This window comes from Variovorax nitratireducens (assembly GCF_051216545.1).
In the GTDB taxonomy this organism is placed as follows: Bacteria; Pseudomonadota; Gammaproteobacteria; order Burkholderiales; family Burkholderiaceae_C; genus Variovorax.
The window spans coordinates 1-56,000 of sequence record NZ_JBPJZO010000007.1 but is presented as its reverse complement, the minus strand read 5'-3'; the positions used below and the strand labels follow the sequence as shown (position 1 = coordinate 56,000).

The following is a 56,000-nucleotide window of genomic DNA, read 5'->3' as shown; positions in this document are numbered from 1 at the left end:
TGCCTGCGCCGAGGTGCTGCACAACGACGGCCAGGCCGCGCTGCAATACGCGGCCAGCGAAGGCTACGGCCCGCTGCGCCAGGCGGTGGCCGACATGCTGCCGTGGGACGTCGACCCGGCGCAGGTGTTGATCACCACCGGCTCGCAACAGGGGCTGGATCTGGTGGCCAAGGTGCTGCTCGATCCGGGCAGCACGGTGCTGGTCGAGACGCCGACCTACCTTGGTGCGCTGCAGGCCTTCGGCCCGATGGAGCCGGTGCCGGTGAGCGTGGCAAGCGACGATGAAGGCGTGATCGTCGACGACCTGGTCGCCAAGGCCGGCGATGCGCGCTTCGTCTACCTGCTGCCCAACTTCCAGAACCCGACCGGCCGCACCATGACCGAAGCGCGTCGCGTGGCGGTGTCGCAGGCGGCGGCGAGGGCGGGCCTGCCGATCGTCGAAGACAACCCGTACGGCGAACTCTGGTTCGACGAAGCGCCGCCGCTGCCGTTGACCGCGCGCAATCCCGAAGGCTGCATTTACCTGGGCTCGTTCTCGAAGGTGCTGGCGCCGGGCTTGCGGCTCGGGTTTCTGGTCGCACCGAAGGCCGTCTACCCCAAGCTGCTGCAGGCCAAGCAGGCGGTCGACCTGCACACGCCGATCTTCACGCAGCGCATGGTGTCGTCGGTGATGAAAGACAACTTTCTCGATCGCCACGTGCCGACGATCCGCGCGCTCTACAAACGCCAGCGCAATGCGATGGTGGCGGCGTTGCAGCGCGAAATGAAGGGGCTGGACGTGAAGTTCAACGTGCCCGCGGGTGGCATGTTCCTGTGGCTGCGCATGCCCGAGGGCATCGACACGGTGGCGCTGCTGCCGCGCGCGGTGGAGCGCAACGTGGCCTTCGTGCCAGGCGCGCCGTTCTACGCGGGCCAGGGCGATCCGCGCACCATGCGCCTGTCGTTCGTGACCGCCAACGTCGACGAGATCGACACGGCCATCACGGCACTGGCGGCGACGGTGCGCGAAGTGCTCGGCCAATCCGGCGCGCAACCGGAGCGACGGCTGGCCCCGACGCTCGGCTGACCGTGACCCCGAAAAAGGAAACGACATGCTCAACATCTGGGGCCGCATCAGCTCGATCAACGTGCGCAAGGTGGTCTGGTGCGCGCAGGAGCTTGCGCTCGACTTCCAGCGCACCGAGGCCGGCGGCCAGTACGGCGTGGTGCAGACGCCTGAATACATTGCGCTGAATCCGAACGCGCTGGTGCCGGTGATCGATGATGGCGAAGGCGTCGAGCGCGTGGTGCTGTGGGAGTCGAACGTGATCGTGCGCTACCTGTGCGCCAAGCACTCCTCGGGTCGGCTCTACCCCGACCTGCTGGCCGAACGCTTCGATGCCGAGCGCTGGATGGACTGGCAGCAGACCACCTTGAACCCGGTCAGCGCCGGCGCTTTCAGGCAATGGATCCGCGTGCCGCCGGCCGAACGCGACATCGCGGTGATCGCGCGCTCGGTGACCGCGACCGAGCCGCTGTTCGCGATGCTCGACGCACACCTGGCGACGCGCCGCTTCATGCTGGGCGACAACTTCACGATGGCCGACATTCCGCTCGGCTGCGAGGCGCACCGCTGGTTCGGCCTGCCGGCCACCGAGTACACGCACCCGGCCTGGCCGAACGTGGAGCGCTGGTTCGCCGAACTGAAGGCGCGCTCCGGCGCGCGCGGTGTGCTGGACCTCCCCCTCGAGTGACGCCCCGGATGAAAACCCGCCCCTTCCAGCAGATCGATGTATTTACCGCGGTGCCCTACCGCGGCAACCCCGTGGCCGTGGTGCTTGACGGCAGCGACCTCGACGACGCGGAACTTCAGCGCTTTGCGCAATGGACGAACCTGTCGGAAACCACGTTCCTGTTGCCGCCGACCGCGCCGGGCGCGGACTACCGCGTGCGCATCTTCACGCCCGGCGGCGAGTTGCCGTTCGCCGGCCATCCCACGCTCGGCAGTTGCCATGCGTGGCTGAAGGCCGGCGGCAAGCCCAAGGCAGCCGACCGGATCGTGCAGGAGTGCAAGGCCGGCCTGATCCCGATCCGGCGCGAGGGCCAGCGCCTGGCCTTTGCCGCGCCGCCGCTCCAGCGCAGTTCACCGAGCCCGAGCGTGCTGGCCAGGGTGGCCGCCGCGCTGGGCCTGAAGGCGCAGCAGATCGTGGCCGCGCAGTTGCTGGACAACGGGCCGGTCTGGCTCGGCCTGCTGCTGGACGACGTCGATGCGGTTCTGGCGCTCAAGCCCGATCACCGCACGCTCAAGGAACTGGGGCAAAAAGTGGGCGTGGCGGCGGTCGCCCGGGCGCCTACGGCGACCCGTCTGATCGCGCGCTCGAACCGCGAGGCCAGGGCCTTCGCGGGTAGCGCAGCACCCGCCACCATCGGGCTCGAAGTGCGCGCCTTCGCGGCGCCGGTCGGCGTCGAGGAAGACCCGGTCACGGGCAGCCTCAATGCCAGCCTGGCGCAATGGCTCATCGCCGACGGCCATCTGCCCGAGCGCTACCTCGCCGGGCAGGGGCAGTGCATGGGACGCGACGGGCGCGTCAGCGTGGAGCGCGACACGGCCGGCCAGGTCTGGATCGGCGGGGATGCGGTGGCTTGCATCGAAGGCCACGTGGCGCTGTAGCCATGACTGCACCACCCCGCGCCGAAGTCGACCACCTGGTAATCGCCGCGCGCACGCTCGACGAGGGCGTGCAGTGGTGCGAAGCCACGCTCGGCGTGACGCCCGGCCTCGGTGGCGCGCACCCGCTCATGGGCACGCACAACCGGCTGCTGAACATCGCGGCGCCGGCTTTCCCGCGCGCCTACCTCGAGATCATCGCGATCGATCCGGCGAAGCAACCGGCGCGCGCGGCCGGGCTGCACCGCTGGTTCGACCTCGACGATGCGGCCCTGCAGGCCGGGCTCGCGCACAACGGGCCGCAACTCGTGCATTTCGTGGCGCGGGTGCCCGATGCGAAGGCATCGCTGCACGCGCTGGCGAACCCGCAGGCGCACATCGACCGCGGCCACCTGCTCGAAGCTTCGCGCGCCACGAAGGCGGGGCTACTCGAATGGCAGATCAGCGTGCGCGACGACGGCCAGCGCCTGTTCTACGGCGCGCTGCCAACCCTGATCCAGTGGGGCCCGGTGCACCCGGTCGACAGCATGCCGACATCGGGCCTCGAACTGGTCGCGTTGGCCGCGGTGCATCCGCGCCTGGACACGCTGCGCGCCGCGCTCGACGTGATCGGTTTCACCGCGATCGACCTGCGCCAGGGCCCGCCGAACCTCCTGGCCACGCTGCGCACGCCGCGCGGCCTCGTCACGATCGAGTCGAAGGGGCTCTGACCATGCTCGCAGCTTCCGAACTCGCCTGGTTTGCGCTCGCCGCCCTGTTGCTCGCGCTGACGCCGGGGCCGAACATGATCTATTGCGTCTCGCGCACGCTGGTGCAGGGCCGGCGCGCCGGATTGGTCTCGCTGGGCGGTGTGCTGCTCGCGTTCCTGGTGCACCTGGTCGCAGCGGCGCTCGGGCTCACCGCACTGCTGCTGGCTGTGCCACTGGCTTTCGACGCGATCCGCTACGCCGGCGCGGCCTATCTGATGTGGCTCGCCTGGCAGGCTGTCAAGCCAGGCGGCACGGCGCCGTTCGAGCCCCGCGCGCTGCCGGCCGACCCGCCAGCCAGGCTGTTCCGCATGGGCTTTCTGACGAACCTGCTGAACCCGAAGGTCGCGATGTTCTATCTCTCGTTCTTCCCGCAGTTCATCCACCCGGAGCGCGGCTCGGTGCTGTGGCAGAGCGCACAACTCGGCGCGGCGCAGATCGCGAGCAGCGCCCTGGTCAACACCCTGATGATCGTTGGCGCCGCCAGCATCACCGCGGTGCTGTCGCAAAGCACCGGCTGGCTGCGTGCGCAGCGCTACGTCATGGGCAGCGTGCTGGCCGCTCTGGCGGTGCGCGTTGCGCTCACCGAGAAAAAATGAAGTTCACCCGCGACGAGATCGAAGTCGAAGTCGAAGTCGAAGTCGCGCAACGCACGGTGTACGCGCCCAACGGCGGCTGAGGTTCAGGCCGCGACCACGATCGGGAAGCGTGCCTGCAAGCCGTCGCTGCCGCGCTCGAACGGCACCGTGACGGCTGCGCGGCTCGCGTCGTCGAGCCGGCGCCAGATGCCGTCGCGCGCGTTGCCGGGGTCACCCTCCACGTAGAGCTGTGTGGTCAGCAGTTCGCGCGAGCCGAGCTTCACCTTCACGTGGATATGCGGCGTGCGGCCGGAATAGGGCACCGGCCGGATCGTGCGGAAGCGGTAACGCCCGTCGGCACCGGCCGTGACGCGGCCGAAACCCTGAAACGCCGCATCGGCCCGGTTGCCGTCGCCGGGATGGTGGTAGTGGCCATGCTCGTCGCACTGCCATATCTCGACCTGCGCACCAGCCACCGGCCGGCCCTCGGTGTCGCTCACCGTGCCGTCGACCCAGGCCGGCTGGCCGCCGCGGTATGGCGCGCGGCCGCCGTTGTGCAGCAAGTCGGGGTCGGAATCGGCCGGCAGTTCGACCGGATAGAACGGCCCCTCGGTCTGCGACGGCGTCAAAAAACGCCGCGCCGCCGCGGGCTGCTGCGCCCGCGCGCCGAGCCAGAGCGCAGGCATGACGATCAGCGCGGCACCGAGGGTGCGGCGCCGCAGAGGATGAGGGGTGTGGGCGGCCATCGCATTGGGACTCGGCGCCACGGCCCCAAGTTCCGCCCGTCGCAGCCGGGACAAGCAGTGTCGCCGCGCTTTGCCAGAATCGTCCTCATGGGAACCCTCTACCTCGTGCGCCACGGGCAAGCTTCTTTCGGCGCGGCCGACTACGACAACCTGAGCGAACTCGGCCAACGGCAGAGCGAGCGGCTCGGCGCGTACTGGCGCGAGCGCGGCATGACCTTCGACGCGGTGATCACCGGCACCCTCAAGCGACACCGGCAAACCTGGGAGGGCATCGCCCGGGGCCTGGGGCTCAGCCGCGATGACGTGCTGCCCTGGCCGGGCCTCAACGAATACGACAGCGAAGCCGTCGTGGCGACGATCCATCCCGAGAAGCTGCCCAAGGCCGATACGCCCGAGCTCTACCGCAAGCATTTCCGGCTGCTGCGCGACGGCCTAGCCGCGTGGATGCAGGGCAAGACCGAGCCGGTCGGCATGCCGAGCTATGTCGACTTTCTGGCCGGCGTGACGACCGCACTCGACCATGTGCGCGCCCGGCACCATGGCGCCCGCGTGCTGGTGGTGTCGAGCGGCGGGCCGATCTCGACCGCGGTCGGCCAGGTGCTTGGCACCAGCCCAGAAACCACGATCGAGCTCAACCTGCGCATCCGCAACACCTCGGTCACCGAGTTCGCCTTCACGCCCAAGCGCCACATGCTCGTGACCTACAACACGCTGCCGCACCTCGACGGCCCGGCGTACGAGAAGTGGGTCACGTACTCATGAAGATGCAACTATCGACGGATGAGCGCCGATAAACGCCGATGAGCGCCTACTTGCTCGCCGGCGCAGCGGCCTTGGCGACCTGCGTGGTGCTGGCCGACGCCGGCGGACGGTAGGGCTCGACTGTCCAGCCGCGCGCCGAGGCGCCGCTGCCGAACACCTTCTGCGCGCGTTCGCCGTTGCACACGGTGTCGGAAAAAGACACCTTGCCATTGGCGTCGACGCAGCGGTGCACCTGGGCCAGTGCGGGTGTGCCGGCCAGCGCCAGCAGCAAGGCCAGCCCGGGTGCGCAATACAACTTCATGGCGTTCATCCTTAACGCAGAACCCGGCCTTCGGCCGTGATGTAGACCAGATCCACCGAGCGGGTCACATCGCGCAGCGGCGGCCGCAGGTTGATGCGAAAGCCGCCCACGTCGTAGTCGACCATGCCTGTCATGGCCTTGAGCAACGCGGCCCGCGAGGGGGCCGGGCCGGCGCGGCGAACCGCCTCGCCGAGCGACTTGGCGGCGATGAAGCCCTCCAGCCCTTCGTACGAGGCGATCTGGTCGGAATCGGCCAGTGCCGCGAGGTATTCCTTGACGATCGCCGTGCGGCTGGTTTCGCGGGGCGAGGGCACCACCTGCGAAATGATCACGCCGCGAATGTCCTTGCCGAGCGAGGTGTAGAGCGGGTCGATGCCCACCACCGAAAACGTCATCAGCGCGCTGGCGTAGCCGGTCTTGCGCATTTCGCGCACGAAGGCGGAGGTGGTCTGCGACAGCGAGGCCTGCAGGATCGCCTGAGGCTGCGCCTTGGAGATGGCCGCGACCGCTTCCGCGACCTGCGTGCTGCCCGGCTGCACCTTCGCCACCACCACCGGGGCGGCCATCTTCAGCTCGGTCGCGGCGTCTTGGATCGCCTGCAGCGCCGCGCGACCCATGGCGTCGTCGTCCACCACCACGGCAATGCGGTTCTGGCCCAGTGTGCTGCATTGCCGCAGCATCGCAAACGCCTCGTCGGCCATGCTGGGCCGCACGTGGAACACGTTGCCGTGTGCCTTGTCGCGCAGCACATCGGCCGCCGCGAACGGCGCGAAGAAAGGTGCGCCCTGCTGCTGCGCGACCGCTGCGCCGGCCTCGGTGCTGGCCGTGCCGACAAAGCCGAACAGCACGTCGGCGCCATTGGCCAGCAATTTCGAGGCATTCGCCTTGGCCTTGTCAGCCTGGTAGCCGTCGTCGAGCTGGCGCAGCTCGAGCACCGTGCCGCCCGTGCGGCCAACCTGCTCGTTGTAAGCCCCCACGAACAGCTTGGCGCCGGCGGCGAACGCCATGCCGATCTCGTTGGCCGCACCGGTCATCGGGATCGACTGGCCCACCACCAGCTTGCTGGTGGCCCCGTGCGTGCCATGGTGCTTCGCCGTTTGAGCCTGCAACGGACCTGCAAGACCCAACAACGCCATGGCACCCGCCGCCTGGCCGAATCTTCTGCGCGACGCATCCATCAACATTGTTTGACCCTTGCAACAATTAATTACAAAAGCAAATCATAGAGGGTTTGTCCTGATGCGGCGATGGCTGTTACCCACGCTGGAGGGCTCTGAACCGTGCAGTACTGCACGGTCAGGCCTGCCAGACGCCGTAGCCCAGCGCGCGCAGGCGGATGCCGAGCTCGACTTCCATCGCTCTCGCGTCGTCGTACCCCATCGGGTTGTAGCGCTCGTACAGCGCGGGCAGCAGCCCCAGGCCGAAGTCGCGCACGAACACGTTCGCCTGGATGCCGGCCTTGTGTTTGTCGAATCGGATGTCCGGGTCAAGCCCCGTCATGCCGACATAGACGAACGGCTTGCCGAGCTGGTATTCGGGATTGGCGCGGCGAAAGCGCGGGCTGTTCCAGACCGGGTCGTCGAGGGCGACCACGTAGACGTGGTAGTGGGCCCTGCGCGGCTGGCGGGGCATCGCGCGGCCGGCGATGCGCTCAGGTTTTGCGCTTGACCAAACCCCAGATGATCAGCAGCACGATCGCGCCGAGCACCGAGACGATGAAGCCCGCGGTCTCACCGACCCTGTACCAGCCCATGGCCTGACCGAGGTAGGTCGCACCGAACGAACCTGCGATGCCGATCAGCGTGGTGACGATGAAGCCGGCCGAGTCGTTGCCCGGCTTGACGGCGCGTGCGATCAGACCCACGACGAAACCGATCAGGATGGTCCAGATGATGCTCATGATTTCCCTTGGCAGATTGATTGGGGACGCGTTGCGTCCGGGGGCACATTCATGATAGCGGAGCCGTCGTCGGCAGCGCCTTGGCCACGGCGCTGCCGAGCGTGGAAATGTCGAAGGGCTTGATCAGGATCGACTGGGTGCCCAGCACCCGCCCGACCGCGGCCATGTCGGCGTAGCCGGTGGCCAGCACCACCGGGATGTCGCGGACCATCTCGCGCGCGCGGGCGATCACCTCGGCACCGTTGAGCCCCGGCATCGCGTAGTCGACTACCAGCAGATCCTGCGGGGTCGCCGCGAGCTGGGCGAGTCCGCTGGCACCATCGGACGACTCGGTCACGGCATAGCCCAGCAGTTGCAGGCTTTCGACGATCACGCGCCGAACCTCGGTGTCGTCCTCGATCACCAGCACCCGGTAGCGCGACACTGCATCTTCGGCGCTGGCGACGGGCGCCTCGGCCTGGTCGGGGACGCTCCGGTCGCCCGAGGCAGGGAAGTGCATCTCCACGGTGGTGCCCCGGCCCACCTCGCTGCGCAACACGGCCGCGCCGCCGGACTGCCGCGCAAAGCCGTAGACCTGGCTCAGGCCCAACCCGGTGCCGCTGCCGACCGGCTTGGTGGTGAAAAAGGGGTCGAACACCTTGGTCTGCAGGTGCTGCGCGATGCCGACGCCGGTGTCGGTGACGGCCACCACGACCTGCTCTCCAACCGATCCGGCCGGCACCAGCCGGATCGACACGACCAGCATGCCGCCAGCGGGCATGGCATCGCGCGCATTGACCGCCAGATTCAGCACCGCCATCTCGAGCTGGTTCGCGTCGAGCACGGCCCAGGCCGGCCGGTCGCTGGCCTCGACCTGCACCGCGATGCCCGGCCCGACCGACACCGCCACCAGTTCCTGCATGCCGAGCAGCAGCGCGTTGACGTCGGTGAGCCGGGGCAGCAGCGACTGGTTACGCGCGAACGAAAGCAACTGGCCGGTGAGCTTGGCGCCCTTGCCGACCGCGGCCTTGGCCCGGCCGCTGATCGACAGCACCTTCTGGTCCTTGGCCACGCGCGCGACCAGGTCGAGATTCATGTTGACCACATGCAGCAGGTTGTTGAAATCGTGCGCGATGCCACCGGTGAGCCGGCCGATGGCCTCCATCTTCTGGCCCTGCAGCAACGCAGCCTGGGCCCGCTCGCGCTCGGCGATCTCGGCCATGAGCCGGTCGTTTGCTGCGGCCAGCTCGCGCGTGCGCGCCGAGATGCGTTCCTCCAGTTCGCGGTTCAGCCGCTCCACGTCGGCGCGCGCCTCGTCGAGCTGGGTCAGATGCATGCGGGTGGCGTACTGCCGGCTGCGCGCGCGCACCGCGGCGTCGATCGCGCGCGCGAGCGTTTCGGAATGCACCGGCCGCTCGAGCAGGATCACGTTGCCGAGCGACTGCAGCCCCGCCAGGGCGCGGTGCGTGCGGTGTGCCACCTCGCGCGCCGCCAGCACGATGAACGGAAAGTCCGACCAGCTCGGCTGCGTCATGAGCCATTCGCGCAACGGTTCGTCCGGCACCTGGGCGATCGATTCTTCGGTAATGACCGCAACCGACGCACCTTGGCCGAGCAATCCCAGGATGTCCGCGGCCGACTCGCACACCTCGGCACCCAGTTTCATGCCCTCGACCACGCTTCGAATCACGGCCGCATCGCGGCCGCGCGGGGCATGGATGAGGACCCGGCGTTCCATCAACGAGACGCCTGTGCCCGGTCGCCCAGCAGCGGCACGGCGCCGCGGTAAGACGGCACGCCGGACAGCACACCCTCGAAGTCCCTCAACGGCGGCCCGACTTCCACGCCGCCCTGGCCGAGGCGGAACTCGCGGATGCTGAGCTCGTGGTGGTTGGTGCGGCTCTTGACCACCGACATCGCCTTGCGCAGCGTGCCTTGCGATTCAAAGAAGCGGTACAGCACGATCGCATCCGACAGATAGCTCAGGTCGACATCGCTGCGCCCCTCCCCCACCAGGCCGTGCTGGCCGAGCACCAGCAGGGTCACGATCCCGCGCTGGTTCAGGTAGCTCAGCAGCTCGTGCATCTGCAGCAGCAGGAACTTGGCGCCCGGCATCGACTGCATGTAGGCGTTCAGGCTGTCGATAACCACCATGGCGGCGCCGTCCGTCTCGACCGCATCGCGCACCATGTTCGAGAAACGGCCTGGCGAGACCTCGGCCGGGTCGAGCGGCAGCAGCTGCAGCCGGCCCTCTTCGATGGCGGGCAGGACGTCCATGCCAAGTGCCTTGCAGCGGTGCAGCAGCGTGCTCAGGCCTTCGTCGAACAGGTAGTACTGGACGCGTTCTCCACGGTTCAGCGCCGCCACCACGGCCGACATCGCGGTGGTGGTCTTGCCGACGCCCGACGGGCCGATCAGCAAGGTGTTGCTGCCGCGCGCGAACCCGCCGCCCAGGATCCGGTCGAATGCCGGGGTGCCGGTGCCGACCGAGGTGGACACCACGTCACCGCGGTGCTCGGCCGCGATCAGGCGCGGGTAGACATGGATGCCGCCAGTGTCGAGCGTCAGGTCGTGTGCGCCGCCGCGGTAGGCCACGCCGCGCATCTTGACCACGCGCAGGTGCCGGCGCACCGGGCCGTAGTCGCCCACCACCTGCTCGAGCGCGATGACCCCGTGCGCGATGCTGTGCAGCTGCAGGTCGCCGCCTTCCGAGCTCATGTCGTCCAGCATCAGCACCGTGCAATTGCGCGAGGCGAAGAAGTGCTTGAGCGCGAGGATCTGGCGCCGATACCGCAACGGATCCTGCGCCAGCATGCGCATCTCGGACAGGCTGTCGAACACCAGCCGCGTCGGCTTCAGGCGCTCGACCGCCGCCATCACAACGCGGGTGGTTTCGCCGAGTTCGACCTCCGAGGTGTAGAGGATCGACTGTTCGGCATCGGGACTCAGGCCTTCCTCGCTCACCAGTTCGAACACCTCGATGCCGTCGAGCGTCCAACCGTGCGAGGCGGCCACGATGCCGAGTTCCTGCGCCGTTTCCGACAGCGTGATGTAGAGCCCCTTGTCGCCTTCCGCGCGGCCGGCCAGCAGGAACTGGAGGCCGAGCGTGGTCTTGCCGGCGCCCGGGGTGCCCTCGACCAGGTAGACATGGCGGGTCGGCAGCCCGCCGCCCAGCACGTTGTCGAGTCCGGCGATGCCGGTGATCGCGCGCGCTTGCGCGGGGACGATGGGGGGCGAAGGGGGCGGATTCAACATAAAGAAAAACTTAACGCAAGGCGACGGCCGGCGGTGACGGCATCCGCAGCCGACTTGCGTAGACGTGCGTCCTACAGACCCGCCTCCCGACTGGCGCTATACCCATGGGTTCACTTCCGGTGCATTCCATGCTCGAAAAGCTTCCCGATGCCATCGGCCGTGCGCTGCACGACGTGCGCGCGGGCCTTGACCAGATCGTCTTCAACACGCTGGGCCTGCGTGCCGGCATGGCCACGATCGAGGTCAGCAGCCTCGCGTTCGCCGACCACGCGCCGATGCCCGAGCGCTACACCGCCGATGGCGAGGGCGTGTCGCCGCCGCTCGCCTGGCGCCTGCTGCCGCCTGAAGCCAGCACGGTGGTGTTGCTGGTGGAAGATGCCGACTCGCCCACGCCCAACCCGCTGGTGCATGCGATCGTGGTCGACCTGCCGCCGCACGAGGGCGCCCTCGCCGAAGCCGCGATGCCAAGTGCGGAGCAGAACGGCGCGGGACTCCACATGGGCCGCAACTCGTACCTGCAAGGCGCCTGGCTGCCGCCGGATCCGCCGCCGGGCCATGGCGTGCACCGCTACGCGTTCCAGGTGTTCGCGCTGCGTGACGGCCCAGGCTTCAGCGAAACGCCGGGCCGGGACGAGCTGATCGACCGGTTGCGCGAACGCGCGATCGCGAGTGGCTTGCTGATCGGCACCTTCGAGCGGCCCGATGGCTCCATTCCGGAGCGGGACGCCGAATCCGTGCCGGCGCCGCTGGTGGGCTGAGGCTCAGACCGACAGCGTGCGGCCGACTTCGCGAGGGTCGAGCCCGTACATGTCGGCAAACTCGGCGACCGACTTGCCGCTTGCGGCAAAGGCGCGTTGCAGCGCCTCGCGCTTTGCGACCTGCGCAGCCAGTTCGGCAAACGCCTCGTCGACCAGTTCGTTGGTGGCCGCGTCCTGTCCGCGCACCAGCGCCAGATAGTCCTCGCGCGCCAGGCCCGAGCGCTCGAAGGCGGCGAGCAATTGCTTGCGCACCTGCGGGCGCAGATCGTCGGCGGTGCGCGTTTGGCGGCGCTTGAACACCTCGAGGATGGCGTGGTGCACATGCTCGGGCGCCACGTCTTCCACCGGCTGGCCGTCGAGGCCGTGCCGCTTGTCGCCGGCCGCCACGCGCTCCAGGTACTTGGTCGAGCGCGTGTGCAGGCCGAGCGCGACCTTGAGTTCGTCGCGCTGGAACACCTCGGGGTGCTTTTCGAGCAGCGCCTGGAACACGCCGCGCTGCAGCGGCAGGAAGCGTGCGCCGAACAGATCGGGGTACAGGCCGAACAGCAGTTCGAGCGTGGGATGCGGTTTGCGGGCACGCTTCGCGCCCTGGGCTTGCGCCTGGGGCGGCTGGCCGTCGGGGCGCGGCTTGCGTTTTTGGGGGGCGCGCGAAGCGGCGGGGGCGGGGGCGGTATCGGTCATCATTCGGTTCCGATTGTCGCCGGTCGTCAGGATGCCAGCGTGGAGAGCGGCAACGACGCCACTTCACCGAGCAGCAACGCCAGCTGCGCCGCCGCCGCCTCGACCACCTGGCGGCCCTTGTCGGCTGTTGCCGCCGCCGCGTTGCCGGCCGCGCCGTGCACGTTGTAGTCCTGCATGGCCCAGCCGAGCTTGGCGCTCCGGCCGTTGCCGAGGATCGCGTAGTCGGCCGCGCGCTGCCGGGCGCTCGATGCGAAATCCTGCGCCGCACCGGTGCGCACCAGCGGCGCGTGCAGCGCCAGCATCATCGAGGTCTCGACCTCGCCCGCATGCACGCCGAAGCGGTGTTCTTCGGCACTGAACTGCGCGTTGGCCTGGCCCAGCGGCAGGTTGAACCAGCTCACGCTGTAGACGATCAGGTCGTGCGCCTCGCGCAGTTCGCGCGCCACGATGTCCATCGCACCGACGTGCCCGCCATGCGCATTGAACAGCACCAGCTTTTTGACGCCGGCGCGCGCGACGCCGGCGCCGATGTCCTTCCACAACCGGATCAGCGTTTCGGACGAGAGCGTGAGCGTGCCCGCGAAGCGCGCGTGCTCGGGGCTCAGGCCAATCGCCTGGGTGGGCAGGAACAGCACCGGCAGATCGGCGGCCAGCTGCGGCAGCGCCGCCGAGACGATGCCGTCGACCAGCCGGGTGTCGACGCCGAGCGGCAAATGCGGGCCGTGCTGCTCGGTGGCGCCGAGCGGCAGCACCGCAACCGTGCGGGCCGGGTCGAGCGCGGCAAAATCGCGCGTCGTGAGGTCGGCCCAGAAGCGGCTGGGCAGAGGCGGGCGATCGGAGGGATTCATGCCCGCGATCTTAGAGCCGTGCAGTCTCGCCGACCGACCCCCCCATCCAGTGCCCTACCGAGGAGCCGGCCGTGTTTTCACATGTCTTCGTCAGCGTCAGCGATTTCGAGCGTGCGCTGGTCTTTCACGGCGCCGTGATGGCCAGCCTGGGTGTCGAGCTTCGCTTCTGCGAACGCGAGAAACCCTGGGCCGGCTGGCACAGCGCCGATCGATCGCGGCCCTTCTTCGTGATCTGCAAACCCTGGAACGGCCAGCCGCATGACCCGGGCAATGGGCAGATGGTGGCATTCGCGGCGCCGAGCCGTGCGGCCGTGCATGCCGCGCACCAGGCGGCGCTCGACCATGGCGGCAGTTGCGAAGGCGCGCCGGGCCCGAGGCCGCAGTACCACGCGGACTACTACGGCGCCTACTTTCGCGACCCCGACGGCAACAAGTTCTGTGTGGCGTGTCACGCGCCGGCGTGAGGCCGCGCGGCGGCGCCTTGGTCAGCCGCCCGCTTCGTCGACATCCGCCTCGGCCGCGGCCAGCATCGTGCCGCGGCAGCTCTCGGTGCCGCAGTAGCAAAGGTAGTCAGCTGGCGAGGAACCGTCGTCCGCCGTGAGGCTGTAGTCGATGAACAGCTCGTCGCCGGCGTCGACCTCCACCAGCGTCTGGAACCGGAGCACCATGCGGCCGGCCTCGTCGTAGTCTTCGACGGCCTCGCAGTTGGGGTCGCACGAATGGTTAAGGTGGCGCGTGGCGTTGCCGCCCTTGGCGCCGTCGATGGTTTCGTCGTTCGACAGCTTGAACAGGTAGGTCAGGCTGTCGTCCCAGGTCTTGGCCGCGATCTGCGCCGGCGTGTAGCGCCGCCCCTCGTAGAGGCCAATGAATGCACCGGCCGGCAGCGGCCGGGTTGCGTAGGCACCGAGGCCGTGCACGCCGCTCGCGGAAACGCGCAGGTTGGGCGTGGAAGAAGAGGCGGGGCGGGGCTTGCTCATGTCAGTGCGGTAGTGTGGCTCCGCGTATTTTCGCCAGGAAGTCCACCCGCGCATGCAGGCAAGAGCCGTACCAGATGGCTACTTGCCCCGGGACACGCGCCACACCGCGTTGCCCACGTCGTCGGCCACCAGCAGCGCACCCGACTTGTCGAGCGCCACGCCGACGGGCCGGCCCATGGCTTTTGCGTCGGCGCTCAGGAAACCGGTCAGAAAGTCTTTCGGCGGACCGTTCGGCCGGCCGCCGATGAAGGGCACGAACACCACCTTGTAGCCCGACAGCGGCTTGCGGTTCCAGGAGCCGTGCTCGCCGACAAAAACCCCGCTCGCAAATTCCGGCGGCATACCGCGGGCGTCCGAAAACGCCAGCCCCAGCGGGGCCACATGGGCGCCAAGCGCATAGTCGGGCGCGATGGCCTGCGCAACCAGTTCGGGCCGCTGCGGCTGCACGCGAATGTCGACGTGGCCGCCCCAATAGCTCCACGGCCAGCCGTAGGAAGCGCCCTCCTTCACGGAAGTCAGGTAGTCGGGCACCAGGTCGCTGCCGATCTCGTCGCGCTCGTTCACCACCGTCCACAGCGCCTTGGTTTCGGGCTCCCAGCCCAGCCCGTTGGGGTTGCGCAGGCCGCCGGCAAACAGGCGCTTGGCGCCGGTTGCGCGGTCGACCTCCCAGATCGCGGCGCGGCCTTCCTCGGCCGGGATGCCGTTCTCGCCGATGTTGCTGTTGGAGCCGACCGTCACGTAGAGCTTGCTGCCGTCGGCATTGGCGATGACGTTCTTGGTCCAGTGGTGGTTGATGCCGGCCGGCAGGTCGGTCACCTTGACCGGCGGGCCGCCGGCCGCGGTCTGGCCCTCGGTGTACGGCACCTTCACGAGCGCGTCGGCATTGGCGATGAACAGTTCGTTACCAACCAGCGCCATGCCGAAGGGAGACGTCAGGTTCCGCGCGAACACCGTGCGCACCTCGGCGATGCCATCCCCGTCTGCATCGCGCAGCAGCGAGATCCGGTTGGCACTCGGCGCGGCGGCGCCGGCGCGCTTCATGACGAAGCCCTGCACCATGCCCTTGATGCGGTCGAAGATGCCGCCGCCGCCATCCCGCGCGCCCTCAGGCTTGGGCGGCTTGTTGCTCTCTGCCACCAGCACGTCGCCGTTCGGCAGCACGTAGACCCAGCGCGGATGGTCGAGGTTGCGCGCCAGCGCGGTGACCTTGAAGCCGGGCAGCGCGGCCGGGCCGTGCGTGTCCGTCCAGCCCACGGCCGGTGCGATGTTGACGGTGGGGAACAGCGTCTTGTTGGGCGGTGGCAGCTCGGGCTTGGGGCCGGTGCCGGCCTCGAACGGGAGCTTGGCGGTTTCGCCGCAGCCAGCCAGCAGCACTGCGGCAAGCAGCAGAACGGAAGGATTTCGAACCATGCATGTCTCCTTGAATCCCCGACTTTGCGCCCGTCTGCAGCCCGACACTGTCGGTTGCGGGCGCATTCCGGCGTGGTCGCGCCCCGAAACCGAGGCCCCGCTACCATCGGGCCATGACCGACGACCTGTTCCGCGCCGACGCCTACCTGCGCCAATGCGAAGCGCGCATCGTGCGCATCGACGACGCGGGCATCGTGCTCGACCGCACGGTGTTCTATCCGCTGGGCGGCGGCCAGGCCGGCGACAGCGGCGCGCTGGTGCTGGCAGATGGTCGCGCGCTCGCCATTGCCGATTCGCGCAAGGCGAAGGACGCCGAGGGCAAGGCGACCGACGAGATCCTGCACGTGCCCGCGACCGATGCGGCAGAACAGGCCGGCATGCTCGCGGCGCTGAAGCCCGGCGACGCCGTGACGGCGCGCATCGACTGGGAACGCCGCCACAAGCTCATGCGTTTCCACACCGCGACACACCTGCTCTGCCACCTGGTGCCGCAGCCAGTGAACGGCTGCTCGATCACGCCGGAGTACGCGCGGCTCGACTTCCACATGACCGACCCGCTCGACAAGGAGGCGCTCACCGCCGGCCTGGCGCAGCTGGTTGGTGCCGCGCATCCGCTGGTGGTGGGCGCCATCTCCGACGCCGAGCTCGACGCCAATCCGGCGCTGGTCAAGAGCATGAGCGTGCAGCCGCCGCGCAACAGCCGACGCGTCGTGCTCGGCTGGGCCGCGTGATGGCCGCCGCCTACTCCCGGAACTTCCTGTACAGCCTCGCGCTCCGACCTTCGGCATGATCCCGCTCCGCGCCTCCCTCGCTACGTTTTTGATAGCGGCCTGCACCCTCTGCATGCCGGCTGCCGCGCAATTGGCGCCGAAGACGGGCGCGGTGGTGACGACGCCGCATGTCCGCGCCGAGCTCATCGCCCATGCGCCCGATGGCGTGTCGCCCGGCGCGCCGGTTCAGGTCGGGCTGCAGATCACGCACCAGCCCGAGTGGCACACCTACTGGAAAAATTCGGGAGATTCGGGCCTGCCGACCGAGCTGGCGTTCACGCTGCCGGCCGGCATCACGGCCGGCGACATCGCCTGGCCGGTGCCGACCAAGATCCCGGTCGGTACGCTGGCAAACTATGGCTACGAAGGCACGGTGCTGCTGCCGGTGCCGCTGACGGTGGCGTCCAATTTCCAGCCACCGGCGACGCTGGCGGGCACGCCGGGCACCGAGATCCGGCTCAAGGCGTCCTGGCTGGTCTGCCGCAAGGAATGCATTCCCGAGGACGGTGAGTTCGCCCTGACGCTGCCGCTGCAGGGCTCCACCGCCCTGCACAAGGCCGCGTTCGACGCGGCGCGGGCGGCCGAGCCGGTGGCGCTCCGCCAGCCGGGTGCGATCGAGGTGGACGGCCAGACGCTCAAGGTGCGGCTCGAAGGCCTGCCGGCCGCGGCGCGCGGCAAGACGCTCGACTTCTTCCCCGAAACCGGCGAGGTGATCCGCACCGCCGCGGTGCCGGGCAAGGACTGGACGCAGGCGTGGGACGGCGACACCTGGACGGCCACCATGCCGCTCGCCGAGCAGCGCAGCGCCAGTCCGGCCGCAATGCCGGTGGTGGTGGCGCTGGCCGCAGCCGATCGGGTGGCCGGGCAGCCTGTGGCATGGCGCGCCGAGGCGCCGGTCAGTGGCACCTGGCCGGCAAGCGTGCCGCGGGCCGAAGTGTCGCCAGCGCTGCAGGCGGCGCTGGCGGGCAATGCGGCAGCGGCCGGATCGGTAGCCCCTCCCGCCCCCGCCGCCGGCAGCATCTGGATGGCGCTGATCGGTGCGCTGGTCGGCGGCCTGCTGCTGAACCTGATGCCCTGCGTGTTCCCGGTGCTGGCGATCAAGGTGCTCGGCTTCGCGCGCCAGGCCGGTGACCGCAGCGCGCACCGCACCGCCGGGATTGCCTACACCGCCGGCGTGATGGTGTCGGTGCTGGCATTGGGCGGCGCCATGCTCGCGTTGCGCGCAGCCGGCTCGCAACTGGGCTGGGGCTTCCAGTTGCAGTCGCCGGCCGTGGTGGCGGCGCTCGCCGCGCTGTTCACGTTGATCGGACTGAACCTGGCCGGCGTGTTCGAGTTCGGCGTGATGGCGCCATCCAGTGTCTGCACCGCCGAGGCCCGGCATCCGGTGGCCAACGACTTTCTCTCGGGCGTGCTGGCGGTGGTGATCGCTTCGCCCTGCAGCGCACCGTTCATGGGCGCATCGCTCGGCCTCGCGATCGCGCTGCCGGCGGCCGAGGCGCTGCTGCTGTTTGCCGCGCTCGGACTCGGGCTGGCGCTGCCTTACCTGCTGGCGGCGTTCGTTCCGGCGGTGGCGCTGCTGCTGCCCAAGCCCGGCCCCTGGATGCAGACGCTGCGGCGCCTGCTCGCGTTCCCGATGTTCGCGACCGTGGCATGGCTGGTCTGGGTGCTCGGCCAGCAGACCGGAATCGACGGCGCAGGTGCGCTGCTTGCGCTGCTGGTGTGTCTGGCGGCCGTGGTCTGGGCCTTCACGCTGCGCGGCCGGACGCGCATGGTGGTTGCTTCAATTTTGATAGCAGCCAGTGCGCTGCTGACGGTTTCCATCGGCCGGAACGTGCTGCAACCCGTGGAGCCGGCCGCGCTCGCCTCGTCGGCGCGCTGGCAGAAGTGGTCGGCCGAACGCGTGAGCGAACTCAACAGTGGCGGCCAGCCTGTATTCATCGACTTCACGGCCGCCTGGTGCGTGACCTGCCAATACAACAAGAAGAGCACGCTGGCCGACACCCAGCTGCTGGCCGAATTCGACACCCGGAAGGTCGCGATGCTGCGCGCCGACTGGACGCGGCGCGACCCGGCCATCACGGCCGCGCTGGCGGCGCTGGGTCGCAACGGCGTACCGGTGTATGTTCTGCAGGCGCCGGGCAAGCCGCCGGTCGTCTTGACCGAAATCCTCGGCAAGGACGAGGTGCGGGCGGCCCTGGCCAATTTGTAGAAATCAAGACCATGGGCAATACCCCGGGCTGCGACGGGTTGTCACATTCACCTTAGAAAAGCGTTCTAAGCTGCGGTCGTCGTTCAACTTTCACTGGAGATTCGCCGACATGCCATCTTTGCCATCGTCCGCCTCCTCGCGTTCCGTCAATGCTGCGCGCCAGGCCCGCGCCGCGCTGAACCGCGCCTCGCGCCGCGCCGTGATGGCCGCCGCCGTGGCGCTCGGCGCCAGCTTCCTGATGGGAACCGCGGCCCATGCCGCGCCGACCCTTGGCCGGCGGGCGCCCGATTTCGTCGCCGTAGACACCAGCGGCAAGCAGCACCGCCTTTCGGATTTCGCCGGCAAGTTCGTGGTGCTCGAATGGACGAACCCCGGTTGCCCGTTCGTGCGCAAGCACTACGGCAGCGGCAACATGCCGGCCACGCAGAAGGCGGCAACGGCCAAGGGCGCCGTATGGCTCGCGGTCAACTCGACCGAACGCGCCGCCAGCGACTACCTGAAACCGACCGCGCTCGACGGCTGGATGAAGGAGCAAGGCGCCGCCCCCACTGCCGTGCTGATGGACGAAGACGGCGTGATCGGCCAGGCCTACGGCGCGCGCACGACACCGCACATGTTCATCATCGACCCCAAGGGGGTGCTGGTGTATGCGGGCGGCATCGACAGCATCGCCTCCGCGCGGCCGGACGACGTTCCGCGCGCGACCAACTATGTGAACCAGGCGCTTGGTGAGGCCTTTGGCGGCAAGCCGATTTCGGCAGCAGCGACGAAGGCGTACGGCTGCTCGGTGAAGTACAAGACCTAACAGGTTCGCCTTTGGGAAGCGCGCCCGCCGACGCGCCTTCCCAGGAAAGTCAGCTTCCGGTCGGCCACCGCGCCCTACCCTTGCCGGCAAACACGCCAACAAGGGGACAAGCCATCATGGCCCAAGCGCTGCCAGCCACTTCCATCGCCTCGCAATCGAAAGTCGCCACCGTCCTGCGCGTGACGGGTGGCAATTTCATGGAGATGTTCGACTTCTTCCTGTTCGGCTTCTACGCCACGCAGATCTCCAAAGCATTCTTTCCAGCAGGCAACGAGTTCGCCTCGCTGATGCTGACCTTCATGACCTTCGGCGCGGGCTTCCTGATGCGTCCGCTCGGAGCGGTCTTTCTCGGCGCGTATGTCGACCGCGTCGGCCGCCGCAAGGGCCTGATCGTCACGCTCGCGCTGATGGCGCTCGGCACCCTGCTCATCGCCTGCGTGCCCTCCTACGCGACCATCGGGCTCGCCGCACCGTTCCTCGTGCTGATCGGGCGGCTGCTGCAGGGCTTTTCGGCCGGCGTGGAGCTCGGCGGCGTGTCGGTCTACCTGTCGGAAATGGCCACGCCGGGCCACAAGGGCTTCTACGTTGCCTGGCAATCGGCCAGCCAGCAGGTGGCGATCGTGGTGGCGGCCGCGCTGGGCTACTGGCTCAACGTGACCTACAGCAGTGCCGAGGTCGCCGACTTCTACTGGCGCATTCCGTTCTTCGTCGGCTGCCTGATCGTGCCGGTGCTGTTCATCATCCGGCGCTCGCTGCAGGAAACCGAAGAGTTCATGGCGCGCAAGCACCGGCCCGACGCGCGCGAAATCTTCCGCTCGATGATCGCCAACTGGGGCCTGGTGGTGGCCGGGATGATGCTGGTGTCGATGACCACGGTTTCGTTCTACCTGATCACCGTCTACACCCCCACCTTCGGCAAGAGCGTGCTGCACCTGAGCACCACCGATGCGCTGGTCGTCACGCTCTGCGTTGCCATTTCCAACTTCATCTGGCTGCCGATCATGGGCGCGCTGTCGGATCGCGTGGGCCGCAAGCCGCTGCTGATCCTTTTCACCGTGCTGACCATCTTCACAGCGTATCCGTCGCTCAAGTGGCTGGTCGGCGCGCCGAGCTTCGGCCGCATGCTCGAAGTGGAGCTGTGGCTGTCGTTCCTCTACGCCAGCTACAACGGCGCGATGGTGGTGGCGCTCACCGAGGTGATGCCGGTGAGCGTGCGAACCGCGGGCTTTTCGCTCGCCTACAGCCTGGCCACAGCGCTGTTCGGCGGCTTCACGCCGGCGATCGCCACCGGCCTGATCGAGGTGACCGGCGACAAGGGCGCGCCGGGCCTGTGGATGACGGCCGCCGCATTTTGCGGTCTGGTCGCCACGCTGGTGCTGTACCGTCGCAGTCGCAGCAGTGCGCCGCCGATCGGCGTGCCGGCCTGAAGAGTAAAAGCGAGCGCGGCAGGGCCGCTGCGACAATCGCGGCATGCCTTTCGCCCCCCTCCAAAACGACACATTCCTGCGCGCCTGCCGGCGTCAGGCAACCGATCACACACCCGTCTGGCTGATGCGCCAGGCCGGGCGCTATCTCCCGGAATATCTGGCGACGCGCGCGAAGGCGGGCAGCTTCATGGGACTGGCCACCAACGTCGACTACGCGACCGAGGTCACGCTGCAGCCGCTCGAACGCTTTCCGCTCGACGCGGCGATCCTGTTCTCGGACATCCTCACGGTGCCCGATGCAATGGGGCTGGGCCTGTCGTTCGAGGCCGGCGAAGGCCCGCGCTTTGCGCGGCCGGTGCGCGACGAAGCGGCGATCTCGGCGCTGGAGGCACCCGACCTGAACAAGCTCAGGTACGTGTTCGATGCCGTGGCGTCGATCCGCCGCGCGCTCGACGGTCGCGTGCCACTGATCGGTTTTTCGGGCAGCCCCTGGACGCTGGCCTGCTACATGGTGGAAGGCGCGGGCTCCAGCGACTACCGACTGGTCAAGACACTGATGTACAGCCGGCCCGACCTGATGCACCGCCTGCTGGCGGTGAATGCCGACGCCGTGGCCGCCTACCTCAACGCCCAGATCGACGCTGGCGCGCAGGCCGTCATGATTTTCGACAGCTGGGGCGGCGTGCTGGCCGATGGCGCATTCCAGGCCTTCAGCCTGGCCTACACCGCGCGCGTGCTGGCGCAACTGAAACGAAACGGCGCCGATGGCGAGCCGGTGCCGCGCATCGTCTTCACCAAGGGCGGCGGGCTGTGGCTCGAGGCGATGGGTGCGCTCGACTGTGAAGTGCTGGGGCTCGACTGGACGGTGAACCTCGGCCGGGCGCGCACGCTGGTCGGCGAGGCCAGCGCGGGCGCCAAGGCACTGCAGGGCAACATCGACCCCAACGTGCTGTTCGCGCCACCCGCGCAAATCGAGGCCGAGGTGGCAAGGGTGCTGCAAAGCTTCGGCACGCCGCACTCCGACCGCGGCACGACCGGGCCGACGCATATTTTTAATCTGGGCCACGGCATCAGCCAGTTCACGCCACCGGATCACGTGGCCGCACTGGTGTCGGCGGTGCATGGTCAATCGCGAGCGCTACGGCGATAAAGCCTGAGCAGGTGAGTGTTAGCGGTTGTAAGCGTAAAAATGGGCATTTTTTCACTTTGTCAAGCCAAAAGCGTCCAGGGCGAAAGACTTATGCACAAAACCCTTGCTGCGGTGCGCAAAAACATCCGAGCGGCGTTGCACGGCGCTCCTAAAGCGATAGCACTCGTAAGTGGTTGATTTATATGGATATTGAGTTTTGCTTTTTTTGCGGGCATTCCAGTGGAAGCCTTGATTTCCGTGGCTTCGGAGGGTGTCGGGCAGGGATATCAACAAAGTTATCCACACATTCGTTGGACACCCTGCAAAGCGCAAGCAAATCAACAACTTAAGTCGCCTTGCTCCAACTCGCTTTAAGAATCATCCGCACTGGACGCCGGCCGTGATGGCCTCCGTACCCGATGCCGACACAGGGGTTTCTCCCCCTGTTGCGCCGTCCTCCGCGCAGCTTGTCGGGGATGGCTGGCGGCTCGACGTGGCCGTTCAGACGCCGGCGCACAGCGCGCTCGGTGATTTGCTGAGCTACGCAAGCAACGTGCCGCTGCCAGCCGGAACCTTGGTGCGCGTACCGCTGGGGCGGCGGGAAGTCCTCGGCGTGGTGTGGCGCAGCACCGAACGCGCGGCGGAAAATGACGGCCTCGAACTCAAACCCATTGCCGGCGCACTCGACGCGCTGCCTCCGCTCGGTGCGGGTTGGCGCGACTTGGTGGCCTTTGCCGCGCGCTATTACCAGCGCTCGCTCGGGGAGGTTGCGCTGGCGGCGCTGCCACCGCACTTGCGCAATCTCACGAGCCTGCAGTTGGCGCGCCGGCTCAAGCGCCCGCCGAGCCCCGGCTCGGCGCAGGTCGATACCGCGGATGCTGCGAAATCAATAGCGCTCAGTACCGAGCAAATGGGTGCTCTGGCCCGGTTTGATGCAGAGCCCGGCCCGTTCCTGCTGTTCGGCAGCACCGGCAGCGGCAAGACCGAGGTGTACCTGCGGGCGGTGGCCTCCCTGCTCGAACGCGATGCCGACGCGCAGGCGCTGGTGATGGTGCCCGAGATCAACCTCACGCCGCAGCTCGAAGCCCGCGTGCGCGAGCGCTTCGGCGCTGGCGCGGTGGTGTCGCTGCACAGCGGCATGACCAACCCGCAGCGGCTCGCAAGCTGGCTGGCGGCGCACAGCGGGCAGGCGCGCATCGTGCTCGGCACGCGCATGGCGGTGTTCGCATCGATGCCGGCGCTGAAGCTGATCCTGGTCGACGAGGAGCACGACCCGAGCTACAAGCAGCAGGAAGGCGCGCGCTATTCGGCGCGCGACCTCGCGGTCTGGCGCGGCCAGCGCGAGGGCGCCAAGGTGATGCTCGGCTCGGCCACGCCATCGCTCGAAAGCTGGCACCGGAGCCGGCCGGCCGAGGGCGGCGACACGGGCGGGCGCTATGCCCGGCTCACGATGCCGTCGCGCATCGGCGAGGGCGCGTTGCCCACGATCCGCGGCGTCGACATGAACCTGCAGCCGCCGAAGACCGTGCTCTCCGGCGCCCTGCTCGATGCGATCGGCCAGCGCATCGCGCGCGGCGAGCAGAGCATGGTGTTTCTCAACCGGCGCGGCTACGCGCCGGTGCTGGCCTGCGGCGACTGCGGCTGGAAGAGCGAATGCCCGCATTGCAGCGCGTACCGCGTGTTCCACAAAATCGACCGCACGCTGCGCTGCCACCACTGCGGCTTTACCGAACGCGTGCCGCGCGCCTGCCCGGCCTGCGGCAACCCCGACATCGCCCCGGTCGGCCGCGGCACCGAGCGGCTCGAGGAACATCTGGCCGAACTGTTCGCGCCGGTGCAAAGGCCCGACGGCAGCGCGGTGCGCATCGCGCGCATCGACGCCGACAGCACGCGCAAGCAGGGTGCGCTGGAGCAGCAGCTCGCCCAAGTCCACAGCGGCGAGGTCGATGTGCTGGTCGGCACGCAGATGATCGCCAAGGGCCACGATTTCCGCCGCATCACGCTGGTGGCGGCCGTGAACCCCGATGGCGCGCTGTTCTCAAGCGATTTCCGTGCGCCCGAGCGGTTGTTCAGCCTGCTGATGCAGTCAGCAGGCCGCGCCGGGCGCGATGCCCGCTACCTGGCCGCACAGGGCAGCACGGCCGAGATGTGGCTCCAGACGCACCACGGCCAGCATCCGCTGTTTCAGGCGCTGAAGCGCCACGACTACCCGGCTTTCGCGCAACAACAGCTCGACGAGCGCCGCGCCGCCGGCATGCCGCCGTTCGCGTTCCAGGCACTGGTGCGGGCCGATGCACGAAGCCAGCAGGCGGCGCAGGACTTCCTCAATGCCGCAAGCACCGCCGCCGATGCATTGGCCAACGCGGAACACGTGACGCGCTACCCCGCAGTGCCGCTCACGATCCAGCGCGTGGCCAATGTGGAACGGGCGCAGATGCTGGTCGAGAGCGGATCGCGCGCCGCCCTGCAGCGCTTTCTGGCGGAATGGCAGCCGCTGTTGCACGAAGTGCGCCGCACACCCGAGGGCAAGGGCGTGATCCGTTGGCTCGTCGACGTCGACCCTCAGCAGATCTGATCAGTGCCGGGCGACTACCTGCCTCAGGCTTTCAGTGAATCGCCATGGGCGCCTTGGCCATCTGCACGTATTGCAGTTCACCACGGCGGCGTCTCCCCGAGCGCAGCATCAATGGCAGCGCGGCTGGGGCAGCAAGCCCCCATGCCATCAGCGCTCCCAGCACGCCGGCCTGCCACAGCCAGCAAATGCCGGCCATCCAGGCCAGGCACAGCATCCAGCGAACAAGCGTTGACATTGGTTTCCTCACAGTTGTGAACCATTCTGGCAGCACCGATGAGAACTTCGGTACTCGCCAAATGGCCGATGGGAGAACTATTGCCCCAAGAATGCAATTTGTTTGTAGGAAATCTTCTGAAACAGCTGTTGCCGCGCGCTCGTTGTGCGGCAAGCCTGTCAGCATCGACGCATTGAACGGTGTTCGAACTCCCAGGGACATGTCTTGATGAGATCCGCATATTGCATTGGCTTGGCGTTCTGGATCGCGACTGCCGGCGCCGCGGCGCACGCTGCAGAGCTGGAGCTGGAAGGCAACAAGCTGACGGTCGTCGGCATGCTGGACGGCAGCGCGCTGACCACCTTCGTCGAGCAGATCAACAGCGGTCGGGTTCGCACCGTGGTGTTCGAGAACTCGCTGGGCGGCACCGCCGAGGTGGCCGAGGCCTACGCCCAGGCAATCCGCGACAAGGGCCTGCTGACCGAGGCCCGCGGCCAATGCCAGGCAGCCTGCGCATATGCCTTTCTAGCCGGCAAGGAGCATCGCTTCGGACGCGGCTTGCAGCTCAATGCCCTCGTAATTCCACTGGCGAAACGGCCCACAACCGCCGAGTTGCAGGCCGGCCGCTGGCGCGGCGATGAACCGCAGCGCGCATCGGCCGATGCCGTCAGCGTCTCGACGACCGGCGCCACGGCCGTCAGCCCGGAGAGCGCGACGCCTGCGCCATCCATGGAGCCCTGGCCGCCTGGCCAGGGCGTGGTGTTCACCTCGACACCGACGCTGTTCGGCCGCGTCTACAACACCTACTGGTGCGACGGCAGCCAGGGCACCGACTTCTCGCGCTGCGACCGCCTGTCGAATGCCGACCCGTACCAGCTCGGCGTGCTCACACCCAGCGGCGCACGCTAGCGTATCCAGCCGACCGCCAACGGGAAGCTGAAGAACGCCGCCACCGTGGTCCAGAGAATGATGCGAGCGATGCGGCCGTTGTCGGCGCCGAAGCGCTCGGCCAGCATCGACACGTTGCTCGCACTCGGCAGCGCAGCCACCAGCACCAGCACCCCCAGCGCCGAGGGACGGAGCGGCAGCCCCACGGCGATTGCGAGCCAGCCCAGTCCGAGCACCAGCAACGGATGCACCACCAGCTTGATGGCGACCACCGGCAGCACGTCGCGCAGCGCACCGGCACGCCGCACGCCCTTGGCCATCAGGGCCGACCGGGCCAGCACCGCGCCGATAGTGAACAGGGCAGCCGGCGAAGCCGCATCCGCCAGCATCGCCACCGTGCGGTCGATCGGGCCAGGCAGCCGGAACTGCAACGCCGACGCCAGCGCGCCGAGCAGGATCGCCCAGGGCATCGGATTCACGAACACGCCGCGCAACGCCTGCCGCATCGCCTTGCTCGCCCCGTGCTCGTCCGCACCGTCGAGCCGCGACAACGCGATGCAGAGCGACGAGGTGATCACCATGTCGAAGATGATCGTGATGATCACCGGCCCGGCCGCCTGCGCCCCCACGATGGTTGCGAGCAGCGGCACGCCCATGAAGCCGGTGTTCGGAAAGGCCGCCACCAGCGCGCCGAAGCTGGCATCGTTCCAGCCGATGCGCTCGTTGCGGGTCAGCGCCACCACCGCCCCGACAAGCAGCAGCGCCGCCAGGCCCCAGACCAGCGCCACGTTGCCATCGAGCAGTTGCCCAATTGGCGTGCTGGCCCCGAAGCGATAGAGCATGCAGGGCAGCGCGAAATACAACACGAAGATGTTGAGGCCCGGAATCGCTTCAAGCGGCAACACCCGGCGCCGTGCTGCCGCGTAGCCAGCAGCGATCAGCGCGAAGAAGGGGAAGGTGACCAGAAAGACATGCAGCACACCGTGCATTGTCACGGCACGGTGTGCGTCACCTCAGGGCCGCGGTCAGCGGAAAACGACCTGTTCCGCGATGAGCCTCCCGTCGACGATTTGCGAGCCCGACACCGTCACGGCCACGCCACTGGCCAGGTTCGCAGCCGTGCCGTTGCTGAACACGACGCTCACGCCGTTGGCGCCGCTGGCGTCCACAGGTTGTCCGCGCACCCGGAAGCTCGCTGGCGAGACGAAATTGCCCACCGTGCCGATGAGCGTGAACGCAGCCGGGCCGCCAGTGCCCGGGACGTGGCGCAGCTTGAGCTTCGAGACCTTGAGCACCCCATTTGCCATGATGCCCGCGACTTCCACCTTGACGCCATTGCCGAGCGAGCCGGCAGGCCCGCCGGTGATCTGCGCCGAAGAAGCATCGACGGTCGTCCCGAGCACCCGGAAGGAACCCGAACCGGCGTAGTTGGTGACGATGCCGCCCAACTGAACCGCCACGCCCGTGATGGCGGGAACCGGGTACCACGGCTGCACCAGGCTCACCACGAGCGGGCCCGGCAAGTTCGACAGGCCGGCGCGCACGCGGACGATCGCACCATTGGCCAGTGGGGTTGAGTCGAAGGCATTGCCCAACACGGCCAGTCCGTAGTTCACGGTCAGCCCCCCCAGCGTGAAGGTACGAAGCGTGGTGTCGAGGTTCTGGACTGTGCCGGTCACGATGGGTGCAGCCAACGCGCGCTGCTCCACGCGGGTCGCGCGCAGCACGCCCGGCTCGGCCGGCAGTCCCCACACCTGCAGCGTGGTGCCCAGTGGAATCGCCGCGAGACCGGGCGCGTCGGCCCAGACCGTCGCCGCATCGGTGGTCACCGTGGTGCCCCACACCACGAAACGGCCCGCCGCCGTGTCGGCAGAGAGCATGGGGCCGCGCAAATCCGCCGCTGAAGTGACCTGCGTGGCGACACCGGTGGTGAAGTCCAGGCTGACAGGCCCCATCACCCGGGCGGTCATCCCGATCTGCAGGGCCGACGCGTCTTCGATGCTCAGGCTCGCGCTGTCGGTGTTGTAGCGCAAACCGTTGACGATGATGCTGCCCAGCCCGTCGACCGCGCCGACGCCGACCGCGTCGGCCGTACTCACACCGGTGCCACCGGAGCCGACGCCCGAGTCGTCGCCACCGCCGGCGGCGGCGGTGGCGGTGGAACCCCCGCCGCCCGTGGACGTGGAACCGTCGCCTGCATTGCCGCCACCACCACCACCACCAGCGCCGTCATTGCCGCCACTGCCGCCGTTCGCGCCGAAACCCGAAGCCGCGCCGGTCGCACTGAACGGCGCCGATCCACCACCGCCACCGCCACCGCCGCCGCCGCCACCGCCACCGCCACCGCCACAAGCCAACAGCAGCGCGGCCAGGAGTGCGAGCAGGCTGCCGCGTAAAATTTTGGGTGTCATATGCCGCCTTTCAGCGTATTGGGTCCAGGGGACTGGCGCGAAACCGGGGCGCTGTCCTCGAAATAGCTGTAGACGCCCACCCGCATGCGGGCCGAACCGTTGCCGTCGGCTTCATCGACCGCCACAGCCAGTTCGTGCGTCAGTTCATGGTGAAGCGCTTCCCAGCGTTGGCGAACCAATTGCTGAATCCGGTCGCAAGCCTGCGCACTCAGCCCCTTGGCAAACACCGCGCGCTCCAGCATGCGCGGCTCGTCGTCGAGGATGTTCGAGACCCCCGCGAGCACATGATCCCGGGCGTTGTCGCCGAGGAAGGCCAGCATGGCCTGCAAATCTCCCACGGGCACGAACCCCGTCGCTTTCAACTCGGCACGGCCGTCCTGCTCGGTGGCCATTTTCAGCCGCACCAGTTCGTCAAGGATGGCCCGGTGATGGACATTGCCGCGGCTGGCCTGCCGCGCCACGGCCTCGAACGACAGGGTACTGCCCTCGGCAACAACCGGCAGCAACCGGCGCTCGGGGTCGTCGGCGAGTATCTGCAGCCACAGCGTGACCGTTTTCGCCGCGGCCGATGTTTCGGTGTGTGGCAGCGCGCCGTTCGACTCGCGCACCCGGGCCGTCACGGCCTTGCGGCTCAGCCCGGTGGTGACCGAGAGCTGGCTGATGTTGGGTTCAATGCCTGTCCTGCGCCACGAACGCCGCGCTTCGTCGAGCAGCAGGTCGCGCAGCACGCTCTCCAGGTGCGAATGCTGCACGCCCATGGCCAGAGCGAGCCTGACCACCGGCCGCAGGATGCGTGCGCAGGCGGCTAGTGCCCAGCCGAGCCGGTTTTCCATGATGCGCGCAAGGCTCCTTGTTTGTCCTGAAGCCGGCGCTCGCGGCCGGCCGTGTTGCCAGTATCGCCGGGCCATTGACCGCCAACCAGCAACAGCGGCCTGCAGGGCAAGAGGTCAAGCACCTGTCTTACAAGCTCGTCACCTGAAATATAAGAGAACTTAAGCATGAATGGGAATTCTTCACATTTTGGAGTAAACATGACCCGAATGCTTGTTCCAAGGGCACCCGTGGCACCTCTGTTGTGCCTGTCGGCGAGCCTGGTGGCGGCGGTTTTTCAGGCTGGCCTTGCACTGGTCGCATGGTGGGCTCGACAGCGCGAGCCCGGCGTTGTCGCGACCGAAATCCGGCATGCTGTTCAGCGAAGCAAAACCATCATCGGGGAGCTTCAGCCGTTCCCGGGAGGCGACCATAAGTCACTCGCTTACCTGGTATCGGAAGGTTGACCGTGTCTGAATCGAGGCCCTCACCCGACCACCAGCTTGGGCGCCTGTGCGACCTCTACATGCACAGCAACCGCGCGCTGGTGCACGTCCGGCAAACGTATATCGAGGCGCTCGGAGACCACATGTGCGGCGGGCGAGGCGGGCCATCGGATGCCAACCTCGAAATGCTGGAGCTTCTGAGCGCCGCCGAAGCCAGGGCCAAAGAAGCGTACGTCCGATGCGCGATGGCGGCCGCCGCGGCGCTGGTCGCGCGTGCGGGTCGATCCCTTGAGGGCGGAGGATCACGATGATCCGCCCTGCCGCAACCCATGGAGGCGCGGCGCCGGCTTACGGAGAGTTGGGGGACTTGCTTGCGCTGCTACTTCGAAGCAACGTGTCCGAACTGTACGTCTGCAGTTTCTGCCAAACCATGACCCGCGGCCCTGCGCTGCGCTGTAGTGCGTGCGGCACCGAACGTGCAATCGCCCGGGCTCAATCGGCGCCCGAAGATCCCACGCCGCCGCGATCCGGCAAGGATGAGTGAACCGGGGGCCGCGCGACTGCGTGGCACAGGATGTAACGGCGCCGCGGCAGGTCAGGCCAGTATCATTGCGCGCCTTCCGTCTGGACCCGTCCCCCCGCCCGCATGTCTTCCGGTCTCAATCTCGCCCAGCAGGAAGCCGTCAACTACCTGCATGGCCCCTGCCTCGTGCTCGCGGGTGCCGGCTCGGGCAAAACGCGCGTGATCACGCACAAGATCGGCCGCCTGATCGAGTCCGGCATGGCGCCCAAGCGCATTGCCGCCATCACCTTCACCAACAAGGCCGCCGCCGAGATGCGCGAGCGCGCCAAGGGGCTGATCGGGCGCGAGGCGAAACACGTGGTGGTCTGCACTTTCCACGCCCTGGGCGTGCGGATGATGCGCGAAGACGGCGCGGTGCTGGGGCTCAAGCCGCAATTCAGCATCCTCGACAGCGACGACGTGACGAAGATCCTGAAGGACGCCGGCGGCACCACCGACGCGGCGACCGCGCGCATCTGGCAGTGGACGATCAGCAAGTGGAAGAACATGGGCCTGAACGCTGCGCAGGCCGAGGCGCTCGCTGCCGACGACAACGAACGCGTGATCGCAAAGATCATGGGCCGCTACGAGGAGCGCCTGGCCGCCTACCAGAGCGTGGACTTCGACGACCTGATCGGCATGCCGCTCAAGTTGCTGCAGCAGCATGACGAGGTTCGCGCCAAATGGCAGGCCGCGCTCGGCCATGTGCTGGTCGACGAATACCAGGACACCAACGCGACGCAGTACGAGGTGCTGAAGGCGCTGGTCGGCACGCGCGGCCACTTCACCGCGGTGGGCGATGACGACCAGTCGATCTACGGCTGGCGCGGCGCAACGCTCGACAACCTCAAGAAGTTGCCGATCGACTACCCGACACTCAAGGTCATCAAACTGGAACAGAACTACCGCAGCACCAGTGCAATCCTTCGCGCGGCCAACAATGTGATCGGCCCGAATCCCAAGCTGTATCCGAAGACGCTGTTCAGCGAACTGGGCGAAGGCGAGCCGGTGCGCGTGGTCGATGCCGACAGCGAGGCGCACGAGGCCGAGCGCACCGTGGCGCGCATCCAGAGCCTGCGCGCGGGCGAGACGATCACGCAGAGCTCGCAAGGCACGCAGAGCCAGGAGTGGCGCAACTTTGCCGTTCTCTATCGCGCCAATCACCAGGCGCGCGTGTTCGAGCAGGCGCTGCGCAAGGCGCAGATTCCGTACAAGGTGTCGGGGGGCCAGAGTTTCTTCGACCGCGCCGAGATCAAGGATCTGTGCGGATGGTTTCGCCTGTGGGTCAACAGCGACGACGACCCGGCCTTCCTGCGCGCGGTGACCACGCCCAAGCGCGGCATCGGCCACCAGACGCTGCAGAGCCTCGGCGTGTTCGCCACGCAATACAAGCTGAGCCTGTTCGAGGCGCTGTTCAGCCCGTCGCTGCCGAGCGTGATCGCCAAGCGATCGCTCGAAGGCCTGCACGAGTTCGGCCGCTACATCAACGAGCTCGAATACAAGGCGCGCCAGACCTTCGGTGCCGAGGACTCGCGCGCGTTCATGGCCGAGTGGCTGAAAGAGATCGACTACGAGAAGCACCTCTACGACGGCGAGGACAGCGAACAGGTCGCAGCCGCACGCTGGACCAACGTGATGGAGTTCTGCGACTGGATGTCGCAACGCGCCGGCGGCACCATCGACGACACCTCGGGCGCGACGGTGGTGAGCGAGCGCAAAAGCCTGCTCGAAGTGGCGCAGACGATCTCGCTGCTGTCGACCATCAGCGAGCGCGAGCAGGATCAGAACGTGGTCACGCTTTCCACGCTGCACGCCGCCAAAGGCCTCGAGTGGCCGCACGTGATGCTGGTCGGCGTGACCGAGGGACTGCTGCCGTTCAAGCTCGACGACGACAACGGCCGGCAGGAAAAGATCAGCGACGACACGCTGGCACGGCTGCAGGAAGAACGCCGCCTCATGTACGTGGGCATTACACGCGCGCAACGCAGCCTGGCCGTGAGTTGGACCAAGAAGCGCAAGAAAGGCCGCGACATGATCGCCGGCATACCGAGCCGCTTCATCGCCGAGATGGCGCTCGACAAGACCACCGCGAAAGAAGACCCGCGCGAAAAAATCAAGGCCCTGCGCGCCGAGTTCGCCAAGCGCGCGGCCGACACGGCGACCGCTGCTGCCGCAGCGGCGGCTGGAGCCCCATGAGGTCGTGGCGGATCGCGGCCGTCGTGCTGGCGGCGTGCGTTCAATGGACGGGTGCGGCGGCGCAGGTTGAGTGCCCGTCCGACGCGCAGGCCCTCCCGCTCGTGGCATTGTTCGGCCACTGGGAAGCGCGTTTCGACGGCAGCCCCGGTGTGGCCATGGTTCAGCTGGCGCGGCACCCCGACTATGCGGGCGTGCGCGGCAGCATCACGCGCGGCGGCGCGACGGCCGAGCTGGCCGGCGATATCGATGACGAGGGACTACTGACCATCGACGAGTCGCAAGACGGGCGGGCCATCAGCGCGACCTGGTCGGGTGCCATGCAGCCCGGCTCCTGCGGAAGGGTGTTCGAAGGCACCTGGCGCCAGGCCGCCGACGAGCGCACGGCGCACTTCGTGCTGCGCAAGACGGCATCTGGCAACAGCAGCGACGACAACACCAACAGATCCAAATTCAAACCATGAACAAGCCCCTTTTTGCCTTGCTGGCGACCCTGGGCGCCGGCGCGGCTCACGCCCAGTCGGCCGACCGTCCGCCGAGTCCGCTGGCCGATTCGCAACTCACCTGGCAGCAGTGCCAGCGCCTGGGCAACAACAAGGACGCCCGCCTTGCCTGCTTCGACCGCTGGGCGCAGCAGCAGACACTGCCCTCGGCTTCGGTGCCGGCAGCGCCACCGGTGCTGGCGGCCACGCAGCCGGCCGCACCGGTCGACGCGAGCGTTCCGTCCACGCGCGTCGTGTCAGTCAGCACCGACGAAGGCTGCCGCGATCGCCAGTACTCGACGCTCTCGCGCTTCTGGGAACTGGAGGCCGGCAGCGACTGCGGCACCTTCACCTTCCGCGGCTACCGGCCGCTCAACGTGGCGTTCTCGACAGCAAACGACAAGCCGCAGGTTCCGACCTCGCCGGCAGCTGGCCACACCGGCACCGCGACGGCCTACCAGGCCAACGAGATGCGCATCGGCCTGTCGGTGCGAACCAAGATCGCGCAGGGGCTGCTGACGCAGGACGACCCGTCGAAGAAAGACTCGCTCTGGTTCGGCTACTCGCAACAGTCGACCTGGCAGCTCTTCAACGGCGCGATCTCGCGGCCGTTCCGCACCACAGACCATGAGCCCGAGCTGATGTATGTCTACCCGACCAACATCACGCTGCCGGGCGGCTGGCGCTGGCGCTATGCCGGTCTCGGGCTGGTGCACCAGTCGAACGGCCAGAGCCTGCCCTACTCGCGCAGCTGGAACCGCTACTACCTGATGGCCGGCATGGAGCTGGACGACAGCTTCCAGGTGAGCGCGCGGGTCTGGAAACGCATCAAGGAAGACGCGGAGAGCGATGACAACCCCGACATCGCCAACTTCATAGGCCGCGCCGAACTGACCGGCCGCTGGAACATCAACCGCGACAACACGCTCTCCGCCACGCTGCGCAACAACCTGCGCAGCGACGGGCGCGGCTCGATCCGGCTCGAATGGCAGAAGGCGATCGGCGACTCGGCCAAGAGCAACCTGCGCTTGCACACGCAACTGTTCCATGGCTACGGCGACACGCTGGTCGACTACAACCGCAAGCGCACGGTGCTGAGCGTCGGCCTGAGCCTGGTTGATTTCTAGCCGTTGTTCCGGCCGGGCGGCGCGCACTCGGCGCAGGTGCCGTACAGCGTGAGCTCATGCCGCTCGACCGTGAAGCCGGCCGGCGCAAGCTGTTTGAAATCGCCCGGGCAATGGTGCACGTCGTACACGCGCTGGCAGGCCCGGCACTGAAAGTGGTGATGGTGCGCGTGCCGGGTCGACTCGTAGCGCGGCGCCTCGCCGGGCAGCGCCACCGCCTCTATTTCGCCGGACTCGGCCAGGAGCTTGAGGTTGCGGTAGATCGTCGCCATGCCCAGCGCCGCGACCTCGCGCTGCGCGACCTCCAGAATTTCGGCCGGCAGCAAGGGTCGCGCGGCGGCATCGATCGCGCTGCGGATCGCGGCACGCTGGCGGGTAGAGCGCTGTTCCATCGGGGCAGTCTAGCTAAATTGACTCGGAAGGCCGCACGCGCCAGGGCTGGTCATGGCGTGCAACTTGCTGTGGACTGTGTTTTTGGAAGTGGCCTCATGACTTCAACATTCATCAAGGCCGCAGAAGTCTGGTTGCCGAGCGACGACGGCTCCCTGCTCGAGTTCGGAAGCGGCGCATTTGGTTCTGCCAGACGATTCGCGGCCATCAGCCGGGAGATGTGCTTCGGCCGCGGAGAAGGCTTGCCGGGTCGCGCCTGGCATGAAGGCCGGCCGATCCTGCTGCGCGAGTTCGAGGGCTCGAACTTCCGCCGCATCTCTGCCGCGCGCGACGCCGGCCTGACCTGCGCCGTCGCGCTGCCGCTTTTCGTGCACGACAGCCTCACTTCGGTGCTCGTGATCTTCTGCGGCCACGAGGCCGCCGCCGCCAGTTGCCTCGAACTCTGGCATCGCGACGCGCGCATCACCAGTGACATGAGGCTCGTAGACGGCGCCTTTGGCCCGAACGCCCAGGCCTTCGAATCGGCCTCGCACGAGACTTACCTCCCGCGCGGCGTGGGCCTGCCGGGGCTGGCCTGGCAGCGCGGCGAAGCCGTGTTCCTGGAAGATCTGCCGGCCACCCCCGCACGCTTCCTGCGCGCGCAGGAAGCGGCCGAGGCCGGCCTTCTGCGGGGCCTGGCCATCCCGGCCGGTTCGCGGCTCGAAGACAGCCATGCCGTCACCTTCCTTGCGGATGCGACGTTGCCGTTGGCGCGGCGCATCGAGCGCTGGGTGCCCGCGGCGCAGGGCGGCTTGCTGCGGCGCGTCTACGCCTTCAGTGAACTGCATGGCGGCGCGTCGCTCATCGAAGCCACTCTGCCCCTGACAGCGCCGATGGGATCGATCGCCAGGGCCTGGCTTGGCGGGGCACCGGTGGTCAACGACTGGCCGGCCTCCGAACCCGGCGCGCCCGCCGCAGCCGCGGCGGCGATCGGATCCTCGGCGCTGTTGGCCATACCCGTGGTGTGGGAGGGCGAAGTGGTCGAGGTGCTGGCGCTGTACCTCTAGGCCAGCCGCCCCGCTTGCCGCAGGCGCGTGCCGATGCGCTGGATCCCGGCCTCGCCCTGTGCGAGCGCCGCCTTGCTCGTGTGCACCGAGTAGTAGCCCATCACCAACTCGTGCGGATGCTTCACCGCCGAGCCGAGCACGAAACTGGTTTCGCCGTGGGCCACGAAGTCGATGGCCTCGCCGGTTTCCTCGAACATCGCAAGTTCGCCAGCACCGACCGGTTCACCCGCATCGAGCCGGCCCGCGTTGACCGCTACCCAGGCCACCGTGTGGCCGGTGGGCGGTGTGTAGCGCCAGCGCTCGCCATCCTTCTGAACCACCGCGAGGTAGTTCATCGACGCGGGCGCCGGAATGGCGCTTTGCGCCGCGCCATAGCGCCCGAGCAGCACGCGCGCCGGGCCTTCCCGCGGCACTTGCGAAGGCGCAAGGTAGAGGCTTTGCGCAGGTGCGTTCTCTTCCGAGGCGGGCAACGCCACCCAGAGCTGGAAACCCAGCACCCGCGCATCGCTGACCGGCGCACCGGTGTGCCACACGCCGCTGCCGGCACGCATCCACTCCACGCCACCGACGGGCAGCACGCCCTTCTGGCCGGTCGTGTCTTCATAGCCCACGTCGCCTTCGATCATGAAGGTCAGCGTCGCGATGCCGGAGTGCGGGTGCATGCCGAAGCCCCTGTGCTCGGCCGTGGGCCTGAAGTCGAAGAGATCGAGAAACACGAACGGCTTCAGGAATTCGCCCAGGTCGCCCGGGCTCACGAGCCGCGTGATCGGCCCGTGCGTGCTGCCGCCCGTGCGGTAGACGATGGCGCGGGCCTCTGTGGCAAGGTCGGTTGTCATGCGGCTTCCCTCGCAGTCAACCGGCCGCACGGAGCGACACAGGCCGTAGCCGCCAAGCCACGAAGGCTGCGAGCGCACCAAGCACCACAGCCGGCGCGGGATTGCCGCCGATCAGGAGCAGATGCGTCGCCACCGCGCAAACCATGATTGCGCCGAGCAGCAGCCCGCCGAAAAAGCCGGCAGCAGGCAGGAGCATCAGCACCGCGCCCACGATTTCGACCGCACCTGTCACATAGCGGAACCATTGGCCGAAACCGATGGCATCGAACACCTGAACCATCTGCGGCACGCCAGCGAGCTTGGAGACACCCGCCGCGCCGAAGGCCAGCGCCAGAAGAATGCGAACGCCCCAGACGATGCGACGCTGCGTGGGGGAAACAAGTGAAGAAGCCATTGAAAGGATGTTCCTGCGTGTGCGTTGAGGCTAGAGGCAGCCGATGCACAGAAGATTAGGGCTGCATCCATTAATCGACTAGACCGCATAATCGGAGTGCACTCATCCATTAAGAGAAGGAATTGCGCGCATGTTCGACCTGAACGACATTGCAATGTTTGTGCAGGTCGTGCGCCACGGCAGCTTTGCCGAGGCGGCGCGGCGGCTGGGCCTGCCGCCCAACACCGTAAGCCGGCGCATTCAGCAGCTCGAAGCACGACTCGGCACGCGGCTGATGCAGCGCTCTACCCGCAAGCTCACGCTCACGAGCGCCGGCCACGCCTTTCACGAGCGTTGCGCGGGCGCGGTCGAGGGACTGGTCGAGGCCGGGCGGGAATTGATGACGGGCAGCCGCCAACCCAGTGGCCTGGTTCGTGTCGCTGCACCGGCCGATTTCTTCGACTTCTTTCCAATGGAGTGGGTGGCCGACTTTCTTGCCGCCCATCCGCTGGTGCGCCTCGACTTCGTGCTCAGTGATGCCAACGCCGATCTGATTGCCGACCAGATCGATGTCGCGTTTCGCGGCGGCACATTGCGCGACTCGGGCTATGTGGGTCGCCAACTCCTCGGCGCCAGAAGCGACGGCATGGTGGCAAGCCCCGCCTACGTCGCCGCGCGCGGCGCACCTGCCACGCTGCAAGACCTGGCGAACCACGACTGTGTGACCTTCGCCCACCCTGCAGGCCGCGCCACCTGGCGCCTTGCCGGCCCCGATGGCACGGAGGAGGAAGTGCAGGTTGCCGGCCGCTTCAGCGGCAACACCGCGCAGGCGTTGCGCAAAGCCGCATTGGCCGGACTCGGCATTGCGCTGTTGCCGCCCGCGATGGCGACCCTTGACATAAAAGCTGGCCTGCTTGTGCGGTTGCTGCCGCAATACCAGCGCACGGGTCGCGGACTGAGTGTGCTGTACCCGAGCCGGCGGCACCTGCCACTGGCGGTATCGGCCTTCATCGGGATGGTGCTGGAGAAGCTGAGCGCGCAGACATCATTACCGCCGGTGCTGCGCTCCGCGCCGCCTGAAGTGGGCGCCAGCGGAAGTTAAAAAGCCCCTGATTCCGTTAAGAATCAGGGGCTTGCAAGACTGGTGGCCTGGGGCGGAATCGAACCACCGACACGCGGATTTTCAATCCGCTGCTCTACCAACTGAGCTACCGGGCCTTGGTATGGAGCCTTCGATTATACAGCGGTTCGCCGGCCTCTTGAAAGGTCGACGCCGAGTTGCTTCAACTTGCGATAAAGATGCGTGCGCTCAAGGCCGGTCTTCTCTGCCACGCGGGTCATCGAGCCGTTTTCCATCGCCAGGTGGAACTCGAAATAGGCCTTCTCGAAACCATCGCGCGCGTCACGCAGCGGGCGATCGAGGTCGAAGCTCTGCGTCGCGCGCGGGCCGGGTTCGGCGGTGGGCGGCATCGCGGGCAGCTGCATCAGGCCGGCGTCGGTGGTGGTGACGGCAGCGGCGAAGTGGCTGGTGGTCGGCACCACGCTGGCGGCAGCGCGGCGTGCGCTTTCTCGCGCGAGGCCCTGCTCCACCGCTTTCAGAAGCTTCTGCAGCGTGATGGGCTTCTCAAGAAAGGCGAAGGCGCCGATGCGCGTGGCGTCGACCGCGGTGTCGATGGTGGCGTGGCCGCTCATCATGATCACCGGCATGCTGAGGAGGCCGGCGGTCGACCATTCCTTCAGCAGCGTCACGCCGTCGGTGTCGGGCATCCAGATGTCGAGCAACACCAGGTCGGGCCGGGCGCGTTGCCGCGCCGCACGCGCTTCCGCGGCGTTTTCGGCGAGTTCGACGTTGTGGCCCTCGTCGTTGAGAATTTCGAAGAGCAGGTCGCGAATGCCCAGCTCGTCGTCGACCACAAGAATGTTTGCCATGAATGCTTGGTTGTACGCGCTCAGGCGACGGTATTGGGCGTGTGTTCTTCGGATGTTGCGGGGTTGGCAGGTACGTCGCCCGCCAGCGCGAATGATAGCGAGACTTGGGCCCCTGCCACAGCCCCCTCGAACATGCGATTCGAAAGCTCGATGCGTGCGCCATGCTCGTCGGCGATTTTCTTGACCACCGCGAGGCCGAGGCCGGTGCCCTTGGTCTTGGTGGTGACGTAGGGCTCGAAGGCGCGCTTGAGGATGTTCTCCGCAAAGCCGTGGCCGCTGTCCTGCACCGTGAGGCGCACACGCTGGCCCGAATCGCCGAGCCGGGTGCGCACGATGACTTCGCCGGACGCGGCGTTGTCCCGCCGGGCGGTCTCGGTCGCGTCCTGGGCATTTTGCAACAGGTTGTGTATCACCTGCCTCAGTTGCTGCGCGTCGCCGCGAATCGGCGGGCAGCGCGCGTCGAGGTCGGCCCGCACCACCACCGATGCATTCTCGGCTTCATAGAGGCTCAGCACGTCGGCCACCAGGGCGTTGAGGTCGACCGGTTTCAGGTCGGCGGCGGGCAGGCGCGCATAGTCACGGAACTCGTTGACCAGCCGCTTCATCGCGTCAACCTGGTCGACGATGGTCTTCACCGACTTGGTCAGGATCGCCTGCTCCGGCGCGTCGACCTTGCCGGCCAGCTTCATCTCGAGCCGTTCGGCCGAGAGCTGGATCGGCGTGAGCGGGTTCTTGATCTCGTGGGCCAGGCGGCGCGCGACCTCGCCCCAGGCCTGCGCGCGCTGCGCCGACACGATTTCGGAGATGTCGTCGAACACCAGCAACCGCGCCGCCCCGGGCAGCTCGGCGCCGCGCGCGACGATGTTGACCGCGTCCTGCGCCATGCTGTTGCCGGTCGGGTGCAGCTCGAAGGCGTGCTGCCAGTGGTCGAGGCCGTGCTGTGCGCGCTCGACCTGGAATTCGTCGAACTGCTGCTGCACGTTGTGCGCGAACTCCGCCAGCCCCGGCACCTCCGCCAGTGCCTGGCCCTCGAAGGCCGCCAGCGGCGCACGCAGCACGCGCGTGGCGCCCGGATTGGTCGACAGCACGGTGCCGGCTGCGTCGAGCACGATCACGCCGGAGGTGAGGTTGTCCAGGATGGTCTGCAGGTTGCCGCGCGCGGCATCGAGCTCGCCCATGGTCTTTTCGACCGCGCCACGCGCGTCGGCCAGCTGCTGGGTCATGACGGCGAAGGAGCGCGTCAGGCCGCCGAGTTCGTCCTTGCCCTGCAGCACGGCGGTGGGCCGCAGGTCGCCGGCAGCCACCTGGCGCACGCCGTCGGCCAGCACCAGCAGCGGGCGCGCAAGCTGGTTGCCGAAGAGCACGGCCAGCAGCACCGCACCGAACACCGCAAGGAACAGGCACAAGGTCAGCGTGCCGATGTACATGCGGCGCAAACCTTCGCGCGCCAGCGCACGCTCCTGGTATTCGCGATTCGCCTCCTGCACCGCGAGCGCATTGGCCACGACGGCAGGCGGCAGCGGCCGCGTGACCTGCAGGAAGCGGGGCTCGCTGCTGAAATCGAAGCCCGCCCGCTGCACCATCGTGAGCGCGTGCACTGCAGCGGGGGGAGGCGCAGCGCCCGGCACCGGCGAGGCCTCATCCAGGCCCTCGATGCGCGCGACCGCGCGGTCGGTGCGCGCCTGGCGGAACTGCTGGGGCGTGGGTCGCTCGGGGTTGATCTGGTAGCGCGAGGCGCCGGCACCGGCCACCAGCTGGCCGGCGCCGGTCCAGAGCACCACATCGCTGGCGCCGAGCTGGTCGCGGATGCGCTCCAGCACCAGGCCGGCGCTGGCGTCGGGCACGTCGGCCAGTTGCGCACTGGCGGTGCGCGCCTTGGTGGCCAGATCGTCGGAGAGCGAATCGAGCGTGGCGCGGCCGAGGTTCAGGCCGGCGTCGAGCGCCCCCTCGACCTTGACGTCGAACCAGCTCTCGATCGAGCGCGACATGAAGTTGTACGACACCACGTAGATCAGCACGCCCGGCACCACGCCCACCAGCGCGAAGATCGCGGCCAGCTTGATCAGCAACCGGCTGCCGAACTTGCCCTGGCGCAACCGACGCACCAGGCGGAAAGCGACCCAGCCGATCACCAGCATCAGCAGCGCCGCGACCACCACGTTGATGCCGAACAGCCGCGCGTAGTTGCGCTCGTAGAGTGCGCGGTTGTTGGTCGCCTGCGCCAGCAGGAACATCATGACCAGCCCGATGGCCGTGAGCGCGGCCGCCCCGACTCCGAGCGCCCAGCGCACGGCCCGGGTGCGACGGCCCAGCCGGGCGGCGGTGGCCGCCGGGTCGTTCGCGCCGTCTCCGGGCAACGGGCTCACCGGGACTTCTCCACCGTCAACTTGGCGGTGCGCTCGGCCGTGATGTTCCAGTCGGCCTGGCCGGCCACGCCGATCTGGAACGGGCGAGGCAGTTGCGTGGTGTCGAGCCGAAAGCGGAACTGCACTGCGTGCACGGGATCGTCTCCGAGCTCGGCCACGTCGCCCATGCGCAGCCGGCCGATCCGTTTGACCGCATCGAGGGCGTCGGCCAGCGTGTCGAAGTTCTGGTTCAACGTGGCGCCGAAACCGGCATTGGTGATTGGCACCGGCGACACGTTGAGCCGCCAGCGCCGGGTGAGCGGCTGGTATGCCAGGCGCATGTGGCGCGAAACCTGGGCCATCTTCTGGTCGGTCCAATACCAGCGCTCACGGAACAGCTCCGCGTCGGCCACGAAGTAGACGGCGATGCCCTTGTCGAGCACTTCCTCGACCAGCGCCGGCAGATCGAACTGCACGGCGGCGTTCAGGTAGATGCTGTCGCCGCTGCGCTCCAGCCGAAGCTGTGTGATCTCGGTGACCGGCGCCTGCGCCGCAGCCGGGGCGGGGAGCCAGCCCAGCCACGCGGCCAGCAGCAGTGCGCCAAGCCAGACCGCAAGGCGGCGGGCGGGCCGGTCAGCGGGTTTGTTTTTCGAGCAGGGCGTAGAAGAAACCGTCGTGTTCACCCAACGCATTGTCCGGGACGGGGCGCGCATTCCCGGTGCTTTGGGGCAGCAAATGCCCCGGCGAAGGCCGCAAACGGGCTTCGGTGTTGTGTGCAAGGAACGCGTCGATTTGGTGCGAGCCCTCTTGCCTGAACACCGAGCAGGTGCAGTACAGCAGGCGTCCGCCGGGCCGCACCAGGGGCCAGAGCGCCGCCAGCAGCATGGCCTGCTGCAGGGCCAGTTGCTCGATGTCGCTTTCGCGGCGCAGCCAGCGCACGTCGGGATGCCGGCGCACGATGCCCGAGGCGGTGCACGGCGCGTCGAGCAGGATGGCGTCGAAGGGACGGCCGTCCCACCAGCTCTCGGGCCGGACGGCGTCGGCAACCAGCACCTGTGCCTGCAGGCCGAGGCGGGCCAGGGTCTCGTCGATGCGGCGGCTGCGCGCCGCGTCAATCTCGAGCGCCGTGACCTCGATCGGCCGCGTACCGGCATGCTCGACCAGGTGGGCCGTCTTGCCACCGGGCGCGGCGCAGGCGTCGAGCACGCGCAGTGGGCCGGCGCCGTTCGTCAGGCCGTCGAGCAGCAGCGGCGCCGCCAGTTGCGCTGCGCTGTCCTGCACCGAGAACTCGCCTTCGGCAAAGCCGGGCAATTGCTGCACCGGGCGCGCCCGCGCCAGTTGCAGGCCGCTGACGCCCACCGGAGTGGCGGTCAGATTCACAGCCTCCAGCGCCCGCTGGTACGGCGCCACAGCTGTTTTTCGCGCATTGACCCGCAGCGTCAGCGGTGGTTGCTGGTTGTCGGCCGCCAGCACGCGTTGCCAGTCGCGGGGGTGGTCGCGCTTGAGGCGCTCGATCCACCAGCGCGGGTGGTTCCACTGGGCCACCGGCTCGCGGTCGGTGAGCTCGACCAGCGCGTCGCGCTCGCGCAGAAAGCGCCGCAGGCAGGCGTTGATGAAGCTGGCCTGGGCCCGGGTGGCGGGATCGCGCTTGGCGGCTTCGACGGCCTGATCGACCAGCGTGAACGGCTCGTAGGGCGAATGGGTCGCGTCCCAGCCCAGCGCGAGCGCGGTGCACAACAGCGCGTCGGCAGCCGGCGGCGGTGTGCGCTTGGCAAGCTGGCGCCGCAGCGCTTCGGCGCGGCCGAGCCAGCGCAGCGCCTGGAAGCCGAGCGCCTGCACGCCGGGGCGCAGCCCGGGCTCGACCGCCTCGAAAGCGGCGCTGCCCGAGGTGCCGGCACGGATCGAAGCCAATGCGTTGGCGGTCAGCTGCAACTGGCGCCACAACGGGGGCTGCAGCTGCGGCGATGAGGGGGAAGGTGCGGAAAGGTCTGACAAGCGGTGGATGGTAACAACGGCTTCAAAGCAAAGGCGCGGCGCGGCGCAGACGGAACGCCCAGGCCACCAGCAGCGCCGGGAACTGGCCGACCGCGGCGTTGTACTGCCCCACCGCCAGATTGAACTGGCCGCGCGCGATCTCGGCCGCCGCCGAGGGCTCGGGCCAGACGAAGGGCTCGGCCGCCGGATGGGAAGCGGCCTCGCGCCGCCCGCCGAGCGGCGCCGGGCGCGACAGGGTGCCGTCGGCATCGAAGCTCAGGCCGGCTTCGGGATGCAGCCGCTGCCAGGCCGCCAGCAGCACCCGCAGCGCCGTTCCGAGCGCAGCCACCGCCTGCGGATCGAGCGGGTGCAGTCGGGTCGCGGCCAGCATGGTGGTGAGCTGGCCAGTGGCCGCGCGCAGCGATGCCGCGGCAGACACATCGCCAACGCTCTCGGCCACCGGCTCGGTCTGCGCCGCCTGGCTCTGGACAAAGTCGAGCTGGCGCAACAGCGCGGCATCGAGCGTCGCGTAGGCCTGCAAGGCCACGGAGCGCAGCCGCATCAGCCGGTTGTGCGCGCCGACGAACCAGAACAGCACCAGTGCGGCGCCGACCCAGACTGGCCAGTTATCGGGCAGAAGATGCATGGGAGGTGGTGCGCAGGCAAAAAAACGCCCCCGATCCGCAGGCGGAGAGGGGGCGTTTCGGGCCGGTCATGGCCGGGCTGCGCTGCGGGTTATTCGCTCGCAGCACCTTCACTGGCATCGACCGTGGCCGTCGTGGCCTCGTCGCTGCCAGCCGAGTTGCCAGCCAGTTCGGCGGCTTCGGAGTCGGCAATGGCGCGGCGCTCGGCCTCGTCCATCGCGTCCTTGACCTTGCGCGCCTGGTGGTAGGCCATGCCGGTGCCCGCGGGGATCAGGCGGCCGACGATGACGTTTTCCTTCAGGCCGCGCAGCTCGTCGCGTTTGCCCATGATCGCGGCTTCGGTCAGCACCCGCGTGGTTTCCTGGAAGGACGCCGCGGAGATGAACGAGTCGGTCGAGAGCGATGCCTTCGTGATACCGAGCAGCAGGTTGGTGAACGTCGCGGGGATCTTGCCGTCGGCGCGCAGGGCGTCGTTGGTGTTGAGCATTTCGCTGCGTTCGACCTGTTCACCCGAGATGTAGTTGGTGTCGCCGATGTTGTCGACCACGACGCGACGCAGCATCTGGCGAACGATCACCTCGATGTGCTTGTCGTTGATCTTCACACCCTGCAGGCGGTACACGTCCTGCACCTCGTCCACGATGTAGCGCGCCAGTTCTTCCGAACCCAGCAGGCGCAGGATGTCCTGCGGATCGGCCGGGCCGTCGACCACCGACTCGCCCTTGTTCACCACCTGGCCTTCGTGCACCAGGATGTTCTTTTCCTTGAGCACCAGTTCTTCGTGAACCGTGCCTTCCGGATCGGTGATCTGCAGGCGAACCTTGCCCTTGGTTTCCTTGCCGAACGACACGGTACCCGTCATTTCGGCCAGCGTGCCCTTGTCCTTCGGCGAACGGGCTTCAAACAGCTCGGCCACACGCGGCAGACCGCCGGTGATGTCGCGCGTCTTCTGGCCTTCGACCGGAATGCGCGCCAGCACTTCGCCGGGGCCCACGTCCTGGCCGTCGCGGATCTGCACCAGCGAGCCGATCGGGAAGCCGATCGTCACCGAGTGGTCGGTGCCGGGGATCTTCACCTCGGCGCCCGAAGCGTCGATCAGCTTGACCTGCGGACGCACGACCTTGGTGGCGCCGCGGCGCTTCGGATCGATCACGACCAGGGTCGACAGACCCGTCACTTCGTCCACCTGCTTGGCGACGGTGAGGCCTTCTTCGACGTTCTCGAAGTGGGTCTTGCCGGCGAACTCGGTGATGATCGGGCGCGTCAGCGGATCCCAGTTGGCGAGCACGTGGCCGGCCTTGATCTGCTGGTCGGCCTTGACGGCCAGGATCGCGCCGTACGGCACCTTGTGGCGTTCGCGCTCGCGGCCGTGCTCGTCATGGATGACGATTTCGCCCGAACGCGAGATCACGACCAGCTCGCTTTTGCTGTTGGTCACGTAGCGCATCGTGGCGTTGAAGCCGATCGTGCCGTTCGACTTGGCTTCCACGCTCGAAGCGACGGCAGCGCGCGAGGCGGCACCACCGATGTGGAAGGTCCGCATCGTCAACTGCGTGCCGGGTTCGCCGATCGACTGCGCCGCGATCACACCGACCGCTTCGCCGATGTTGATCAGGCCGCCGCGGCCGAGGTCGCGGCCGTAGCAGGTCGCGCAGATGCCGAAGCGGGTGTCGCAGGTCAGCGCCGTGCGCACCTTGACCTCGTCCACGCCTTGCGTTTCGAGCACTTCGATGTTGTCTTCGTCGAACATCGCGCCGGCAGGCAGCAGCACTGAACGGTTCTCCGGGTGCAGCACGTCTTCGGCCGCCGAACGGCCGAGGATTCGGTCGCGCAGCGACTCGATCACTTCACCACCTTCGACGATCGCGCGCATCAGGTAGCCGCCGTGCGTGCCGCAATCCTGCTCGGTCACCACCAAGTCCTGCGTCACGTCGACCAGACGACGCGTCAGGTAACCCGAGTTCGCCGTCTTCAGCGCCGTGTCGGCCAGACCCTTACGGGCACCGTGGGTGGAGATGAAGTACTCCAGCACGTTCAGACCTTCGCGGAAGTTCGCGGTAATGGGCGTCTCGATGATCGAGCCGTCGGGCTTGGCCATCAGGCCCCGCATGCCGGCCACCTGGCGGATCTGCGCGGCGGAACCGCGCGCACCGGAGTCGGCCATCATGTAGATGGAGTTGAAAGACTCCTGCTCGACTTCCTTGCCGTGGCGGTCGATGACCTTCTGCTTCGACAGCTTGGCCATCATGACCTTCGACACTTCGTCGCCGGCCTTGCCCCAGATGTCCACCACCTTGTTGTAGCGTTCGCCGGAGGTCACCAGACCCGAGACGTACTGCTGCTCGATCTCTTTCACTTCCTTGGCCGAGCGCTCGATGATGCCGTGCTTTTCAGCGGGCACCAGCATGTCGTCGATGGCGATCGAGATACCGGCCTTGGTCGCCAGACGGAAGCCGTTTTGCAGCAGCTTGTCGGCGAACACGACCGTCTCTTTCAGGCCGCACTTGCGGAACGAGACGTTGATGAGCTTCGAAATTTCTTTCTTCTTCAGCGCTTTGTTGATGTTCGAGAACGGCAGGCCCTTCGGCAGGATCTCGGACAGCAGCGCGCGGCCCACGGTGGTGTCGACGAGCGAGGTCGACGCCGTGAATTCGCCGGTTTCCTTGTCCTTCGCGTATTCCGTGATGCGCACCGCGATCTTGGCAGTGAGCTCGACCACGTTGGCGTCGAGCGCGCGCTGGACTTCACCGATGTCGGAGAAGATCAGGCCCTCGCCCTTGGCGTTGATGCGGTCGCGGGTCGTGTAGTACAGACCCAGCACCACGTCCTGCGAAGGAACGATCGACGGTTCGCCCGAAGCCGGGAACAGCACGTTGTTGGAGGCCAGCATCAGCGTGCGGGCTTCCATCTGCGCTTCCACCGACAGCGGCACGTGGACGGCCATCTGGTCGCCGTCGAAGTCGGCGTTGAAGGCCGCGCAAACCAGCGGATGCAGCTGGATCGCCTTGCCTTCGATCAGGATCGGCTCGAACGCCTGGATGCCCAAACGGTGCAGCGTAGGCGCACGGTTCAGCATGACCGGGTGTTCCTTGATCACTTCTTCCAGGATGTCCCAGACGACTGGCGTGCCGGATTCGACTTCCTTCTTGGCAGCCTTGATCGTGGTCGCGATGCCCATGGCTTCGAGGCGCGAGAAGATGAAGGGCTTGAACAGTTCGAGCGCCATCAGCTTCGGCAAGCCGCACTGGTGCAGCTTGAGCGTCGGGCCCACCACGATGACCGAACGGCCAGAGTAGTCGACGCGCTTGCCCAGCAAGTTCTGGCGGAAACGACCGCTCTTGCCCTTGATCATGTCGGCCAGCGACTTGAGTGCACGCTTGTTGGCGCCGGTCATGGCCTTGCCGCGACGACCGTTGTCCAGCAGCGAGTCCACAGCTTCCTGCAGCATCCGCTTTTCGTTGCGCGCGATGATTTCCGGAGCCTTGAGCTCCAGCAGGCGGCGCAGGCGGCTGTTGCGATTGATGACGCGGCGATACAGGTCGTTCAGGTCGGAGGTCGCGAAGCGGCCGCCGTCCAGCGGCACCAGCGGACGCAGATCCGGGGGCAGCACGGGCAGCACGTCGAGCACCATCCAGTTGGGCTTGATGCCCGACTTGCGGAAGGCTTCCAGCACCTTGAGGCGCTTGGAGTTCTTCTTGACCTTGACTTCGGAGCCGGTCAGGTCGCCGCGCAGGCGTTCGATCTCGCTGTCGAGTTCGATGCCTTCGAGCAGATCCTTGATGCCTTCGGCGCCCATCTTGGCGACGAACTCGTCACCGTATTCCTTGCGCTTGGTGTCGTAGTCGTCCTCGGACATGATGTCGCGCTTCTTCAGCGGGGTCATGCCCGGGTCGGTGATCACGTAGGCTTCGAAATACAGCACGCGTTCGATGTCGCGCAGCGTCATGTCGAGCACCAGGCCCAGACGCGACGGCAGCGACTTCAGGAACCAGATGTGCGCGCACGGTGCGGCCAGGTCGATGTGACCCATGCGCTCGCGGCGGACCTTGGTCTGCGTGACTTCAACGCCGCACTTCTCGCAGATGACACCGCGGTGCTTGAGACGCTTGTACTTGCCGCACAGGCATTCGTAGTCCTTGATGGGCCCGAAGATCTTGGCGCAGAACAGGCCGTCGCGTTCGGGCTTGAAGGTGCGGTAGTTGATCGTCTCGGGCTTCTTCACCTCGCCGAAAGACCACGAACGGATCTTCTCGGGCGAAGCCATGCCGATCTTGATGGCATCGAAATGCTCATCGGGCGTGAATTGCTTGAACAGGTCGAGTAATGATTTCATGTGACTCTTTCCTTGTCTGCTTATGAACGTTCGAGTTCGATGTCCAGGCCCAGGGAACGGATTTCCTTGACCAGCACATTGAACGATTCCGGCATGCCGGCTTCGATGGAGTGTTCGCCCTTGACGATGCTTTCGTAGACCTTGGTACGGCCCACGACGTCATCGGACTTCACCGTCAGCATTTCCTGCAGCACGTAGGCAGCGCCGTAGGCCTCGAGCGCCCACACTTCCATTTCACCGAAGCGCTGGCCACCGAACTGGGCCTTGCCGCCCAGCGGTTGCTGCGTGACCAGCGAGTACGGGCCGGTGGAGCGGGCGTGCATCTTGTCGTCGACCAGGTGATGCAGCTTCAGCACGTGCATGTAGCCGACCGTGACGGGCCGCTCGAACTGGTCGCCGGTGCGGCCGTCGTACAGGTAGGCCTGCGTGCGCGTGTCGGTCAAGCCCTTGGCCTTGGCGATGTCGTCCGGATAGGCCAGCTTCAGCATGCCGCGGATTTCCTCTTCCGAAGCGCCATCGAACACCGGGGTCGCGAAGGTCGCACCGGTCGACAGGTTCTCTGCCATTTCGAGCACGTCGGTGTCGCTCAGCTTGCCGAGGTCTTCCTTGCGGCCCGAGCCGTTGTAGAGCTGCTCCATGAACTTGCGCAGCTCGGCCACCTTGGCCTCTTGCTGCAGCAGGTCGCCGATGCGCTGGCCGATGCCCTTGCCGGCCCAGCCCAGATGCACTTCGAGCACCTGCCCGACGTTCATCCGCGAAGGCACGCCCAGCGGGTTCAGGCAGATGTCGCACGGCGTGCCGTCGGCCATGTGGGGCATGTCTTCGACCGGAACGATCTTCGACACCACACCCTTGTTGCCGTGGCGGCCGGCCATCTTGTCGCCGGGTTGCAGGCGGCGCTTGACGGCCAGGTAGACCTTGACCATCTTGAGCACGCCCGCAGGCAGCTCGTCGCCCTGCGTGAGCTTCTTGCGCTTTTCTTCGAACGCGAGGTCGAAGCTGTGACGCGTCTGCTCGAGCGAGTTCTTGATCGACTCGAGTTGCGAAGCCGCTTCGTCTTCCGCCGGACGGATGTCGAACCAGTGGAACTTCTCGACCGACGACAGGTAGGCCTTGTCGAGCTTGGTGCCCTTGGCCAGCTTGTTCGGGCCGCCGTTGGCGACCTTGCCGGTCAGCAGCTTCTCGATCCGGTCGAACGCGTCGGCTTCGACGATGCGAAGCTGGTCGTTCAGGTCGAGGCGGAAGCGCTTGAGCTCGTCGTCGATGATCTGCTGGGCGCGCTTGTCGCGCGTGATGCCTTCGCGGGTGAACACCTGCACGTCGATCACGGTGCCTTGCGACCCCTGATCCACACGCAGCGAGGTGTCCTTCACGTCGGAAGCCTTCTCGCCGAAGATGGCGCGAAGCAGCTTCTCTTCAGGCGTCAGCGTGGTCTCGCCCTTCGGCGTGACCTTGCCCACCAGCGTGTCGCCCGGCTGCACTTCGGCGCCGACATAAATGATGCCGGATTCGTCGAGGCGGTTGAGCTGCTGCTCGGCCAGGTTCGGGATGTCGCGCGTGATTTCTTCGGCGCCGAGCTTGGTGTCGCGTGCCATCACCACCAGTTCCTCGATGTGGATCGAGGTGTAGCGGTCTTCGGCGACGATGCGTTCCGAGATCAGGATCGAGTCTTCGAAGTTGTAGCCGTTCCACGGCATGAACGCGACCAGCATGTTCTGGCCCAGGGCCAGCTCGCCGAGGTCGGTCGAAGCACCGTCGGCCACCACGTCGCCCTTGGCGATCTTGTCGCCGCGCTTGACGATCGGACGCTGGTGGATGTTGGTGTTCTGGTTCGAACGCTGATACTTGATCAGGTTGTAGATGTCGACACCGACTTCACCTGCCGTGGCTTCGGCGTCGTTGACGCGCACCACGATGCGGGTGGCATCGACGTAGTCGACGATACCGCCGCGCGTGGCAGTGACCACGGTGCCCGAGTCGACCGCCGAGACCCGCTCGATGCCGGTACCGACGAAGGCCTTTTCGGGGCGCAGAACCGGCACGGCCTGACGCTGCATGTTGGCGCCCATCAGTGCGCGGTTCGCATCGTCATGCTCGAGGAACGGCACGAGCGAAGCAGCCACCGACACGATCTGTGCGGGCGACACGTCCATGTACTGGACGCGCTCGGCACCGACCAGGATCGATTCGCCGGTTTCGCGCGCCGAGACCAGGTCGCCGGTCAGCTTTCCGTCCTTGTCGAGGGCCGCGTTGGCCTGCGCAATGACGTACTTGCCTTCCTCGATGGCCGACAGGTAGTCGATGTCCATCGTGACCTTGCTGTCGACCACGCGACGGTACGGCGTCTCGATGAAGCCGTATTCGTTCAGGCGGGCGTACAGGGCCAACGAGTTGATCAGGCCGATGTTCGGGCCTTCAGGCGTTTCGATCGGGCACACACGGCCGTAATGGGTGACGTGCACGTCACGCACTTCGAAGCCGGCGCGTTCACGCGTCAAACCGCCCGGGCCAAGGGCCGACACGCGGCGCTTGTGGGTGATTTCGGACAGCGGGTTGGTCTGATCCATGAACTGCGACAGCTGCGAGGCGCCGAAGAATTCCTTCAGCGCGGCCGAGATCGGCTTGCTGTTGATCAGGTCGTGCGGCATCAGCGGCTCTTGCTCTGCCTGGCCCAGACGCTCCTTGACGGCCTTCTCGATGCGGGCAAGGCCGGTGCGGTACTGGTTTTCGGCCAGTTCGCCGACGCAACGCACGCGGCGGTTGCCGAGGTGGTCGATGTCGTCGACTTCGCCGTTGCCGTTGCGCAGGTCAACGAGGATCTTGACCACGGCCAGGATGTCTTCGTTGGTCAGCACCATCGGGCCGGTCGATTCGTCGCGGCCTACCTTGGCGTTGAACTTCATGCGGCCGACGCGCGACAGGTCGTACGTGTCCGGGTTGTAGAACAGGCGCTGGAACAACGCTTGCACTGCGTCTTCCGTCGGCGGCTCGCCGGGGCGCATCATGCGGTAGATGGCCACGCGGGCTGCGAACTCATCGACGGTTTCGTCGATGCGCAGCGTTTGCGAGATGTAGGCGCCCTGGTCCAGTTCGTTGGTGTAGATCACCTGAACGTCCTGCACGCCGGCCGTGCGCAGCTTCTTCAGCAGCGCTTCGGTCAGCTCATCGTTGGCCTTGGCCAGGATTTCACCCGAATCGGTGTCGACGATGTTGCGCGCGATCACGCGGCCCACCAGGAAGTCTTCCGGCACGCTGATGTGCGTGGTTTCCGACTGCTCGAGTTCGCGCGTGTGGCGTGCCGTGACGCGCTTGTCCTTGGCGACCACGACCTTGCCGGCCTTGTCGGTGATGTCGAAACGGGCCACTTCGCCGCGCAGGCGCTCGGCGACGAATTCCATCTGGGCGCCACTGTCCATCAGGCGGAAGTTGTCGTTCACGAAGAAGTTCGCGAGGATCGACTCGGGGTTCAGGCCGATCGCCTTCAGCAGGATCGTGACCGGCATCTTGCGGCGGCGATCGACGCGAAAGTACAGCATGTCCTTCGGGTCGAACTCGAAGTCGAGCCACGAACCACGGTAGGGAATCACGCGGGCCGAGAACAGCAGCTTGCCGCTCGAATGGGTCTTGCCCTTGTCGTGCTCGAAGAACACGCCCGGCGAACGGTGCAGCTGCGACACGATGACGCGCTCGGTACCGTTGATGATGAAGGAACCCTTGTTGGTCATGAGCGGCACTTCGCCCATGTAGACCTCTTGTTCCTTCACTTCCTTGACCACCTTCGACTGCGAGGTCGACGATTCGCGGTCGTAGATGATGAGCTGCACCTTGGCGCGCACGGCCGAGGCGAAAGTCAGGCCGCGGGTCTGGCACTCGCGAACGTCGAAAGCCGGCTTCGCGAGGTTGTACTCGAGGAACTTCATCTCGACAAAACCGTTGTGCGAGACGATCGGGAATGCAGCGTCGAATGCGGCCTGCAGGCCCTCGACGGTACGTTTTTGCGGGGCGATGCCTGCTTGCAGGAACGCGGTATACGCGTCTTTCTGCATTTGCAGCAGGTACGGGATTTCAACGACGCTGTCGCGGTTGCCGAAACTTTTTCGGATGCGCTTGCGTTCTGTGTATGAGTAGGCCATGAGAGCTCCGGAGCTTGAGATCTTCAGCGACTTGGGTCGGATGCATACGCACCACTCCTTGGCGGCTGGCCACTACCAGCCGTTGGCGGACGGTGATGCATTGCACATCACCCGAACCAAGGGGTCTTCTGCAGTCGGGGTCAGAAAACACTGGAAAGAGGACTCGATGAGTCGTCTTTCCGGTACTTCTCTGAACGCGCCACCGGTGCCACAGGCATCGGTGAAGGGTGCGCTCTGAAAGCGGCAAAGGCTGGAGGGCCTTTTCAGGCACCTCCAGCCCTCCAGGGGGACTGAATTACTTCAGTTCCACCTTGGCGCCGGCTTCTTCCAGCTTCTTCTTGGCGGCTTCGGCGTCAGCCTTGGACAGGGCTTCCTTGACAGCCTTGGGAGCGGCTTCCACCAGATCCTTGGCTTCCTTGAGGCCCAGGCCGGTGATTTCGCGCACAGCCTTGATGACCGAAACCTTGTTCGCGCCGACTTCGGTCAGCATGACGTTGAATTCGGTTTGCTCTTCGGCCACGGCAGCGGCAGGGCCGGCGGCAGCGGGGCCCGCCATGGCTGCAGCGCTCACGCCAAACTTCTCTTCGATGGCTTTCACCAGGTCGTTGAGCTCCAGGACCGTCATGCTGTCAAGCGCGGTCAGAAATGCGTCTTTATCGAATGCCATTTTTGTTTCCTAACAATTGGGTTGAAATGTTCAAACGCAAGCCGGCTTATGCGGGCTGCGCGTCGGCTTGCGCCGGTGCATCGGTTGCTGCTGCTTCGCCACCACCACGTTTCGCGGCCAGCGCCGCGAGAACGCGGGCAGTACGGGAAATGGGGGACTGCATCAAGCCCAGCAGCTGCGCCAACAACACTTCCTTCGAAGGGATGCTGGCCAGTTGCTTCACGCCGTTCACGTCCAGGGCCTTGCCACCGAAAGCGCCACCGCGAATCACCAACTTGTCGTTGGTCTTCGCGAAATCGGCCACCACTTTCGCGGCAGCCACGGCGTCGACGGAAAAACCGTAGATCAGCGGACCGGTCATCTGGTCACCGAGGACTTCAAATGCGCTACCAGCGACAGCACGGCGTGCCAGCGTGTTCTTGAACACGCTGAGAGTCACACCCTTGCTGCGCGCTTCGGTGCGCAGTTTGGTCATATCGGCAACCGTGATGCCACGGTATTCCGCCAGAACGAGCGTTTGAGCTTTTGCGGCGAGGCTGGTCACGTCACCGATGACCGCTTCTTTCTCACTGCGATTCAGACTCAAGGTCTACTCCTTTTAATGCGCCTTTGGATCCAGCTTTCGCCGGAGCCTCGGGACGCGCTTCATGCAGCGACCAACCGTTCAGGAAACAAATCCTTTGCAGCGGGATCGCCATCTGCGCTGATTGCCCTGTGCGATGACAGTGCGATTAAGTACAGGCTGCCCTGCACACCAGCGGTCTTGGATGGCTCGCGACGACCGAAGACGCCACGACCCACCACATCGCCCCATCGTTTGACCGACGGGGCAAATTACTTACTACTTCTTCAGCTCGCCGAAATGGTTTGCGTGTCCACGCGGACACCCACACCCATGGTCGACGACACTGCCACCTTGCGCAGGTAGACACCCTTGCTGGTGGCCGGCTTGGCCTTGACCAGCGCTTCGATCAGCGCGGCCAGGTTGCCTTGCAGCTTGTCGGTGTCGAACGAACGACGGCCGATCGTGCCGTGCACGATGCCGGCCTTGTCGACGCGGAACTGAACCTGGCCGGCCTTGGCGTTGCGAACCGCCTGGGCGACGTCCGGCGTGACCGTGCCAACCTTCGGGTTGGGCATCAGGCCGCGCGGGCCGAGGATCTGGCCGAGCGTACCGACCACGCGCATGGCGTCCGGCGCGGCGATGACCACGTCGAAAGGCATGTCGCCGGCCTTGACCATTGCAGCCAGGTCGTCCATGCCGACGATGTCGGCACCGGCCGCCTTGGCTTCTTCGGCCTTGGCGCCCTGGGCGAACACGGCAACGCGCTTGGTCTTGCCGGTGCCGTTGGGCATCACGACGGCGCCACGCACCACTTGATCCGACTTCTTGGCATCGATGCCGAGCTGCACGGCCACGTCGATCGATTCGTCGAACTTGGCGGTGGCGGCTTCCTTGATGATGCCAATGGCATCGACCAGCGGATACAGCTTGTTGCTGTCAACCTTGCCGGCGAGCGCTTTTTGTTTCTTGGTCAGCTTGGACATTTACACGCCCTCCACAGTCACGCCCATCGAGCGGGCAGTTCCGGCGATGGTTCGAACGGCCGCATCCATATCGGCTGCGGTCAGGTCCTTCATCTTGGTCTTGGCGATCTCTTCGAGCTGGGCGCGCGTGATCTTGCCGACCTTGTCGGTGTGCGGACGGGCCGAGCCCTTGTCCAGCTTGATGGCCTTCTTGATCAGGACGCCGGCCGGCGGCGACTTGATCATGAAGGTGAAGCTCTTGTCCGCGAAGGCGGTGATGATCACCGGCAGCGGCAGACCGGGCTCGACGCCCTGGGTCTGGGCGTTGAACGCCTTGCAGAACTCCATGATGTTCAAACCGCGCTGACCCAATGCGGGGCCGATCGGCGGTGAGGGGTTGGCCTTGCCAGCTGGCACTTGCAGCTTGATGAAGCCGACGATTTTTTTCGCCATGACTTACTCCTTGCGGGTGATAACGCCTTGGCCTTCGCCGCAGCTCCCCGGGGTTTAACGACTCTTGGAACCAGCCTGCGCGCCGAGCCGGAAATGCGCGCAGTGTTTGAAACTCAGGTTTTTTCGACTTCGGAGAAGCCAAGCTCCACCGGGGTGGCTCGGCCGAAAATCATGACCGACACGCGCACCTTGTTCTTCTCGTAGTTGACGTCTTCGATCGTGCCGTTGAAGTCCGTGAACGGGCCTTCCTTGACGCGCACGAACTCGCCCACCACGAACTCGACCTTGTGGCGCGGCTTTTCAGTGCCCTGCTGCATCTGGTTGACGATGTCTTCGACTTCCTTCTGCGAAATCGGAGCCGGGCGATTCTTGGCGCCACCGACGAAACCGGTCACCTTGTTGGTGTGCTTCACCAGGTGCCAGCTCTCGTCGTCCATGATCATTTCGACCAGCACGTAGCCCGGGAAGAAGCGACGCTCGGTGGTGCGCTTCTGGCCGTTCTTGATCTCGACCACTTCTTCGGTCGGCACCAGGATGCGGCCGAACTTGTCCTGCATGCCGGCGCGCGTGATGCGCTCGACGATGTTGCGCTCGACCGCCTTTTCCATGCCCGAGTAGGCATGAACCACGTACCAGCGCAGATCCGGATTGGCGGACGGCGGCATGGCCGACGTCACTTCTGCAGACACTTCAACTTCTTCGGTCATTACTTTCTCCAACCCAGAATGAGGTCAAAAAACACCCATTCGAGGGTCTTGTCGGTGAGCCAAAGGAAGATCGACATGACCACGACGAACACGAACACGTAGGCGGTCATCTGGATGGCCTCCTTGCGCGTCGGCCAGACCACCTTGCGCACTTCGCGCCAGGAGTCGCGGCCAAAAGCCACCAGTTGACGGCCGTTCTCGGAGCTTACAAAAGCGCCGACCGCCATCGCCAGGCCCACCAGCAAGGCAGCCCACTGCACCAGCGCGCCCTGGCGCGAGAGCAGATAGAACGCAACGATGGCGCCCACCGCCAACACCACTGCCGCAGCCAACTTGGCCTTGTCAGCGCCGGTGCTCACGGTTTCGATTTGAGAAGTAGCCATCTTGGGCGGATTTCCTGTGGCCTTTCGGCCTTCAATTCAACGCAACGTCCTGAGACGCCGAAGCCCGTCGTGGGTACGACGGGCTTTTTGCCTTGCTCACAACGCCACCTTCAGGTGGCAGGGGCAGTAGGAATCGAACCTACAACCTTCGGTTTTGGAGACCGACGCTCTGCCAATTGAGCTATACCCCTCCGTGATCAGGCGAGGATCTTTGCCACGACACCCGAGCCGACGGTCTTGCCGCCTTCACGGATGGCGAAGCGCAGGCCTTCTTCCATCGCGATCGGGTTGATCAGCTTGACCGTGATGCTCACGTTGTCGCCGGGCATGACCATTTCCTTGTCGGTCGGCAGCTCGATCGCGCCGGTCACGTCCGTCGTGCGGAAGTAGAACTGCGGACGGTAGTTGTTGAAGAACGGCGTGTGACGGCCGCCCTCGTCCTTGCTCAGCACATAGACTTCAGCAGTGAAGTGCGTGTGCGGCTTGATCGAACCGGGCTTGCACAGCACTTGGCCGCGCTCGACTTCTTCGCGCTTGGTGCCGCGCAGCAGCACGCCGACGTTGTCGCCAGCCTGGCCCTGGTCCAGCAGCTTGCGGAACATTTCCACGCCGGTGCAGGTGGTCTTG

The 56,000-nt window shown here is 66.8% G+C and carries 52 protein-coding genes, 2 tRNA genes and 1 pseudogene (1 of these 55 running past the window's edge); 21 read left to right on the top strand and 34 right to left on the bottom strand.

The window, feature by feature from the left end; all coding sequences use genetic code 11:
• The 5 genes in view from ACSFA8_RS17450 to ACSFA8_RS17430 are tightly spaced (at most 25 nt apart) and all read left to right on the top strand, a layout consistent with a single transcriptional unit that may run on beyond the window.
• On the top strand, nt 1-1,066 hold the 3' portion of the coding sequence (locus tag ACSFA8_RS17450) for an aminotransferase-like domain-containing protein (RefSeq protein WP_435480754.1). The gene continues 155 nt to the left of window position 1, outside the view; 1,066 of the gene's 1,221 nt are visible here — the last part of the coding sequence; its start codon lies beyond the left edge, outside the window; it ends in the stop codon at nt 1,064-1,066.
• Between the two features lie 25 nt (nt 1,067-1,091).
• Complete coding sequence (locus tag ACSFA8_RS17445) at nt 1,092-1,733, top strand: glutathione S-transferase family protein (protein ID WP_435480753.1); 642 nt, start codon at nt 1,092-1,094, stop codon at nt 1,731-1,733.
• Between the two features lie 8 nt (nt 1,734-1,741).
• Entirely contained in the window at nt 1,742-2,650 is a 909-nt protein-coding gene (locus ACSFA8_RS17440; RefSeq protein WP_435480752.1) for a PhzF family phenazine biosynthesis protein, read from the top strand.
• A gap of 2 nt (nt 2,651-2,652) precedes the next feature.
• Nucleotides 2,653-3,357, top strand: a complete 705-nt coding sequence (locus ACSFA8_RS17435; protein ID WP_435480751.1) for a VOC family protein — start codon at nt 2,653-2,655, stop codon at nt 3,355-3,357.
• A gap of 2 nt (nt 3,358-3,359) precedes the next feature.
• Complete coding sequence (locus ACSFA8_RS17430; protein WP_286539640.1) at nt 3,360-3,992, top strand: LysE family translocator; 633 nt, start codon at nt 3,360-3,362, stop codon at nt 3,990-3,992.
• Between the two features lie 83 nt (nt 3,993-4,075).
• Here the strand turns inward: ACSFA8_RS17430 and ACSFA8_RS17425 are convergent, their stop codons facing one another.
• Entirely contained in the window at nt 4,076-4,717 is a 642-nt protein-coding gene (locus ACSFA8_RS17425; protein WP_435480750.1) for a dioxygenase family protein, read from the bottom strand.
• Nucleotides 4,718-4,804: 87 nt separating this feature from the next.
• Between ACSFA8_RS17425 and ACSFA8_RS17420 the strand changes: the two genes are divergently transcribed.
• Nucleotides 4,805-5,479: a histidine phosphatase family protein gene (locus ACSFA8_RS17420; RefSeq protein WP_435480749.1), complete on the top strand. Its 675-nt coding sequence runs from the start codon at nt 4,805-4,807 to the stop codon at nt 5,477-5,479.
• 46 nt (nt 5,480-5,525) lie between these two features.
• Here ACSFA8_RS17420 and ACSFA8_RS17415 read toward each other — a convergent pair whose 3' ends face one another.
• The 6 genes from ACSFA8_RS17415 to ACSFA8_RS17390 form a co-directional block, all read right to left on the bottom strand.
• Nucleotides 5,526-5,780, bottom strand: coding sequence for a DUF4124 domain-containing protein (locus ACSFA8_RS17415; RefSeq protein ID WP_435480748.1), 255 nt, complete (start codon nt 5,778-5,780; stop codon nt 5,526-5,528).
• Between the two features lie 11 nt (nt 5,781-5,791).
• Nucleotides 5,792-6,916 carry an ABC transporter substrate-binding protein gene (locus tag ACSFA8_RS17410; RefSeq protein WP_435480747.1) on the bottom strand — a complete coding sequence of 375 codons (1,125 nt, stop codon included), beginning with the start codon at nt 6,914-6,916 and terminating at the stop codon, nt 5,792-5,794.
• Nucleotides 6,917-7,076: 160 nt separating this feature from the next.
• Entirely contained in the window at nt 7,077-7,412 is a 336-nt protein-coding gene (locus ACSFA8_RS17405; RefSeq protein WP_435480746.1) for a hypothetical protein, read from the bottom strand.
• A 19-nt stretch (nt 7,413-7,431) separates the two neighbouring features.
• Entirely contained in the window at nt 7,432-7,680 is a 249-nt protein-coding gene (locus ACSFA8_RS17400) for a GlsB/YeaQ/YmgE family stress response membrane protein (RefSeq protein ID WP_435480745.1), read from the bottom strand.
• A gap of 49 nt (nt 7,681-7,729) precedes the next feature.
• A complete protein-coding gene (locus ACSFA8_RS17395) occupies nt 7,730-9,397 on the bottom strand; it encodes an ATP-binding protein (RefSeq protein WP_435480744.1) in 1,668 nt (555 codons plus the stop codon).
• Nucleotides 9,397-10,914, bottom strand: a complete 1,518-nt coding sequence (locus tag ACSFA8_RS17390) for an ATPase domain-containing protein (RefSeq protein ID WP_435480743.1) — start codon at nt 10,912-10,914, stop codon at nt 9,397-9,399. The genes ACSFA8_RS17395 and ACSFA8_RS17390 overlap by 1 nt, the downstream gene beginning before the upstream one ends.
• 128 nt (nt 10,915-11,042) lie before the next feature.
• Between ACSFA8_RS17390 and ACSFA8_RS17385 the strand changes: the two genes are divergently transcribed.
• On the top strand, nt 11,043-11,672 hold the full coding sequence (locus ACSFA8_RS17385; protein ID WP_435480742.1) for a YbhB/YbcL family Raf kinase inhibitor-like protein: 630 nt from the start codon (nt 11,043-11,045) through the stop codon (nt 11,670-11,672).
• A gap of 3 nt (nt 11,673-11,675) precedes the next feature.
• Here the strand turns inward: ACSFA8_RS17385 and ACSFA8_RS17380 are convergent, their stop codons facing one another.
• The gene (locus ACSFA8_RS17380; RefSeq protein ID WP_435480741.1) at nt 11,676-12,356 is read right to left on the bottom strand and encodes a ProQ/FINO family protein; all 681 of its coding nucleotides are present in this window, start codon (nt 12,354-12,356) and stop codon (nt 11,676-11,678) included.
• A 23-nt stretch (nt 12,357-12,379) separates the two neighbouring features.
• Nucleotides 12,380-13,201 carry a creatininase family protein gene (locus ACSFA8_RS17375; protein WP_435480740.1) on the bottom strand — a complete coding sequence of 274 codons (822 nt, stop codon included), beginning with the start codon at nt 13,199-13,201 and terminating at the stop codon, nt 12,380-12,382.
• A 71-nt stretch (nt 13,202-13,272) separates the two neighbouring features.
• Here ACSFA8_RS17375 and ACSFA8_RS17370 point away from each other — a divergent pair, with 71 nt between their 5' ends.
• Entirely contained in the window at nt 13,273-13,665 is a 393-nt protein-coding gene (locus ACSFA8_RS17370; protein ID WP_435480739.1) for a VOC family protein, read from the top strand.
• Between the two features lie 21 nt (nt 13,666-13,686).
• On the opposite strand, the gene ACSFA8_RS17365 is transcribed toward ACSFA8_RS17370, so the two are convergent.
• Together ACSFA8_RS17365 and ACSFA8_RS17360 are read right to left on the bottom strand one after the other, a co-directional pair.
• The gene (locus ACSFA8_RS17365; RefSeq protein WP_435480738.1) at nt 13,687-14,178 is read right to left on the bottom strand and encodes an SET domain-containing protein; all 492 of its coding nucleotides are present in this window, start codon (nt 14,176-14,178) and stop codon (nt 13,687-13,689) included.
• Between the two features lie 78 nt (nt 14,179-14,256).
• Nucleotides 14,257-15,588: a PQQ-dependent sugar dehydrogenase gene (locus tag ACSFA8_RS17360; protein WP_435480737.1), complete on the bottom strand. Its 1,332-nt coding sequence runs from the start codon at nt 15,586-15,588 to the stop codon at nt 14,257-14,259.
• Nucleotides 15,589-15,701: 113 nt separating this feature from the next.
• On the opposite strand from ACSFA8_RS17360, the pseudogene ACSFA8_RS17355 reads away from it, so the two are divergent.
• The 6 genes and pseudogenes from ACSFA8_RS17355 to priA all read left to right on the top strand — a co-directional run.
• Nucleotides 15,702-16,298 (top strand): annotated as a pseudogene (locus tag ACSFA8_RS17355) (alanyl-tRNA editing protein); the annotation flags it as partial.
• A 76-nt stretch (nt 16,299-16,374) separates the two neighbouring features.
• Complete coding sequence (locus ACSFA8_RS17350) at nt 16,375-18,567, top strand: protein-disulfide reductase DsbD family protein (protein WP_435480736.1); 2,193 nt, start codon at nt 16,375-16,377, stop codon at nt 18,565-18,567.
• Between the two features lie 109 nt (nt 18,568-18,676).
• The gene (locus tag ACSFA8_RS17345; protein ID WP_435480735.1) at nt 18,677-19,372 is read left to right on the top strand and encodes a redoxin domain-containing protein; all 696 of its coding nucleotides are present in this window, start codon (nt 18,677-18,679) and stop codon (nt 19,370-19,372) included.
• 116 nt (nt 19,373-19,488) lie between these two features.
• Nucleotides 19,489-20,799: an MFS transporter gene (tcuC, locus tag ACSFA8_RS17340; RefSeq protein ID WP_435480734.1), complete on the top strand. Its 1,311-nt coding sequence runs from the start codon at nt 19,489-19,491 to the stop codon at nt 20,797-20,799.
• 43 nt (nt 20,800-20,842) lie between these two features.
• A complete protein-coding gene (gene hemE, locus ACSFA8_RS17335; RefSeq protein ID WP_435480733.1) occupies nt 20,843-21,949 on the top strand; it encodes a uroporphyrinogen decarboxylase in 1,107 nt (368 codons plus the stop codon).
• Nucleotides 21,950-22,331: 382 nt separating this feature from the next.
• Nucleotides 22,332-24,503, top strand: a complete 2,172-nt coding sequence (priA, locus tag ACSFA8_RS17330; RefSeq protein WP_435480887.1) for a replication restart helicase PriA — start codon at nt 22,332-22,334, stop codon at nt 24,501-24,503.
• Between the two features lie 31 nt (nt 24,504-24,534).
• On the opposite strand, the gene ACSFA8_RS17325 is transcribed toward priA, so the two are convergent.
• Nucleotides 24,535-24,738, bottom strand: a complete 204-nt coding sequence (locus ACSFA8_RS17325) for a hypothetical protein (protein WP_435480732.1) — start codon at nt 24,736-24,738, stop codon at nt 24,535-24,537.
• 207 nt (nt 24,739-24,945) lie between these two features.
• On the opposite strand from ACSFA8_RS17325, the gene ACSFA8_RS17320 reads away from it, so the two are divergent.
• The gene (locus ACSFA8_RS17320) at nt 24,946-25,626 is read left to right on the top strand and encodes a hypothetical protein (protein ID WP_435480731.1); all 681 of its coding nucleotides are present in this window, start codon (nt 24,946-24,948) and stop codon (nt 25,624-25,626) included.
• Here ACSFA8_RS17320 and ACSFA8_RS17315 read toward each other — a convergent pair.
• The 3 genes from ACSFA8_RS17315 to ACSFA8_RS17305 are packed head-to-tail and all read right to left on the bottom strand — an operon-like array spanning nt 25,623 to nt 28,849.
• Nucleotides 25,623-26,585 (bottom strand): AEC family transporter, encoded by a 963-nt coding sequence (locus tag ACSFA8_RS17315; protein ID WP_435480886.1) that lies wholly within the window; start codon nt 26,583-26,585, stop codon nt 25,623-25,625. The genes ACSFA8_RS17320 and ACSFA8_RS17315 overlap by 4 nt on opposite strands.
• Nucleotides 26,586-26,630: 45 nt before the next feature.
• Nucleotides 26,631-28,016 (bottom strand): DUF5666 domain-containing protein, encoded by a 1,386-nt coding sequence (locus ACSFA8_RS17310; protein WP_435480730.1) that lies wholly within the window; start codon nt 28,014-28,016, stop codon nt 26,631-26,633.
• Nucleotides 28,013-28,849 (bottom strand): DUF6502 family protein, encoded by an 837-nt coding sequence (locus tag ACSFA8_RS17305; RefSeq protein WP_435480729.1) that lies wholly within the window; start codon nt 28,847-28,849, stop codon nt 28,013-28,015. The genes ACSFA8_RS17310 and ACSFA8_RS17305 overlap by 4 nt, the downstream gene beginning before the upstream one ends.
• A gap of 503 nt (nt 28,850-29,352) precedes the next feature.
• Here ACSFA8_RS17305 and ACSFA8_RS17300 point away from each other — a divergent pair.
• From ACSFA8_RS17300 to ACSFA8_RS17285, 4 genes are all read left to right on the top strand, one after another.
• On the top strand, nt 29,353-29,583 hold the full coding sequence (locus ACSFA8_RS17300; RefSeq protein WP_435480728.1) for a hypothetical protein: 231 nt from the start codon (nt 29,353-29,355) through the stop codon (nt 29,581-29,583).
• A gap of 335 nt (nt 29,584-29,918) precedes the next feature.
• Nucleotides 29,919-32,030, top strand: a complete 2,112-nt coding sequence (locus ACSFA8_RS17295; protein ID WP_435480727.1) for an ATP-dependent helicase — start codon at nt 29,919-29,921, stop codon at nt 32,028-32,030.
• Nucleotides 32,027-32,491, top strand: a complete 465-nt coding sequence (locus tag ACSFA8_RS17290; protein ID WP_435480726.1) for a hypothetical protein — start codon at nt 32,027-32,029, stop codon at nt 32,489-32,491. Before ACSFA8_RS17295 ends, ACSFA8_RS17290 begins: the two co-directional genes overlap by 4 nt.
• The gene (locus tag ACSFA8_RS17285; protein ID WP_435480725.1) at nt 32,488-33,636 is read left to right on the top strand and encodes a phospholipase A; all 1,149 of its coding nucleotides are present in this window, start codon (nt 32,488-32,490) and stop codon (nt 33,634-33,636) included. Before ACSFA8_RS17290 ends, ACSFA8_RS17285 begins: the two co-directional genes overlap by 4 nt.
• On the opposite strand, the gene ACSFA8_RS17280 is transcribed toward ACSFA8_RS17285, so the two are convergent.
• A complete protein-coding gene (locus ACSFA8_RS17280; protein ID WP_435480724.1) occupies nt 33,633-34,025 on the bottom strand; it encodes a Fur family transcriptional regulator in 393 nt (130 codons plus the stop codon). The genes ACSFA8_RS17285 and ACSFA8_RS17280 overlap by 4 nt on opposite strands.
• A gap of 96 nt (nt 34,026-34,121) precedes the next feature.
• Here ACSFA8_RS17280 and ACSFA8_RS17275 point away from each other — a divergent pair, with 96 nt between their 5' ends.
• Nucleotides 34,122-35,069: a hypothetical protein gene (locus ACSFA8_RS17275; RefSeq protein WP_435480723.1), complete on the top strand. Its 948-nt coding sequence runs from the start codon at nt 34,122-34,124 to the stop codon at nt 35,067-35,069.
• On the opposite strand, the gene ACSFA8_RS17270 is transcribed toward ACSFA8_RS17275, so the two are convergent.
• On the bottom strand, nt 35,066-35,905 hold the full coding sequence (locus tag ACSFA8_RS17270; RefSeq protein WP_435480722.1) for a pirin family protein: 840 nt from the start codon (nt 35,903-35,905) through the stop codon (nt 35,066-35,068). The genes ACSFA8_RS17275 and ACSFA8_RS17270 overlap by 4 nt on opposite strands.
• 16 nt (nt 35,906-35,921) lie before the next feature.
• Entirely contained in the window at nt 35,922-36,299 is a 378-nt protein-coding gene (locus tag ACSFA8_RS17265) for a DoxX family protein (protein ID WP_435480721.1), read from the bottom strand.
• Between the two features lie 130 nt (nt 36,300-36,429).
• Between ACSFA8_RS17265 and ACSFA8_RS17260 the strand changes: the two genes are divergently transcribed.
• Nucleotides 36,430-37,380 carry a LysR family transcriptional regulator gene (locus ACSFA8_RS17260; protein WP_435480720.1) on the top strand — a complete coding sequence of 317 codons (951 nt, stop codon included), beginning with the start codon at nt 36,430-36,432 and terminating at the stop codon, nt 37,378-37,380.
• A 40-nt stretch (nt 37,381-37,420) separates the two neighbouring features.
• On the opposite strand, the gene ACSFA8_RS17255 is transcribed toward ACSFA8_RS17260, so the two are convergent.
• From ACSFA8_RS17255 to ACSFA8_RS17180, 16 genes are all read right to left on the bottom strand, one after another.
• Nucleotides 37,421-37,496, bottom strand: a tRNA-Phe gene (locus tag ACSFA8_RS17255).
• An 18-nt stretch (nt 37,497-37,514) separates the two neighbouring features.
• Entirely contained in the window at nt 37,515-38,207 is a 693-nt protein-coding gene (locus ACSFA8_RS17250; protein WP_435480719.1) for a response regulator, read from the bottom strand.
• A 20-nt stretch (nt 38,208-38,227) separates the two neighbouring features.
• Entirely contained in the window at nt 38,228-40,573 is a 2,346-nt protein-coding gene (locus ACSFA8_RS17245) for a sensor histidine kinase (RefSeq protein ID WP_435480718.1), read from the bottom strand.
• Nucleotides 40,570-41,235 (bottom strand): DUF4390 domain-containing protein, encoded by a 666-nt coding sequence (locus ACSFA8_RS17240; protein ID WP_435480717.1) that lies wholly within the window; start codon nt 41,233-41,235, stop codon nt 40,570-40,572. Before ACSFA8_RS17240 ends, ACSFA8_RS17245 begins: the two co-directional genes overlap by 4 nt.
• Nucleotides 41,186-42,508, bottom strand: a complete 1,323-nt coding sequence (gene rsmB / locus ACSFA8_RS17235; RefSeq protein ID WP_435480885.1) for a 16S rRNA (cytosine(967)-C(5))-methyltransferase RsmB — start codon at nt 42,506-42,508, stop codon at nt 41,186-41,188. The genes ACSFA8_RS17240 and rsmB overlap by 50 nt, the downstream gene beginning before the upstream one ends.
• Nucleotides 42,509-42,569: 61 nt before the next feature.
• Nucleotides 42,570-43,172: a LemA family protein gene (locus tag ACSFA8_RS17230; RefSeq protein WP_435480716.1), complete on the bottom strand. Its 603-nt coding sequence runs from the start codon at nt 43,170-43,172 to the stop codon at nt 42,570-42,572.
• 89 nt (nt 43,173-43,261) lie between these two features.
• On the bottom strand, nt 43,262-47,503 hold the full coding sequence (rpoC, locus tag ACSFA8_RS17225; RefSeq protein WP_435480715.1) for a DNA-directed RNA polymerase subunit beta': 4,242 nt from the start codon (nt 47,501-47,503) through the stop codon (nt 43,262-43,264).
• 20 nt (nt 47,504-47,523) lie between these two features.
• Complete coding sequence (gene rpoB, locus ACSFA8_RS17220) at nt 47,524-51,636, bottom strand: DNA-directed RNA polymerase subunit beta (RefSeq protein ID WP_435480714.1); 4,113 nt, start codon at nt 51,634-51,636, stop codon at nt 47,524-47,526.
• 295 nt (nt 51,637-51,931) lie between these two features.
• A complete protein-coding gene (gene rplL, locus ACSFA8_RS17215) occupies nt 51,932-52,303 on the bottom strand; it encodes a 50S ribosomal protein L7/L12 (protein ID WP_435480713.1) in 372 nt (123 codons plus the stop codon).
• Between the two features lie 46 nt (nt 52,304-52,349).
• The gene (gene rplJ / locus ACSFA8_RS17210) at nt 52,350-52,889 is read right to left on the bottom strand and encodes a 50S ribosomal protein L10 (protein ID WP_435480712.1); all 540 of its coding nucleotides are present in this window, start codon (nt 52,887-52,889) and stop codon (nt 52,350-52,352) included.
• A 263-nt stretch (nt 52,890-53,152) separates the two neighbouring features.
• Nucleotides 53,153-53,851: a 50S ribosomal protein L1 gene (gene rplA, locus ACSFA8_RS17205; RefSeq protein WP_286539808.1), complete on the bottom strand. Its 699-nt coding sequence runs from the start codon at nt 53,849-53,851 to the stop codon at nt 53,153-53,155.
• A complete protein-coding gene (rplK, locus tag ACSFA8_RS17200) occupies nt 53,852-54,283 on the bottom strand; it encodes a 50S ribosomal protein L11 (protein WP_286539809.1) in 432 nt (143 codons plus the stop codon).
• Nucleotides 54,284-54,396: 113 nt separating this feature from the next.
• Complete coding sequence (gene nusG / locus ACSFA8_RS17195; protein ID WP_435480711.1) at nt 54,397-54,990, bottom strand: transcription termination/antitermination protein NusG; 594 nt, start codon at nt 54,988-54,990, stop codon at nt 54,397-54,399.
• On the bottom strand, nt 54,990-55,373 hold the full coding sequence (gene secE, locus ACSFA8_RS17190; protein WP_435480710.1) for a preprotein translocase subunit SecE: 384 nt from the start codon (nt 55,371-55,373) through the stop codon (nt 54,990-54,992). The genes nusG and secE overlap by 1 nt, the downstream gene beginning before the upstream one ends.
• 115 nt (nt 55,374-55,488) lie before the next feature.
• Nucleotides 55,489-55,564, bottom strand: a tRNA-Trp gene (locus ACSFA8_RS17185).
• A gap of 6 nt (nt 55,565-55,570) precedes the next feature.
• Nucleotides 55,571-56,000 (bottom strand): EF-Tu C-terminal domain-related protein (locus tag ACSFA8_RS17180; RefSeq protein ID WP_435480709.1); only part of this gene is annotated, 430 nt, incomplete at its 5' end.

Bases quoted from the DNA above. Each gene is read 5' to 3' on its own strand.
- priA (WP_435480887.1), top strand. From the start codon at position 22,332: ATGGCCTCCGTACCCGATGCCGACACAGGGGTTTCTCCCCCTGTTGCG.
- ACSFA8_RS17325 (WP_435480732.1), bottom strand. From the start codon at position 24,738: ATGTCAACGCTTGTTCGCTGGATGCTGTGCCTGGCCTGGATGGCCGGC.
- ACSFA8_RS17345 (WP_435480735.1), top strand. From the start codon at position 18,677: ATGCCATCTTTGCCATCGTCCGCCTCCTCGCGTTCCGTCAATGCTGCG.
- ACSFA8_RS17310 (WP_435480730.1), bottom strand. From the start codon at position 28,016: ATGACACCCAAAATTTTACGCGGCAGCCTGCTCGCACTCCTGGCCGCG.
- tcuC (WP_435480734.1), top strand. From the start codon at position 19,489: ATGGCCCAAGCGCTGCCAGCCACTTCCATCGCCTCGCAATCGAAAGTC.
- ACSFA8_RS17410 (WP_435480747.1), bottom strand. From the start codon at position 6,916: ATGGCGTTGTTGGGTCTTGCAGGTCCGTTGCAGGCTCAAACGGCGAAG.
- rpoB (WP_435480714.1), bottom strand. From the start codon at position 51,636: ATGGCCTACTCATACACAGAACGCAAGCGCATCCGAAAAAGTTTCGGC.
- ACSFA8_RS17285 (WP_435480725.1), top strand. From the start codon at position 32,488: ATGAACAAGCCCCTTTTTGCCTTGCTGGCGACCCTGGGCGCCGGCGCG.
- ACSFA8_RS17280 (WP_435480724.1), bottom strand. From the start codon at position 34,025: ATGGAACAGCGCTCTACCCGCCAGCGTGCCGCGATCCGCAGCGCGATC.
- ACSFA8_RS17365 (WP_435480738.1), bottom strand. From the start codon at position 14,178: ATGAGCAAGCCCCGCCCCGCCTCTTCTTCCACGCCCAACCTGCGCGTT.
- ACSFA8_RS17405 (WP_435480746.1), bottom strand. From the start codon at position 7,412: ATGCCCCGCCAGCCGCGCAGGGCCCACTACCACGTCTACGTGGTCGCC.
- ACSFA8_RS17275 (WP_435480723.1), top strand. From the start codon at position 34,122: ATGACTTCAACATTCATCAAGGCCGCAGAAGTCTGGTTGCCGAGCGAC.
- secE (WP_435480710.1), bottom strand. From the start codon at position 55,373: ATGGCTACTTCTCAAATCGAAACCGTGAGCACCGGCGCTGACAAGGCC.
- rplK (WP_286539809.1), bottom strand. From the start codon at position 54,283: ATGGCGAAAAAAATCGTCGGCTTCATCAAGCTGCAAGTGCCAGCTGGC.
- ACSFA8_RS17250 (WP_435480719.1), bottom strand. From the start codon at position 38,207: ATGGCAAACATTCTTGTGGTCGACGACGAGCTGGGCATTCGCGACCTG.
- rpoC (WP_435480715.1), bottom strand. From the start codon at position 47,503: ATGAAATCATTACTCGACCTGTTCAAGCAATTCACGCCCGATGAGCAT.
- nusG (WP_435480711.1), bottom strand. From the start codon at position 54,990: ATGACCGAAGAAGTTGAAGTGTCTGCAGAAGTGACGTCGGCCATGCCG.
- ACSFA8_RS17290 (WP_435480726.1), top strand. From the start codon at position 32,027: ATGAGGTCGTGGCGGATCGCGGCCGTCGTGCTGGCGGCGTGCGTTCAA.
- ACSFA8_RS17380 (WP_435480741.1), bottom strand. From the start codon at position 12,356: ATGATGACCGATACCGCCCCCGCCCCCGCCGCTTCGCGCGCCCCCCAA.
- ACSFA8_RS17415 (WP_435480748.1), bottom strand. From the start codon at position 5,780: ATGAAGTTGTATTGCGCACCCGGGCTGGCCTTGCTGCTGGCGCTGGCC.
- ACSFA8_RS17445 (WP_435480753.1), top strand. From the start codon at position 1,092: ATGCTCAACATCTGGGGCCGCATCAGCTCGATCAACGTGCGCAAGGTG.
- ACSFA8_RS17350 (WP_435480736.1), top strand. From the start codon at position 16,375: ATGATCCCGCTCCGCGCCTCCCTCGCTACGTTTTTGATAGCGGCCTGC.
- rplA (WP_286539808.1), bottom strand. From the start codon at position 53,851: ATGTCCAAGCTGACCAAGAAACAAAAAGCGCTCGCCGGCAAGGTTGAC.
- ACSFA8_RS17385 (WP_435480742.1), top strand. From the start codon at position 11,043: ATGCTCGAAAAGCTTCCCGATGCCATCGGCCGTGCGCTGCACGACGTG.
- ACSFA8_RS17230 (WP_435480716.1), bottom strand. From the start codon at position 43,172: ATGCATCTTCTGCCCGATAACTGGCCAGTCTGGGTCGGCGCCGCACTG.
- ACSFA8_RS17300 (WP_435480728.1), top strand. From the start codon at position 29,353: ATGCACAGCAACCGCGCGCTGGTGCACGTCCGGCAAACGTATATCGAG.
- ACSFA8_RS17270 (WP_435480722.1), bottom strand. From the start codon at position 35,905: ATGACAACCGACCTTGCCACAGAGGCCCGCGCCATCGTCTACCGCACG.
- ACSFA8_RS17375 (WP_435480740.1), bottom strand. From the start codon at position 13,201: ATGAATCCCTCCGATCGCCCGCCTCTGCCCAGCCGCTTCTGGGCCGAC.
- ACSFA8_RS17420 (WP_435480749.1), top strand. From the start codon at position 4,805: ATGGGAACCCTCTACCTCGTGCGCCACGGGCAAGCTTCTTTCGGCGCG.
- ACSFA8_RS17295 (WP_435480727.1), top strand. From the start codon at position 29,919: ATGTCTTCCGGTCTCAATCTCGCCCAGCAGGAAGCCGTCAACTACCTG.
- ACSFA8_RS17435 (WP_435480751.1), top strand. From the start codon at position 2,653: ATGACTGCACCACCCCGCGCCGAAGTCGACCACCTGGTAATCGCCGCG.
- ACSFA8_RS17320 (WP_435480731.1), top strand. From the start codon at position 24,946: ATGAGATCCGCATATTGCATTGGCTTGGCGTTCTGGATCGCGACTGCC.
- hemE (WP_435480733.1), top strand. From the start codon at position 20,843: ATGCCTTTCGCCCCCCTCCAAAACGACACATTCCTGCGCGCCTGCCGG.
- ACSFA8_RS17430 (WP_286539640.1), top strand. From the start codon at position 3,360: ATGCTCGCAGCTTCCGAACTCGCCTGGTTTGCGCTCGCCGCCCTGTTG.
- rplL (WP_435480713.1), bottom strand. From the start codon at position 52,303: ATGGCATTCGATAAAGACGCATTTCTGACCGCGCTTGACAGCATGACG.
- ACSFA8_RS17265 (WP_435480721.1), bottom strand. From the start codon at position 36,299: ATGGCTTCTTCACTTGTTTCCCCCACGCAGCGTCGCATCGTCTGGGGC.
- ACSFA8_RS17360 (WP_435480737.1), bottom strand. From the start codon at position 15,588: ATGGTTCGAAATCCTTCCGTTCTGCTGCTTGCCGCAGTGCTGCTGGCT.
- ACSFA8_RS17400 (WP_435480745.1), bottom strand. From the start codon at position 7,680: ATGAGCATCATCTGGACCATCCTGATCGGTTTCGTCGTGGGTCTGATC.
- ACSFA8_RS17395 (WP_435480744.1), bottom strand. From the start codon at position 9,397: ATGGAACGCCGGGTCCTCATCCATGCCCCGCGCGGCCGCGATGCGGCC.
- ACSFA8_RS17260 (WP_435480720.1), top strand. From the start codon at position 36,430: ATGTTCGACCTGAACGACATTGCAATGTTTGTGCAGGTCGTGCGCCAC.
- ACSFA8_RS17305 (WP_435480729.1), bottom strand. From the start codon at position 28,849: ATGGAAAACCGGCTCGGCTGGGCACTAGCCGCCTGCGCACGCATCCTG.
- ACSFA8_RS17425 (WP_435480750.1), bottom strand. From the start codon at position 4,717: ATGGCCGCCCACACCCCTCATCCTCTGCGGCGCCGCACCCTCGGTGCC.
- ACSFA8_RS17390 (WP_435480743.1), bottom strand. From the start codon at position 10,914: ATGTTGAATCCGCCCCCTTCGCCCCCCATCGTCCCCGCGCAAGCGCGC.
- ACSFA8_RS17440 (WP_435480752.1), top strand. From the start codon at position 1,742: ATGAAAACCCGCCCCTTCCAGCAGATCGATGTATTTACCGCGGTGCCC.